This window comes from Herbaspirillum sp. YR522 (assembly GCF_000282575.1).
GTDB lineage: Bacteria > Pseudomonadota > Gammaproteobacteria > Burkholderiales > Burkholderiaceae_D > Herbaspirillum.
The window spans coordinates 1-57,314 of record NZ_AKJA01000013.1; the positions used below are offsets into that span (position 1 = coordinate 1).

At 63.4% G+C, this 57,314-nt stretch carries 52 protein-coding genes and 1 tRNA gene (1 of these 53 running past the window's edge); 21 read left to right on the forward strand and 32 right to left on the reverse strand.

From position 1 onward, the window contains the following. A partial coding sequence (locus tag PMI40_RS01770; RefSeq protein WP_008111499.1) for a hypothetical protein occupies nt 1–654 on the reverse strand: 654 nt, incomplete at its 3' end. 115 nt (nt 655–769) lie between these two features. Between PMI40_RS01770 and PMI40_RS01775 the strand changes: the two genes are divergently transcribed. The 4 genes from PMI40_RS01775 (at nt 770) to PMI40_RS01790 (ending at nt 5,332) form a co-directional block, all read left to right on the forward strand. Next, the gene (locus PMI40_RS01775) at nt 770–1,255 is read left to right on the forward strand and encodes an asparaginase domain-containing protein (RefSeq protein WP_008111502.1); all 486 of its coding nucleotides are present in this window, start codon (nt 770–772) and stop codon (nt 1,253–1,255) included. A gap of 79 nt (nt 1,256–1,334) precedes the next feature. After that, entirely contained in the window at nt 1,335–1,853 is a 519-nt protein-coding gene (locus tag PMI40_RS01780; RefSeq protein ID WP_008111505.1) for a sigma-70 family RNA polymerase sigma factor, read from the forward strand. Beyond that, nucleotides 1,850–2,851, forward strand: coding sequence for a FecR domain-containing protein (locus PMI40_RS01785; RefSeq protein WP_008111508.1), 1,002 nt, complete (start codon nt 1,850–1,852; stop codon nt 2,849–2,851). Before PMI40_RS01780 ends, PMI40_RS01785 begins: the two co-directional genes overlap by 4 nt. A gap of 81 nt (nt 2,852–2,932) precedes the next feature. Next, the gene (locus tag PMI40_RS01790) at nt 2,933–5,332 is read left to right on the forward strand and encodes a TonB-dependent siderophore receptor (RefSeq protein WP_008111509.1); all 2,400 of its coding nucleotides are present in this window, start codon (nt 2,933–2,935) and stop codon (nt 5,330–5,332) included. 6 nt (nt 5,333–5,338) lie between these two features. Here the strand turns inward: PMI40_RS01790 and PMI40_RS01795 are convergent, their stop codons facing one another. After that, complete coding sequence (locus PMI40_RS01795) at nt 5,339–6,241, reverse strand: LysR family transcriptional regulator (protein ID WP_008111511.1); 903 nt, start codon at nt 6,239–6,241, stop codon at nt 5,339–5,341. 139 nt (nt 6,242–6,380) lie between these two features. On the opposite strand from PMI40_RS01795, the gene PMI40_RS01800 reads away from it, so the two are divergent. After that, nucleotides 6,381–7,430, forward strand: coding sequence for a YeiH family protein (locus tag PMI40_RS01800; RefSeq protein ID WP_008111513.1), 1,050 nt, complete (start codon nt 6,381–6,383; stop codon nt 7,428–7,430). Here the strand turns inward: PMI40_RS01800 and PMI40_RS01805 are convergent, their stop codons facing one another. Next, entirely contained in the window at nt 7,431–7,901 is a 471-nt protein-coding gene (locus PMI40_RS01805; protein WP_008111516.1) for an SRPBCC family protein, read from the reverse strand. A 134-nt stretch (nt 7,902–8,035) separates the two neighbouring features. Here PMI40_RS01805 and PMI40_RS01810 point away from each other — a divergent pair, with 134 nt between their 5' ends. The 7 genes from PMI40_RS01810 (at nt 8,036) to PMI40_RS01840 (ending at nt 15,604) form a co-directional block, all read left to right on the forward strand. Further along, on the forward strand, nt 8,036–10,108 hold the full coding sequence (locus tag PMI40_RS01810) for a UvrD-helicase domain-containing protein (RefSeq protein WP_008111519.1): 2,073 nt from the start codon (nt 8,036–8,038) through the stop codon (nt 10,106–10,108). Between the two features lie 168 nt (nt 10,109–10,276). Further along, entirely contained in the window at nt 10,277–11,083 is an 807-nt protein-coding gene (locus PMI40_RS01815; protein WP_008111521.1) for a basic amino acid ABC transporter substrate-binding protein, read from the forward strand. Between the two features lie 44 nt (nt 11,084–11,127). Beyond that, nucleotides 11,128–11,871: an amino acid ABC transporter permease gene (locus PMI40_RS01820; protein ID WP_008111523.1), complete on the forward strand. Its 744-nt coding sequence runs from the start codon at nt 11,128–11,130 to the stop codon at nt 11,869–11,871. A gap of 34 nt (nt 11,872–11,905) precedes the next feature. Next, nucleotides 11,906–13,189, forward strand: a complete 1,284-nt coding sequence (locus tag PMI40_RS01825) for a TIGR03862 family flavoprotein (RefSeq protein ID WP_008111525.1) — start codon at nt 11,906–11,908, stop codon at nt 13,187–13,189. Continuing rightward, complete coding sequence (locus tag PMI40_RS01830; protein ID WP_008111527.1) at nt 13,186–13,395, forward strand: SlyX family protein; 210 nt, start codon at nt 13,186–13,188, stop codon at nt 13,393–13,395. The genes PMI40_RS01825 and PMI40_RS01830 overlap by 4 nt, the downstream gene beginning before the upstream one ends. A gap of 27 nt (nt 13,396–13,422) precedes the next feature. Beyond that, entirely contained in the window at nt 13,423–14,598 is a 1,176-nt protein-coding gene (gene dinB, locus PMI40_RS01835) for a DNA polymerase IV (protein ID WP_008111528.1), read from the forward strand. Nucleotides 14,599–14,677: 79 nt separating this feature from the next. Further along, nucleotides 14,678–15,604 carry a recombination-associated protein RdgC gene (locus PMI40_RS01840; RefSeq protein WP_008111530.1) on the forward strand — a complete coding sequence of 309 codons (927 nt, stop codon included), beginning with the start codon at nt 14,678–14,680 and terminating at the stop codon, nt 15,602–15,604. A 119-nt stretch (nt 15,605–15,723) separates the two neighbouring features. On the opposite strand, the gene PMI40_RS01845 is transcribed toward PMI40_RS01840, so the two are convergent. After that, nucleotides 15,724–16,356 carry a TetR/AcrR family transcriptional regulator gene (locus tag PMI40_RS01845; protein ID WP_008111534.1) on the reverse strand — a complete coding sequence of 211 codons (633 nt, stop codon included), beginning with the start codon at nt 16,354–16,356 and terminating at the stop codon, nt 15,724–15,726. 200 nt (nt 16,357–16,556) lie between these two features. Here PMI40_RS01845 and fusA point away from each other — a divergent pair, with 200 nt between their 5' ends. After that, the gene (gene fusA / locus PMI40_RS01850) at nt 16,557–18,662 is read left to right on the forward strand and encodes an elongation factor G (RefSeq protein WP_008111535.1); all 2,106 of its coding nucleotides are present in this window, start codon (nt 16,557–16,559) and stop codon (nt 18,660–18,662) included. A 408-nt stretch (nt 18,663–19,070) separates the two neighbouring features. Here the strand turns inward: fusA and PMI40_RS01855 are convergent. The 7 genes from PMI40_RS01855 to rpmH form a co-directional block, all read right to left on the reverse strand. Further along, nucleotides 19,071–19,147 (reverse strand) — tRNA-Asp (locus PMI40_RS01855). A gap of 98 nt (nt 19,148–19,245) precedes the next feature. Next, entirely contained in the window at nt 19,246–19,839 is a 594-nt protein-coding gene (locus PMI40_RS01860; protein WP_008111536.1) for a nitroreductase family protein, read from the reverse strand. Nucleotides 19,840–20,177: 338 nt separating this feature from the next. Beyond that, entirely contained in the window at nt 20,178–21,578 is a 1,401-nt protein-coding gene (gene mnmE / locus PMI40_RS01865) for a tRNA uridine-5-carboxymethylaminomethyl(34) synthesis GTPase MnmE (protein ID WP_008111537.1), read from the reverse strand. Between the two features lie 154 nt (nt 21,579–21,732). Then, the gene (gene yidC, locus PMI40_RS01870; RefSeq protein ID WP_008111538.1) at nt 21,733–23,430 is read right to left on the reverse strand and encodes a membrane protein insertase YidC; all 1,698 of its coding nucleotides are present in this window, start codon (nt 23,428–23,430) and stop codon (nt 21,733–21,735) included. 16 nt (nt 23,431–23,446) lie between these two features. Beyond that, a complete protein-coding gene (gene yidD, locus PMI40_RS23135; protein ID WP_081496386.1) occupies nt 23,447–23,782 on the reverse strand; it encodes a membrane protein insertion efficiency factor YidD in 336 nt (111 codons plus the stop codon). A gap of 6 nt (nt 23,783–23,788) precedes the next feature. Next, nucleotides 23,789–24,181: a ribonuclease P protein component gene (gene rnpA / locus PMI40_RS01875; protein ID WP_081496387.1), complete on the reverse strand. Its 393-nt coding sequence runs from the start codon at nt 24,179–24,181 to the stop codon at nt 23,789–23,791. 26 nt (nt 24,182–24,207) lie between these two features. After that, a complete protein-coding gene (gene rpmH / locus PMI40_RS23140; protein ID WP_081496388.1) occupies nt 24,208–24,345 on the reverse strand; it encodes a 50S ribosomal protein L34 in 138 nt (45 codons plus the stop codon). A gap of 970 nt (nt 24,346–25,315) precedes the next feature. Here rpmH and PMI40_RS01880 point away from each other — a divergent pair. From PMI40_RS01880 to PMI40_RS01895, 4 genes are all read left to right on the forward strand, one after another. Beyond that, nucleotides 25,316–27,238, forward strand: coding sequence for a PrkA family serine protein kinase (locus PMI40_RS01880; protein WP_008111541.1), 1,923 nt, complete (start codon nt 25,316–25,318; stop codon nt 27,236–27,238). A 144-nt stretch (nt 27,239–27,382) separates the two neighbouring features. Next, nucleotides 27,383–28,651: a YeaH/YhbH family protein gene (locus PMI40_RS01885; protein ID WP_008111544.1), complete on the forward strand. Its 1,269-nt coding sequence runs from the start codon at nt 27,383–27,385 to the stop codon at nt 28,649–28,651. Next, nucleotides 28,648–30,177: a SpoVR family protein gene (locus PMI40_RS01890; protein WP_008111546.1), complete on the forward strand. Its 1,530-nt coding sequence runs from the start codon at nt 28,648–28,650 to the stop codon at nt 30,175–30,177. Before PMI40_RS01885 ends, PMI40_RS01890 begins: the two co-directional genes overlap by 4 nt. A gap of 6 nt (nt 30,178–30,183) precedes the next feature. Continuing rightward, entirely contained in the window at nt 30,184–30,837 is a 654-nt protein-coding gene (locus PMI40_RS01895; protein ID WP_008111548.1) for an LON peptidase substrate-binding domain-containing protein, read from the forward strand. 12 nt (nt 30,838–30,849) lie between these two features. Here the strand turns inward: PMI40_RS01895 and PMI40_RS01900 are convergent, their stop codons facing one another. The 4 genes from PMI40_RS01900 to metH form a co-directional block, all read right to left on the reverse strand. Continuing rightward, nucleotides 30,850–31,542, reverse strand: coding sequence for a MarC family protein (locus PMI40_RS01900; RefSeq protein ID WP_008111549.1), 693 nt, complete (start codon nt 31,540–31,542; stop codon nt 30,850–30,852). 115 nt (nt 31,543–31,657) lie between these two features. Continuing rightward, a complete protein-coding gene (locus PMI40_RS01905; protein WP_008111552.1) occupies nt 31,658–32,836 on the reverse strand; it encodes an MFS transporter in 1,179 nt (392 codons plus the stop codon). Nucleotides 32,837–33,028: 192 nt separating this feature from the next. Continuing rightward, nucleotides 33,029–33,325, reverse strand: coding sequence for a WGR domain-containing protein (locus PMI40_RS01910; protein WP_040501559.1), 297 nt, complete (start codon nt 33,323–33,325; stop codon nt 33,029–33,031). A 94-nt stretch (nt 33,326–33,419) separates the two neighbouring features. Beyond that, nucleotides 33,420–37,163, reverse strand: a complete 3,744-nt coding sequence (metH, locus tag PMI40_RS01915; RefSeq protein WP_008111556.1) for a methionine synthase — start codon at nt 37,161–37,163, stop codon at nt 33,420–33,422. A gap of 178 nt (nt 37,164–37,341) precedes the next feature. On the opposite strand from metH, the gene PMI40_RS01920 reads away from it, so the two are divergent. Beyond that, the gene (locus PMI40_RS01920; protein WP_008111558.1) at nt 37,342–37,926 is read left to right on the forward strand and encodes a 5'-methylthioadenosine nucleosidase; all 585 of its coding nucleotides are present in this window, start codon (nt 37,342–37,344) and stop codon (nt 37,924–37,926) included. Between the two features lie 6 nt (nt 37,927–37,932). Here the strand turns inward: PMI40_RS01920 and PMI40_RS01925 are convergent, their stop codons facing one another. Both PMI40_RS01925 and PMI40_RS23645 read right to left on the reverse strand, forming a co-directional pair. Further along, entirely contained in the window at nt 37,933–38,817 is an 885-nt protein-coding gene (locus PMI40_RS01925; RefSeq protein WP_008111559.1) for a dimethylarginine dimethylaminohydrolase family protein, read from the reverse strand. Further along, complete coding sequence (locus tag PMI40_RS23645; protein ID WP_157221424.1) at nt 38,798–38,983, reverse strand: hypothetical protein; 186 nt, start codon at nt 38,981–38,983, stop codon at nt 38,798–38,800. Before PMI40_RS23645 ends, PMI40_RS01925 begins: the two co-directional genes overlap by 20 nt. Between PMI40_RS23645 and PMI40_RS01930 the strand changes: the two genes are divergently transcribed. Continuing rightward, nucleotides 38,982–39,449: an Lrp/AsnC family transcriptional regulator gene (locus PMI40_RS01930; protein WP_008111560.1), complete on the forward strand. Its 468-nt coding sequence runs from the start codon at nt 38,982–38,984 to the stop codon at nt 39,447–39,449. The genes PMI40_RS23645 and PMI40_RS01930 overlap by 2 nt on opposite strands. A 289-nt stretch (nt 39,450–39,738) precedes the next feature. Further along, a complete protein-coding gene (locus PMI40_RS01935; RefSeq protein ID WP_008111563.1) occupies nt 39,739–40,194 on the forward strand; it encodes a cupin domain-containing protein in 456 nt (151 codons plus the stop codon). A 13-nt stretch (nt 40,195–40,207) separates the two neighbouring features. On the opposite strand, the gene PMI40_RS01940 is transcribed toward PMI40_RS01935, so the two are convergent. The 9 genes from PMI40_RS01940 to gabD all read right to left on the reverse strand — a co-directional run bounded on the left by PMI40_RS01940 (nt 40,208) and on the right by gabD (nt 51,848). Then, a complete protein-coding gene (locus PMI40_RS01940) occupies nt 40,208–41,113 on the reverse strand; it encodes a LysR family transcriptional regulator (RefSeq protein ID WP_008111566.1) in 906 nt (301 codons plus the stop codon). Between the two features lie 19 nt (nt 41,114–41,132). Next, nucleotides 41,133–42,086, reverse strand: coding sequence for a methionyl-tRNA formyltransferase (fmt, locus tag PMI40_RS01945; protein ID WP_008111567.1), 954 nt, complete (start codon nt 42,084–42,086; stop codon nt 41,133–41,135). A 14-nt stretch (nt 42,087–42,100) separates the two neighbouring features. Next, nucleotides 42,101–42,901, reverse strand: a complete 801-nt coding sequence (locus PMI40_RS01950) for an SDR family oxidoreductase (protein WP_008111569.1) — start codon at nt 42,899–42,901, stop codon at nt 42,101–42,103. Nucleotides 42,902–42,986: 85 nt separating this feature from the next. Next, nucleotides 42,987–43,694 (reverse strand): thiol:disulfide interchange protein DsbA/DsbL, encoded by a 708-nt coding sequence (locus PMI40_RS01955; protein ID WP_008111571.1) that lies wholly within the window; start codon nt 43,692–43,694, stop codon nt 42,987–42,989. 109 nt (nt 43,695–43,803) lie between these two features. Next, nucleotides 43,804–44,454, reverse strand: coding sequence for an SPOR domain-containing protein (locus PMI40_RS01960; RefSeq protein WP_008111573.1), 651 nt, complete (start codon nt 44,452–44,454; stop codon nt 43,804–43,806). A 40-nt stretch (nt 44,455–44,494) separates the two neighbouring features. After that, nucleotides 44,495–46,234, reverse strand: coding sequence for an arginine--tRNA ligase (gene argS / locus PMI40_RS01965; protein WP_008111575.1), 1,740 nt, complete (start codon nt 46,232–46,234; stop codon nt 44,495–44,497). 180 nt (nt 46,235–46,414) lie between these two features. Next, nucleotides 46,415–48,544, reverse strand: a complete 2,130-nt coding sequence (locus PMI40_RS01970; protein ID WP_008111577.1) for a primosomal protein N' — start codon at nt 48,542–48,544, stop codon at nt 46,415–46,417. A 649-nt stretch (nt 48,545–49,193) separates the two neighbouring features. Further along, on the reverse strand, nt 49,194–50,273 hold the full coding sequence (gene hemE, locus PMI40_RS01975; RefSeq protein ID WP_008111578.1) for a uroporphyrinogen decarboxylase: 1,080 nt from the start codon (nt 50,271–50,273) through the stop codon (nt 49,194–49,196). A gap of 120 nt (nt 50,274–50,393) precedes the next feature. Then, the gene (gene gabD, locus PMI40_RS01980) at nt 50,394–51,848 is read right to left on the reverse strand and encodes an NADP-dependent succinate-semialdehyde dehydrogenase (protein WP_008111579.1); all 1,455 of its coding nucleotides are present in this window, start codon (nt 51,846–51,848) and stop codon (nt 50,394–50,396) included. Between the two features lie 151 nt (nt 51,849–51,999). Here gabD and PMI40_RS01985 point away from each other — a divergent pair, with 151 nt between their 5' ends. Beyond that, nucleotides 52,000–52,794, forward strand: a complete 795-nt coding sequence (locus tag PMI40_RS01985; RefSeq protein WP_008111580.1) for a transporter substrate-binding domain-containing protein — start codon at nt 52,000–52,002, stop codon at nt 52,792–52,794. Nucleotides 52,795–52,806: 12 nt separating this feature from the next. Here the strand turns inward: PMI40_RS01985 and PMI40_RS01990 are convergent, their stop codons facing one another. The 6 genes from PMI40_RS01990 to atpA all read right to left on the reverse strand — a co-directional run. Then, nucleotides 52,807–53,619 (reverse strand): polyphosphate kinase 2 family protein, encoded by an 813-nt coding sequence (locus PMI40_RS01990; protein WP_008111581.1) that lies wholly within the window; start codon nt 53,617–53,619, stop codon nt 52,807–52,809. Between the two features lie 32 nt (nt 53,620–53,651). Continuing rightward, nucleotides 53,652–54,089 carry a CoA-binding protein gene (locus tag PMI40_RS01995; RefSeq protein ID WP_008111582.1) on the reverse strand — a complete coding sequence of 146 codons (438 nt, stop codon included), beginning with the start codon at nt 54,087–54,089 and terminating at the stop codon, nt 53,652–53,654. A gap of 153 nt (nt 54,090–54,242) precedes the next feature. Next, the gene (locus tag PMI40_RS02000; RefSeq protein ID WP_008111583.1) at nt 54,243–54,665 is read right to left on the reverse strand and encodes a F0F1 ATP synthase subunit epsilon; all 423 of its coding nucleotides are present in this window, start codon (nt 54,663–54,665) and stop codon (nt 54,243–54,245) included. Between the two features lie 66 nt (nt 54,666–54,731). Then, nucleotides 54,732–56,132 carry a F0F1 ATP synthase subunit beta gene (atpD, locus tag PMI40_RS02005; protein WP_008111585.1) on the reverse strand — a complete coding sequence of 467 codons (1,401 nt, stop codon included), beginning with the start codon at nt 56,130–56,132 and terminating at the stop codon, nt 54,732–54,734. Nucleotides 56,133–56,182: 50 nt separating this feature from the next. Further along, a complete protein-coding gene (gene atpG, locus PMI40_RS02010; RefSeq protein WP_008111586.1) occupies nt 56,183–57,052 on the reverse strand; it encodes a F0F1 ATP synthase subunit gamma in 870 nt (289 codons plus the stop codon). Between the two features lie 29 nt (nt 57,053–57,081). Further along, nucleotides 57,082–57,314, reverse strand: the 3' portion of a protein-coding gene (gene atpA / locus PMI40_RS02015; protein WP_008111587.1) for a F0F1 ATP synthase subunit alpha. It continues 1,309 nt past the right edge of the window; 233 of the gene's 1,542 nt are visible here — the last part of the coding sequence; its start codon lies beyond the right edge, outside the window; its stop codon occupies nt 57,082–57,084.

A 57,314-nucleotide genomic window follows, 5' to 3' on the forward strand; every position in this document is an offset into this window, starting at 1 on the left:
GGGCACCGGCGGGCCGCCATAGGCCGGTACGTTGCGTCGCACGCCGATGATAGGCAGGGTCTCGGGCATGCCGGAGTGGTAATCCCATCCCAGGCTGTAGGCGTAGTCGGGGCCAAGCGTGGCGCATACCTGTTCGAACCAGGCCGCGTGTTCTTCATCCGCCCCCAGCGCCTGGGCCAGTCCCTGTGGATCGAATTGCGCCAGCGCACGGGCCAGCTCTTCGGCGCTGGCGCCCGGGTTGTCGCCCCAGCCCATGATGGGATTGAAGTTGTAATCGGCCCCCGAGCCATACCAGCCTTCGCGCCAGGGACGCTCGATCCAGTGGCGTGGTCCGGCAAACAGGTGCCAGCGCCAGTGCAATCCCGATGCCTTGGGCCAGCTGTAGAGATAGAGCCGCTGGTAACCGGCGCGATGCAGCTGGCGCACCATCTGCATCAGTCGCGCATGGGGCATGCGGTCGGGCGGGGCACGGCGGAACATGATGGGTGTGCCATCGGCGTGCTGCACCTCGTCCGACGACAGGTTCAAGTCCAGCGTGCGCACCTCGCTGCCGAAGCGCGCGGAAATCCAGCCCGTCATCAGGTTGACGAGCACGATCACGCCATAGCCGCGATGACGATGAAAGATGACGGTGCCGGGAGCCAGTGGTTTCATATGCAGTCCATTATAAGACCCATTTGAAGACGCTTCAGCGCCGCGCCATGACCGGTAACGGTCCGTGTAAGATACCGGACGGCGGCCACGGCCCTTCACCCCGAACAGGAAAATCATGAGTCTTCGCATCATCGCCACCGGCGGCACCTTCGACAAACACTACGACGAAATCGCCGGCCAGCTCGGCTTTGGCACCAGCCACCTGCCGCAGGTGATCGCCCGCGCGCGCATCACCGCCGATGTGGTGCTCGAAGAACTGCCGCTGCTGGATTCGCTGGAAATGCAGGACGCCGACCGCCAGCGCGTACTGGCATCCTGCCGCAGCGCGACCCAGCGCGGCATCGTCATCGTGCACGGCACCGACACCATGCAATTGACCGCGCAAGTGCTGGGCCAGGCCGCGCTCGGGTCCACCGTGGTGCTGACCGGCGCCATGATTCCATATGAAATCGCCAACTCCGACGCCCTGTTCAATTTCGGTTTTGCCTGCGGCGTGGCGCAGGTGCTGGCGCCGGGCGTCTATGTGGCGATGAACGGCCAGGTATTTGCCTGGAACAAGGTCGCCAAGAACCGCAGCGCCGGCGTATTCGAACAGGCCTGAACAGCGCCGGCGGGCATTGGCGCGGGGTGCAAACCCCATTACAATGAGAAGCATTCTCATCTCATTGGACATCATCGCCATGCGCGAAGCGGCCCGCTTTTCTGACAACGACATAGCCGGGCTATATGGCGGCCATCAACGCTGGCTGCTGGGTTGGGTGCGACGACGTACCGACAATGCCGAACTGGCCGCAGACCTGGTCCAGGACACCTTCGTGCGTATCATCACGTCCCGGCGCGATTTCTACCTGGACCAGGCGCGCGCCTTGCTGACCACCATCGCCCGTGGGCTGGTCATCGATCATTTCCGGCGTTGTGCGCTGGAAGCGACCTTCCTCGAAGCCCTGGCGCAATTGCCGCAGCAACAGGCTCCCTCCCCGGAGGCGCGCCAGATCGTGCTGGAAACCCTGAACCAGGTCGACGCCATGCTGGCCTCGCTGCCGACCAAGGTACGCACCGCCTTCCTGCTGTCGCAGCTCGATGGCCTGAGCTACGCCGAAATCGCACGCCAGCTCGACGTTTCACTCAGTTCCGTGCAGCAATACATGACCCGCGCCTTTGCCGCCTGCTATCGCGTGCAATACGGCGAGCCGGCATGACCGCCACCGTCGACACGACACGCAACGATGCCGACAATCCGGTGCCCGGCGTGGTGGCCGCCGCCATCGACTGGATGGTGTGCCTGCAGTCGGGCCACGCCACCAGCGCCGAGCACGAGGCCTGCCGCCTCTGGCGCAAGCAGCACGCCAGCCACGAGCTGGCATGGTCGCGGCTGCAGGGCTTGCGCGAGGGCGTGGCCAGCTTGCCGCCCGCGCTGGCCCATGCCACCGTCGGCGACAGCGCGACCCGCCGCAAGCACGCGCGGCGCTTCGCAATGAAGACCCTGGGGGTACTGCTGGGTGTGGGGGTGATGGGCGGCATCGCCAATCGGGCGCCCTGGCAGCCCTGGCTGGCCCGCTTCAGCACCGGCACCGGACAACGGCGCCAGGTGGTGCTCGACGATGGCACCGTGCTCGAACTCAATACCGCCACTGCCATCGATATCCAATTCGACCATCACATCCGCCTGGTGCAACTGCATCGCGGCGAGATCCTGGTCACCACCGCGCCCGACAATCACGCACGGCATCGCCCGTTCGTCGTACAGACGCGCCAGGGCTCGGCGCGTGCGCTGGGCACCCGCTTCCGGGTACATGACCATGATGACGCCATCATGGTCGCGGTGTTCCAGGGTGCGGTCCAATACAGCGGCAAGCGCTCCGGTGTGACCACCCGCATCGACGCCGGCGCTCAGGGCTGGTTCGACGCCGACGGCCCGCGCAGCGCTCAGGCCCGTGCCGATGACGACGCCGTGGCGTGGAAAGACGGCATGATCGTCGCCAACCGCATGCCGCTGGGGCAGTTGGTGGCCGAATTGGACCGTTATCGCAGTGGTTGGCTGCGCTGCGACGACGCGGTCGCCGACCTGCCCATCTCGGGCGTGTTCCCGATCGACCAGCCGGGCCGCATACTGGCCGCCGTGATCCGGACCCTGCCGGTGCAGGTGGACGCCTTCACGTCCTACTGGATCACCCTGCGCGCCAGGCAACCGGCCTGATTTATTTTCAATCCCGCCTGCAGGTTTTCGTGACTCGTCCGGTTTACCTGGTAGCACCGTTGCCAATCAATCCGACCGACCATGAAAACCCAGTTCAATCTACGCGCCCTGGCGCTTTGCCCTCGCCCCCTGACCGGGCTGACCGTCCTGGCCGTCCTGCTGGCGCCCGGCGCCCAGCTGCATGCGCAAGCCGTCGACACCGCGCGCCTGGCATTCGAGATCCCCGCCGGGCCGCTGGGCCGGGCGCTGAACCAGTTCGCGCGACGCGCAGGCGTATTGCTGTCGTTCTCTCCGCAAGCCACCCAGGAGCGCCGAAGCGCCGCCCTCTCCGGTCGCTATACGGTCGATGAAGGCTTTGCCGCCTTGCTGGCCGGCAGCGGCCTGCAGGCGATCCGGCAGGCCGATGGCGCCTATGCCATCGCCGCCATCGCTGCCAGTGCCGACCCGTTGCCGCAGGTCGTCGTCGCCGCCCAGCAGGAGAGCGTCACCGGGCAACTGGGCGGCCTGCTGGCGCGACGCGCCGCCTCGGCCATGAAGACCGACACCCCGATCCTCGAGACCCCGCAATCGTTGTCGGTGGCCACCGCCGACCAGATCGAAGCCACCAAGGCGCAGTCGCTGGCCGAGGCGCTCGACTACACTCCGGGCGTGATCAGCCAGGCCTCATCCTTCAACCGCATGGTAGACGACGTGCGCGTGCGCGGCTTCAACCTGGCCAATGCCAACACCGGCATGCTGCGCGACGGCATGAAGTACCAGCCCAGCGTGTATGACAGTTCGCAGGAACCGTATGGCCTGGAACGACTGGAGGTGCTGCGCGGCGCCGCCTCGGTACTGTACGGGCAGCTCAGTCCGGGCGGTGTCATCAATGCCGTCAGCAAACGGCCCACGGCCGATCCGTATCACGAGATCACTGCCGATATCGGCAGCAACCACCGCAGGCAGGTCACGGGTGATTTCTCCGGGCCGCTCTCGCAGGACGGCGCCTGGAGCTATCGCCTCACCGCGCTGGTGCGCCAGGCCGACACCGGCATCGACCATATCGACGACAACAAGACCTACCTGGCCCCGGCACTGACCTGGCGTCCGTCGGCGCGCACCTCGCTCACGCTGCTGGGCAGCTACCAGCACATGCGCACCCGCTTCGTGGCGCCAGCCTCGGCCGCACTGACGGTCAACGGCACGATCCCGCGCAATTTCTTCATCGGCGAACCCGGCTACGACCGTTATGACAGCGAGGTCTATTCGGGCGGCTACGTGTTCGAGCACGCCTTCGACGACGACCTCAAGCTGCGCCACAACCTGCGCTATTTCAATGGTGACGCGGTCTTCAACTACCTGTCCTATGGCACGCTCAATGCCAGCACCGGCCTCACCACCCGTGGCGTGGTCAACCGCGCCGAGAAATCGGAGGGGCTCACCACCGATACCTCGCTGGAAATGAACTTCGGCAGTCCCACCCTGCGTCACAAGGTACTGGCCGGCATCGATTACTTCGACAGCACCTATGACTCCAAGCGCTATGCCGGCACGGTCGCGGCCATCAACATGCGCAATCCGGTGTATGGCGCCACGCCGGTGATCGGCACCGCCAACAATGGTTCGCGTACCGAAAGCCAGCAGTTCGGCCTGTACCTGCAAGACCAGATGAAACTGGCCGACAAGCTGGTGTGGCTGGGGGGCGCCCGCCAGGACTGGGTCGACAGCAGCGTGACCACCTACGGTAACAACCGTCGCACGCCGGCCCGCGATTCGGCGCTGACCGCGCGCACCGGCCTGGTCTATTTTGCCGACAACGGCCTGGCCCCCTACGCGTCCTTCGGCCAGTCGTTTGCACCGCAGGCGGGGGGCGATCGCCTGGGCAACAATTTCAAACCCACCGAAAGCGACCAGTTCGAGGTCGGCATCCGCTACCAGCCGCAAGGCGGCAGGACCCTGATGAGTGCCGCCCTGTACCAGATCGACCAGACCAACGGCCTGACGGTCGACCCGGTCGATTCGACCTATTCGGTGCAGACCGCCGAGTTGCGCTCGCGCGGCCTCGAACTGGAAGCGCGCTCGACGTTCGGCCGCCTGGACCTGATCGCCAACTATACCTACACCGACGCCCGCACCACCCGCAGCAACCTGGCCAGCGAAATCGGCCAACGGGTCTCTGGCGTGCCCTACCATGCCGCCTCGACCTGGGCGCAATACGATTTCGGCGGGGTCGGCCTGCCGGGCATGAAGGCGGGCGTGGGCGTGCGCTACCAGGGCCAGGTACCGGTGGCCGGACTGAGCAGCCAGATCGCCGGTCGCACCCTGGTCGATGCCATGCTGGCCTATGACCTGCAACAGCTGGGCAGCGCATGGCGCGGCCTGCAACTGAAGATCAATGCCAAGAACCTGTTCAACCGCGACTACGTCCAGTGCGTGGCGGCCACCGGTTGCCGCTATGGCGAAGAGCGCAATGTCATCGCCACCATAAGCTATCGCTGGTAGAGGCGATCAGCCCGGCTGCTGCAGCCGGGCCCAGTCACGACAGAACGCCAGCAACGCGGCCAGGCTGGGCGAGGCCGCCCGATGGCGGCTGACCACCATGTAGAAATGGCGCCGCAGGGTCGGCAAGGCGGTTGCCAGCTCCAGCAACTTGCCGGCCTCGATCAGGTCCTGCACCACCGCCCGCGACAGGCAGGAAATACCCAGGCCCTCGGCGGTGGCGCGCTTGATGGCCTCGGAATTGCCGAACTCGAACGACGACGGCAAGTGATGCAGGTAGGGAATGAGCGCATGCTCGACCGCCTCGCGGGTACCCGAACCGGCTTCGCGCAGTAGCCATTCGGCCTGTCGCAGCTGCTTCAGGCCAATCTTGCGGCCATCGCCGACGATGGGATGCCCGGGCGCCGCCACCACGATCAGTTCGTCGGTCATCCAGGGCTCGACGTCGACGTCGTCGGCGTGGCAGGGCCCTTCGATCAATGCCGCATCCACCTCGAAATTGACCACTGCGGCGACGATGTCGGCCGTATTGGCCACCAGCGCCCTGACCCGCGCGCCGGCATGGGTTTGCCGATAGGCCGCGACCATCGCCGGCAGCATGTAGCTGCCGATCGTGGTGGAGGCGCCGATATGCAGTTCGCTGCCGGCGTGCGGATCGACGAACTGGCGCTCTATCGTCTGCGCCAGGTCGAGCATATGGCGCGCCTGCGGCAACAGGCGGCGGCCGCTGTCATTCAACACCAGCCGCTTGCCCACCCGGTCGAACAACTGCACACCCAGCGAATGCTCCAGCTCGTTCAAGGCGGCGCTGGCGGCCGACTGCGACAAGGCCACCAGCGCCGCGGCCGCAGTGGTCGAGCCGGACTGCGCCACGGCCAGGAATATCTGCAGCTGGCGCAGGCTTATCTTCATGCTCCCACCATTCGAGAAAAAATACGTTGCATAGCGAACCAACCTGTTTAATTGGTTGATATTAGCAAGATAACGCGTTTTTCTTTTATATTTCCGTCACGTACAGTGCGCTCCATCACAAGAAAACATCGACAGCGCCATGCGTACCGCCAGCCAACCTCACTCCTTCAACCCATTCTTGCCGTTTGTGCCCGGCCTGCTGCTGGCCGCAGCCGTCGGCTGGGCCGCGATGCAGCTGGGCGAGATCGGCTGGTTGCAGGGACACGGCTTGTCGGCGCTGACCATCGCCATCGTGATGGGCATCGCGATCGGCAATACGGCGTATCCGCGCCTGGCGCCGCGCTGCGGCGAGGGCGTGCGGCTGTCCAAGCAGACGCTGCTGCGGGCAGGGATCATTCTCTATGGCTTTCGCCTGACCTTGCAGGACATCGCCCATGTCGGGGTGGCCGGCGTGGTGATCGACGCCGCCATGCTGATGTCGACCTTCGGCCTGGCCTGGCTGGTGGGGGTCAAGCTGCTGCGGCTCGAACGCGATGCGGCCCTGCTGATCGGCGCCGGCAGCGCCATCTGCGGCGCCGCCGCGGTCATGGCGACGGAGCCGGTACTGCGGGCCCGCAGCGAACAGGTGACGGTGGCCATCTCGACCGTGGTGATCTTCGGCTCGCTGGCGATCTTCCTCTACCCACTGCTGTACACCCTGCAACCGGCACCGGCCTGGGGCCTGCGTCTACCCGACTTCGGCATCTACATCGGCTCGACAGTGCATGAAGTGGCGCAGGTGCTGGCCGCGGCCCGCTCGATCGACCAGCATACGGCCGATACCGCCGTCATCGCCAAGATGGTCCGGGTCATGATGCTCGCGCCGTTCCTGCTGATGCTGTCGATCAAGGCCGGCCCGGTCCCTGGCGGTCAACGCAGCAAGTTGTCGATCCCGTGGTTCGCCTTCGCATTCATCGGCGTGGTGCTGTTCAACTCGGTCGCGCCGCTGCCGCGCGAACTGAACCGGCTGGTGATGCAGTTCGACACGCTGCTGCTGGCCATGGCAATGGCCGCGCTGGGCTTGACTACGCACCTGTCGGCGATTCGCCATGCCGGGGCCCGGCCGATCGTGCTGGGGGCGGTGCTGTTCGCCTGGCTGGTCGTCGGCGGTGCGCTGGTCAATGGCGCACTGGGGCGCCTGCTGGGATAGTCAGTGCAGTGAGCCCTTGATGCTCATCTCGCGAATGATGCGCACCGTATCGATATCGGCTTCCTGGTAGGCCGAGCGCCTGAATTCGTTATAGAAGGCTTCGCTGCCGTCGACGTCCTCGGGCTGGCCGTCGTCGTACTCGAAGCGCACGAACAACTGTTCCGGCTGCGGCTCTTCGATGGTCATGCTCATGCGCGAGGCAGCGATCTCTCCCTGGGACGGGACCTCGTAGAGCACCTGGATCTGCGGCAGGTAGGTGACCTTGTCGCGGATCACCAGTTCGCCGTAGCGCAATTCGCGGCGCACCCCATCCATGCTCTTGTCGCTCAGGCGGCAATCGTCGAGATGCGGCATGAACAACTTCGGCAGTTCGGCGCGCATGACCAGGCCTTGCCACAACTGTTCGCGGGTAAGTGGATCGAGCAGCGGATTGAGCGGATCGTTGATCTGGATCAGATGGTTGAATTTCATGTTGATGTCCGGCATGTCCGGATGAACGGATTGGTTGCTGCGCATTGTCCCACAATGGGAGCGCACCCGGCGCCGCTGCTACAATGGCGCCCTAGCTGCATTTACCCTCCTGCCCCTGCCCCCGAGCCTCGCCTATGTCCGCCCCCGCCTTCGGCCTGAACAAACCCCAGAGCGAAGCCGTTCACTACATGACCGGTCCTTGCCTGGTGCTGGCCGGTGCCGGTTCGGGCAAGACCCGGGTGATCACACAGAAGATCGCACACCTGATCGAAAGCTGTGGTTACGAGCCCAAGAACATCGCCGCGCTGACCTTCACCAACAAGGCCGCGCTCGAGATGCAGGAGCGCATTGCCAAGCTGCTCAAGGAACCGAAGCAGGCCAAGCACCTGACAGTGTCGACCTTCCACTCGCTGGGGGTGAAGATACTACGCCAGGAGTCCAGGCATCTGGGGTTGAAGGATCGCTTTTCAATCATGGACAGCGACGATTGCTTTTCCCTGGTGCAAGAGCTGGCGGTGACCACCGACAAGGGGATCATCCGCGGTATCCAGAACAGCATCTCGCTGTGGAAGAACGGGCTGGTCGACCCCGACCTGGCCGAAAAGAACGCCCGTACCGAAGACGAGGCCCAGGCCGCGCGCATCTTCCGCAGCTACGTGGCCACGCTCAAGGCCTACCAGGCAGTCGATTTCGACGATCTCATCCGACTGCCGGTGGAACTGTTCCGCAGCAACGAGGAGGTGCGGGATCGCTGGCAACGCCGGCTGCGCTACCTGCTCATCGACGAATACCAGGATACCAATACCTGCCAGTACGAACTGGTCAAGCTGCTGGTCACCGGGGTGGGAAAGAAGCCGATGTTTACCGCCGTGGGCGACGATGACCAGGCGATCTACGCCTGGCGCGGCGCCACCATCGAGAACCTCAAGCTGCTGGGCGTCGATTTCCCCAACCTGCACCTGATCAAGCTGGAGCAGAACTACCGCTCCAGCACCCGGATCCTGCAGGCGGCCAACTCGGTCATCTCGAACAATCCGAAGCTGTTCGACAAGACGCTCTGGTCCGAACACGGACTGGGCGACCCGATCAAGGTGATGGCGATGGACGACGAGGAAGCCGAGGCCGACCAGATCGCCATCACGCTGTCGGCACATCGCTTCGAGCGCCATGCCAAGTTCTCGGACTACGCGATCCTGTATCGCGGCAACCACCAGGCGCGCATCTTCGAAAAGGCCTTGCGACGCGAGCGGATTCCCTATGTGATGTCGGGCGGACAGAGTTACTTCGATCGCGCCGAGATCAAGGACATCATCGCCTACCTGCGCCTGATCGCCAACCAGGACGACGACCCGGCCTTCATCCGCGCCGTCACCACCCCGCGCCGGGGCATCGGGCAGGCCACGCTGGAAGTGCTGGGCACGGTGGCCGGCCAGTGGCAATGCTCGCTGTTCGAGGCGGTCTACAAGGGCGGCCTGGAAGACAAGCTGGTCGATCGCCAGCTGCATCCGCTACGCAAGTTCTGCGACTTCATCAATGCGCTGGAGTCGCGCGCCACCCGGCCCGGCCCATCGGGCAGCGGCGAAAACGCCGGCCTGGTGCTGGACGACATGATGGAAGCCATCAATTACGAGTTCTACCTCTACGACACCAACGAAGAGCGTAGCGCGCAAAGCAAATGGCAGAACGTGGTGGACTTCACCAACTGGCTCAAGGAACGCGCCTGCGGTGGCCGTGATCGCGACGGCGAAGAAAAGAACCTGCTCGAGATCACCCAGATGGTGGCCTTGATGAGCATGCTCGAAGGCCGCGACGAAGAACAGGACGCGGTGCGCATGTCGACCCTGCATGCCTCCAAGGGACTGGAGTTCCCGCACGTGTTCCTGGTCGGGGTGGAAGAAGGCATCCTGCCGCACAAGGGCGACCCCGATACCCCGGCCGAAGAGATGGCCGCCCGCATCGAGGAAGAACGGCGCCTGATGTACGTGGGCATCACCCGCGCCCAGCGCTCGCTGCACATTTCGTGGTGCAAGCGCCGCAAGCGCGCCCGTGAAGTGGTCGAATGCCAGGTCTCGCGCTTCGTCAAGGAAATGCGCCTGGACCAAGACAAGGCGCCGCCGGAGGAAACCGAGACCATGACACCCCAGGCGCGCCTGGCCAACCTGAAAGCCCTGCTGCAAAAGCCCAGAAACACGCCCGAGCCCGGCTAGCAGCCAGCGCTATTTCCCCGGTGACAACATCGGCCACCTGACCGTTATCTTTTGTCTGTTAGGCAGTGGCTTTTTATGTCGCCGACGCCGACCGGGCGGCTGGGCAGTTTACAATTTCGCCTTTCCAGAAAACCTGCGCTGGCCGCAGCCCTCCAATAAGGTTTGACCATGAGCAATAATTTCTTCCGCCACGCCCGCACCCTGGCGCTGACCGCCGGTTTCATCGGCATGCTGGGCCTTGCCGCCTGTAACAAGGACAAGCCCGCCGAGCCGCAAGCGGCGGCGCCAGCCGCAGCCAAGGTCTACCTGGTGGGCGTCGAATCGGCCTATGCGCCGTTCTCGGCGGAAAACGAACAGAAGCAGGTGGTCGGCTTCGATATCGACGTCATGAAGGCACTGGCCAAGCGCATCGGCATCGAGGTCAAGTTCGTGCCGACACCGTTCGAAGGTTTCTTCAACTTCCTGGCGCAAGGCGATCGCGACCTGTTGATCTCGGCCATCACCATCACCGAAGAGCGCAAGAAGTCGGTCAGTTTCTCGGACCCGTACTTCGTCGCCACCCAGACCATCGCCCTGCCGGCGGCCAACACCACCGTCACCAGGATGGCCGACCTGAAGCCGCTGGCCGTGGGCACCCAGAGCGCCACCTCGGGTGACGAACTGGTGCAGCAGGTATTGGGGAAGAACAACGCCCGCATCAAGCGTTTCGAATCGACCCCGCTGGCATTGAAGGAGCTCGAGGGCGGCGGCGTCGATGCGGTCGTGGCCGATGAACCGGTCGTGAAGAACTACATCGCCAACAATCCCGACAGCAAGCTGCGCACCGTCACCGACGACACCTTCCCCAAGGAGGACTACGGCATCGCGGTGCGTCGCGACGATCCCGAACTGCTGGCCAGGATCAACAAGGGCCTGGCCGACATGAAGGCCGACGGCAGCTTTGCCGCCATCAGCGCCCAGTACTTCGGCAAGTGATCGTGTTGCCCACGCCACTGGATTTCATCATCACCGGATAGCCCATGGATTTTCGCTGGAGCATCATCGAAGGCTATGCGCCGCTGTTCGCCCAGGGCATGCTGGTGACGCTGCAGGTGTCGGCCGTCAGCATCGCGGTGGGCACCGTGCTCGGGCTGCTGGTGGGCATGTTGCGCCTGGCCGAGGTCCGTCACGGCGCCTGGAAGTGGCCAGTGCGCGCGGCGCGCTGGCTGGCGGCGCTGTACGTGGCTTTCTTTCGCGGCACGCCCCTGTTCGTGCAGATCATGCTGGTGCATTTCGCGTTGATGCCGGCGCTGGTGCACCCCGAGCACGGCCTGCTGATCTCGGGCGAACTGGCGCGCACCATCAAGCAGGACTATGGCGCCTTCCTGTCGGGCACGGTGGCCCTGTCGCTCAACGCCGGCGCCTATATCTCGGAGATCTTCCGGGCCGGCATCCAGTCCATCGAGCGCGGCCAGTCCTACGCCGCCGCCAGCCTGGGCATGAACTACCTGCTGACGATGCGCCATGTGGTGCTGCCGCAGGCGTTTCGGCGCATGCTGCCGCCGCTGGGCAACGAAGCCATCACGCTGCTCAAGGATTCCTCCCTGGTGTCGGCCATCGGCTTGGCCGAGCTGGCGTATGCCGCGCGCACCGTTGCCGGTACCTATGCCCGCTACTGGGAACCCTACATCACCATTTCCGTGCTTTACTTCGGCATGACCATCATCCTGGCGCTGCTGGTGGCCCGCCTGGAACATCGCTACAGCGCGCCGCACCGGCGCTGACCCTGGCCCACGCCGGCAGACCTTACGACAACGCATGCAAAAACCGTCTTCCCTTCCTTCCGGCCAGCACGTGGTCGTGATCGGCGCCGGCCCGGCCGGCCTGATGGCCGCCGAAGTGCTGGCGCGCCATGGCGTGGCCGTGGACGTCTACGACGCCATGCCGTCGGCCGGACGCAAGTTCCTGCTGGCCGGCCGTGGCGGCATGAACATCACCCACTCCGAGGCCTTGCCCGACTTCCTGCCGCGTTACGCAAACCGTCGTGACGAGCTGGCGCCGTTCATCCGCCGCTTCGACAACGGGCAGGTGCGCGCCTGGATTCATGCACTGGGCATCGACACCTTCGTGGGCAGCTCCGGACGGGTGTTCCCGCTGGAGATGAAAGCAGCGCCGCTGCTGCGCGCCTGGCTGCATCGCCTGCGCGAATCGGGCGTGCGGTTTCACATGCGCCATCGCTGGCTGGGATGGGACGAGCAGGGTGGGCACCGGCTGGCCGGGCCCGACGGCGAGGTATCGGTCAGCGCCCACGCCACCGTGCTGGCCATGGGCGGCGCCAGTTGGCCGCGCCTGGGCTCGGATGGCGCATGGGCGCCACTGCTGCAGCAGCGCCGGGTCGATGTGGCGCCCTTGCGCCCGTCCAACTGCGGCTTCGAGCTCGACTGGAGCGAACACTTCAGCCAACGCTTCGCTGGCGAGCCGGTCAAGCCGGTGGTGGCCAGCGTGGCCCGTCCTGATGGCGGCATGCAGAATCGCCGCGGCGAATTCGTGGTCACCGCCGGCGGCATCGAAGGCAGCCTGGTCTACGCCCTGTCGGCGCCGTTACGGGATGCCATCGCCGAGCATGGCTCGGCTCGCCTGTACCTGGATCTGCTGCCGGACTGGACGCTGGAGAAAGTGCACGCCGAACTGATCCATCCGCGCGGCGCGCGTTCGATGTCGAGCCACCTGCAGAGCCGTCTGCACCTCAAGGGCGTCAAGGCTGGCCTGTTGCGCGAGTGCGTGAGCAAGCAAGACATCGCCGATCCGGCCAGGCTGGCGCAGGCGATCAAGGCGCTGCCCCTGACGCTGTTGCGACCACGGCCGTTGGCCGAAGCCATCAGCACCGCCGGTGGCGTCAGCTTCGAAGCGCTGGACGACGGCTTGATGCTGCGTGCGCTGCCGGGCGTGTTCTGCGCCGGCGAAATGCTGGATTGGGAAGCGCCGACCGGCGGCTACCTGTTGAGCGCCTGCCTTGCCACCGGCCAGGGCGCCGCCGCAGGCGTATTGGAATGGCTGGGCAGCAACCCCGGCCACGCATCGCGAGAGGAAGCACACAAGTGAGCAGCGAAGACCGCATCATCGATATCGAAATGAAGCTGTCGCACCAGGAACACCTGGTCGACGAACTCAATCGTACCGTCTATCGCCAGCAGCAGAAGATCGACGAACTGGAAATGCTGCTGGGCGCATTGGCCAAGCGTTTCAAGGAGCTCGCCAGCGACAGCCAGGACCGCGCCCCGGCCAACGAGAGACCGCCGCATTACTAAGACGCACCCTGTGAGTGCCGAGTCGTCATGGCCGCCGATCTCCAACGCCGCATTGCCCACATCGACATGGATGCCTTCTTCGCATCCTGCGAATTGTCGCGCTATCCGGAACTGAAGGGACTGCCGGTGGTAGTGGCGGGTCGACAGACCCATGCCCCGCGTACCCTGCCCGATGGCACTCGCGAATTCTCGCGCCTGAAGGACTATGTCGGCCGCGGGGTGTTGACGACGGCCACCTACGAGGCCCGCGCGCTGGGCGTACACTCGGCGATGCCCACCATGAAGGCGGCGCGACTGGCGCCCGAGGCCGTGCTGCTGCCGGTCAACTTCGAGCTCTACCGCCAATACTCGCGCCAGTTCAAGGACGCCGTCAGGTCGGTCAGCCCGACCATCGAGGACATCGGCATCGACGAGGTCTATGCCGATATCTCGCTGCTCGAGGAAGACGCACACAGCATCGCACGCCGCCTCAAGTCGGCCGTCTTCGAGGCCACGCAACTGACCTGCTCGGTCGGCATCGCCCCCAACAAGCTGCTGGCCAAGCTGTGCTCGGACATGCAAAAGCCCGATGGCATCACCATCGTCACGATGGACGACCTGCCCTCGCGCATCTGGCCGATGGACGTCAGGAAGATCAACGGCATCGGTCCCAAGTCGACGGCAAGGCTGGAAGGCCTTGGCATCAGGAGCATCGGCGAGCTGGCCGCCTGCGCCGAGGATTGGCTGCTGGAGCATTTCGGCCAGAGCTATGGCCGCTGGTTGCACCGGGTTTCGCACGGGCTCGACGAGCGGCCCGTCGTCACCCATAGCGAACCGGTGTCGATGAGCCGCGAAACCACGTTCGAACGCGACCTGCACGCCGTGCGCGACCGCCAGCAACTGGGCGAGGTCTTTACCCGGCTGTGCCAGCAGGTGGCGGCCGATCTCGAGCGCAAGGGCTATGTCTGCCGCAAGATCGGCATCAAGCTGCGCTTCGACGATTTCGAGACCGTGACCCGCGATGTCACCTTCCCCACCCCGCTAGGCGATGCCACGGCGATCCGGCATGCCGCCGGCACCTGCCTCAAGCGCATCGAACTGTCACGCTCGATCCGCTTGCTGGGGGTCAAGGCCAGCGGCCTGCAGCGGCCCGGGGCCGATGCTGCCGCTGTTTCGCCACAATTCAGCCTGGACTTCGACGGCGCGCCCGACAGCGCAGACTAGGACGCATCACGCGCATGTCTGCGAGATGCGTTCCAGCCACGGGCAGCGGTGTAAAATGGCCGCTTTTGCCTGGACGCCTATGTGGTTCAAGAATCTGCAGATCTATCGCCTGCCGGCCCCGTGGACGGTCAACCCCGATGAGCTCGAGGCGCAACTGGCGCCACAAGCCTTTACCGCCTGCTCCAGCATCGAGATGCAAAGCCAGGGCTGGGTGTCGCCCCGCGGCAACGAGCGACTGGTACACGTCGTCAATCGTCAACTGTTGCTTCAGTTGTCGACCGAAAAGAAATTGCTGCCCTCTTCCGTGATCAACCAGGTCACCAAGGCGCGCGCGGCCGAACTGGAAGAGCAGCAGGGCTTTCCGCCGGGACGCAAGCAAACCAAGGAATTGAAGGAACAGGTCACCGATGAACTGCTGCCGCGCGCCTTCTCGGTCACCCGCAGCACCTTCGTCTGGATCGATCCGGTCAATGGCTGGTTGCTGGTCGATGCCGGCAGCCCATCCAAGGCCGAGGAAGTCCTGAAACTGTTGTTCAAGGCGATTCCCAAGTTCCCGCTGGAAACCCTGCGCACCGTCATGTCGCCGGGCGCGGCCATGACCGACTGGCTGGCCAGCGACGAAGCCCCGTTCGGCTTTACCGTCGACCAGGACACCGAACTGCGCTCGACCGGCGAAGGCAAGGCCACGGTGCGCTACGTGCGCCACACGCTGGAAGCCGATGACGTGCGACGCCACATCGAATCCGGCAAGCAGTGCACGCGCCTGGCGCTGACCTGGTCCGACAAGGTGTCGTTCGTGCTGACCGAGAACCTGTCGGTCAAGCGCATCGCGCCACTGGATGTCTTGAAGGAAGAAAGCGAGATCGGCGGACGCGACGAGAACGAGCGCCTCGACGGCGATTTCCTGTTGATGACTGGCGAGTTGGCCAAGCTGCTGGCGTCGCTGGTCGAAGCACTGGGCGGCCAGTTGAAGGAAAACGATGGCGGCATGCCGAAGGCGGCCTGAGCCCCAGGCCATGAGGCAAACGGCCCCGACCTTGCTCGGGGCCGCCCGGTAGCCAGGGCGATCGGCCAGCGACGCGATCGTCCCGGCATCCTGGCGCGTGCAGCCAGCCGTCGCCGGTCTCAGGCTGGCTGCACCAGCACACTATCCAATGGCAGCATCGCCGGCGCAATGGTTGCGGCCAGGCGGGTACCGGACAAGCCGTCACGCGCGCCCAGGGCCATGCCGTTCAGAAACCCCGTATAGAAATCGCCCAGTGCCGTGATATCGGCATCGGCGCGAATCTCTCCTTCCCGTTGCGCCTGCAGCAGGCGCGCGCGGATCTCGTTGCGACGCTGGTGCCGGCGTTGCAACAGGGCATCACTGTGTTCGGCGTTCTCGGGAGCACAGTTGATCGCCGACACCACGACCATGCATCCCTTCCCCGCCGGCAGTCCCGATGCGCTACTCTTGCCTGCATTCATGCGCACGCTGGCGCGCAGCATCGCATACAGGTCTTCGCGGATGCCGCGCCCGGCATGCAACTCGCGCAGCGGGCCGGCGCTGACGGTGCGCGAATAGAATTCGACCGCTTCGCGAAACAACGCGTTCTTGTCGCCGAATGCCGCGTACAGGCTCGGCGCCTTGACACCGATGGCGTCGGTCAGGTCGGCCATGGTGGTGCCTTCGTAACCCTTGTGCCAGAACACTTGCATGGCCTGTTGCAGCGCTTGCTCGCGGTCGAAGCTGCGGGGTCGTCCTCGGGGTTTTATCATCGGTGCTCCTCGGTGTTGCCTTGTATCGGAGCAGTGTAGTTTATTTTAATCTGCATTACAAAAATATCTCCGGCAGCCTTGAATTAAGCGCAATAGGCTCCTATTATCTAATCCTCGTTACATAAATCAGACGAGAATTGATCAACCTGCAAGCTTCTTCGTATCACCGAGCAGTGACGGCGCCATAGAAAGGACACATCATGAGCCGCAAGACCCGAATAGAAAACTACCGCAACATCGGTATCAGTGCGCACATCGATGCGGGCAAGACCACGACCACCGAGCGCATCCTTTTTTATACCGGTGTCAATCACAAGATCGGTGAAGTACACAACGGCGCGGCCACCATGGACTGGATGGAGCAGGAGCAGGAACGCGGCATCACCATCACCTCGGCCGCCACCACCGCCTTCTGGAAGGGCATGGCGGGTAATTATCCCGAGCATCGCATCAACATCATCGATACCCCGGGCCACGTCGACTTCACCATCGAGGTGGAGCGTTCCATGCGCGTGCTCGACGGCGCCGTGATGGTGTACGACTCGGTGGGTGGCGTGCAGCCGCAGTCCGAGACGGTCTGGCGCCAGGCCAACAAGTACAAGGTGCCGCGCATCGCCTTCGTCAACAAGATGGACCGCATCGGCGCCGATTTCTTCCGGGTGCAGAAGCAGATCGAGGAACGCCTCAAGGGCCGCGCCGTGCCGATCCAGATTCCGGTCGGCGCCGAGGATCACTTCGCCGGCGTGATCGACCTGGTCAAGATGAAAGCCATCATCTGGGACGAGGCCAGCCAGGGCGTCAGCTTCAAGTACGAAGAGATTCCGGCCGAGCTGGAGGACAGCGCGCGCCAATGGCGCGAGAACATGATCGAACAGGCGGCCGAAGGCAACGAGGCCTTGCTCGACAAATACCTGTCGGGTACGCCCCTGAGCGAAGACGAGATCAAGCTGGGCCTGCGCCTGCGCACCGTGGCCAATGAAATCGTGCCGATGCTGGCCGGTAGCGCCTTCAAGAACAAGGGTGTGCAGGCGATGCTGGATGCGGTGATCGATTACCTGCCCTCACCGGTGGACGTGCCCGCCATTGCCGGGCATGACGAGGACGATGGCGAGATCGAGCGCCATCCGGCCGACGATGAGCCGTTCTCGGCGCTGGCCTTCAAGATCATGACCGATCCCTTCGTGGGCCAGTTGACCTTTTTCCGGGTGTATTCGGGCGTGGTCAATTCGGGCGACACCGTCTACAACCCGGTCAAGGGTCGCAAGGAAAGACTGGGCCGCATCCTGCAGATGCATGCCAACGAACGTAAGGAGATCAAGGAAGTGTTCGCCGGCGATATCGCAGCTGCCGTGGGCCTGAAGGACGTGACCACTGGCGACACCCTGTCCGATCCGGAGCATCCGATCATCCTGGAACGCATGGTGTTTCCCGAGCCTGTGATTTCGCAGGCGGTGGAACCGAAGACCAAGGCCGACCAGGAACGGATGGGCATTGCACTGGGACGCCTGGCGCAGGAAGACCCGTCGTTCCGGGTGCATACCGACGAAGAATCGGGCCAGACCATCATGTCGGGCATGGGCGAGTTGCACCTGGAAATCCTGGTCGACCGGATGAAGCGTGAATTCAACGTCGAGGCGACGGTGGGCAAGCCGCAGGTGGCCTACCGCGAAGCGATCCGGCGCACGGTCGACGATGTCGAGGGCAAGTTCGTCAAGCAGTCCGGCGGACGCGGCCAGTATGGTCATGTGGTGCTGAAACTGGAACCGCGGCCGGCAGGCAAGGGATATGAATTCGTCGACGCGATCAAGGGTGGCGTGGTCCCGCGTGAATTCATCCCGGCCGTCGACAAGGGCATCCAGGAGTCGTTGCGGGCCGGCGTACTGGCGGGTTATCCGGTGGTCGATGTGAAGGCTACCTTGACCTTCGGTTCGTATCACGACGTCGACTCCAACGAGAACGCCTTCCGCATGGCCGGTTCGATGGCCTTCAAGGAAGCGATGCGACGCGCCGGTCCGATCCTGCTGGAGCCGATGATGCAGGTCGAGGTGGAAACACCGGAAGACTTCATGGGCAATGTCATGGGCGACCTGTCGTCACGTCGTGGCATGGTGCAGGGCATGGAGGACATGGTCGGCGGTGGCAAGCTGGTACGCGCCGAGGTGCCGCTGTCGGAGATGTTCGGTTATTCGACCACGCTGCGTTCGTTGTCGCAGGGCCGTGCCACCTACTCGATGGAGTTCAAGCATTATGCCGAGGCGCCACGGCAGGTGGTGGAGGCTTTGTCGGGCAACAAGGGCAAGGCTTGAGCGAGGCCTGCGGGCCTTCGATACGGCCCTTGGCCTACTCAGGACGAACGGGGTGGTTGGTTTGACGGGATCAGTTCGGGTCGGGAGGCGCTTGCCCGCTCAAGTCCCGGCGATTCTTATCTTGCTCCCTCACCCCGTTCGGGCTGAGTAGCCGCTTGCGGCGTATCGAAGCCACTCCGCCCTAACCACGTCAAAACGCCCGCTTGCCAGCGGGCGTTTTTTCTCTGGGCATCAGGGGCTCGCCTACGCGAGCGCAGGCCGCCGATTCGCCTGCAGGCGAATCCCTTCGAGCCCCGCCGGGAGCCACGCAGGTGGCTCCCTCCGCTCCGCTTCTGATCAGGGATTCGCCCTGCGAATCCAATTTGTGAACGTAAAAAAGCCCTGCTCTAAGAGCAGGGCTTTTTTATCTGGCGGAGCGGACGGGGCTCGAACCCGCGACCCCCGGCGTGACAGGCCGGTATTCTAACCAACTGAACTACCACTCCAAAACCGTCTTCAGCTGTCGGTGCTTGCTGAAAGACCGCTATTTTATAAGAGCCTTTTCAGAAAAGCCAGCACTTTGTCATCAATCAGACAAAAAAACTCAGGCTTTGAATTTGCCCTCGAACGCCAACGCCGACAACGGCTCGCGCGGGCTCGGCAATTCGCGTGCCTGCAAGCCTTCCGGCAAGCTCGACTTGTCACCCAGCTTGCCAATGACAATCGCCGCTTCTACCGAATACTCGGGCGGAACGTCCAGTTCGACACGCGCCTTTTCCTTGTCGAAACCGGCCATGCCGTGCGCGTGCCAGCCTGAGATGCTGGCCTGCAAGGCCAGGTAACCCCAGGCCGAACCGGTATCGAAGGAGTGCGTGGACGATGGCACCACTTCCTTGGCGCCCGGCGGCAACATCATCGTCTTGGACAACACGACGATCAGTACCGAACCCTTCTCGGCCCAGCTGCGGTTGAATTCGTTGAGCAGGCCCAACAGGCTTTGCCATGCAGGCGTGCCGCGACGTGCGTAGACGAAGCGCCAAGGCTGCGCATTGTAGGCCGACGGCGCCCAGCGCGCCGCTTCCAGGAAGGTCAGCACCGTCTCTTCCGAGATATCGGATCCATCGTAGGCGCGCGGCGACCAGCGGTTGATGAAATTGGGATCGATCGGATAGTCGGCAATGCGCGGATTGGATGACATGTACTGCTCCTGTGGATGAGTCGTAAAAAAGAGGCATCTTAGCAGCGCCGCATGTTTCCTGCTGATCAGCTCCCAAGCTCATCCCTTACCCAATCCATTAGACGTAAAAAAGCCCGCACAGCGCTGGGCCGGCGGGCTAAATCCAATTCTCAGGGGTGATGAATTGGAGGGGGAGGAAGGCCAGAATATCGACCAGCTTCCCCTCGCACTAATCTTTTTACACGCTGTAACATTCACCCCGCAGGCACGACGACGAATCGGGCCATTGCGGCGCGTTTGTCATTTCTTGTTACGTTCGTCGGTCAACCGTCAGGAACGTGCGGGTAGAAAAACGCGGCTCACTTGCCGATACAGAAGCGCGAAAAGATCACCCCGAGCAAATCGTCCGGCGTAAAGCGGCCGGTAATGCTCGACAGGCTCTCCTGCGCCAGCCGCAATTCTTCGGCAAACAGGTCCAGCGCATGGTCGCCGCCTTCGTTATCCAGACCGGCATGGGCGGCGGCGAGCTCCAGGTGGTCGCCCGCAACCTTCAACGCCAGCAGGTGACGCTCACGCGCCAGGTAGCGCGATTCCACCGTTTGCTGCCAGCCAGCGATGCGCAGCAATTCGCCGCGCAACAGGTCGATCCCCTGCCTCTCGGCGGCCGACACATACACGTGCGTGGCGTCGGGCATGGCCTCTACCGCGGGCTTGTGACCGGAACGGTCGATCTTGTTCCAGATGCGTACGATCGGCACACCGTCGGGAAAACGTGCGGTGATGTTCTCGTCTTCCAGTGTCGGTCCGCGATCGGCATCGAGCATGTGCAGGATGACATCGGCCTTGGCCACCTCGACCCAGGTGCGCTCGATGCCGATGCGCTCGACTTCGTCCGGTCCGCTGCCATCGGCGGCGTCCTCGCGAATGCCTGCCGTGTCGATGATGTTGAGCGGCATGCCTTCGATCAGGATGGTCTGCGTGACCTTGTCGCGGGTGGTGCCGGCGATGGGCGTGACGATGGCCACGTCGGCGCCAGCCAATACGTTGAGCAGCGACGACTTGCCCACGTTGGGCTTGCCGGCCAGCACGGCATTGAGTCCGTCACGCAACAGTGCACCCTGAGCGGCGTGGCGAAACACATCTTCCAGCGTGGCGCGGATGGTCGCCAATTGGCCGCGCGCATCGGACTGCTTGAGGAAGTCGATCTCTTCTTCCGGGAAGTCCAGCGTGGCCTCGACCAGCATGCGCAGGCTGGTGACCTGCTCGACCAGTTGGTGGATCACCTTCGAGAAGGCGCCGCTGAGCGACTCCGAGGCCGACTTGGCGGCGGCCTCGGTGGTGGCTTCGATCAGGTCGGCCACCGCTTCGGCCTGGGCCAGGTCGATCTTGTCGTTCAGGAAGGCGCGTTGCGTGAACTCGCCCGGCTCGGCCAGCCGCAGGCCGATCTCGGCACCGGCCTCCAGGCAGCGCGCCAGCAGCATCTGCATCACTACCGGCCCCCCATGCCCCTGCAGTTCCAGCACGTCTTCACCGGTATAGGAATGCGGTGCCGGGAAGTGAATCGCCAGCCCCTGGTCGATGGCGCTGCCATCGGCGCGACAGAACGGCAGGTAGGTGGCGTGACGCGGCTGCAATTGCCGGCGGCCGCACACGGCGGCAATCACGCCGGAGAGGTCCTTGCCCGAAAGTCGGACGACACCGATGCCGCCGCGACCGGGAGCTGTGGCGATGGCGGCGATGGGGGAAGAGTCGAAGGTCATCTTGCTGATAGTTCGTGATGGCGGTTAAGTGGAGTTACGCGGCATGCGCCAGTCGCAATGTTAATGCCTGTGAAGAATTTTTCGCGAAAAAAAACCCGTGTTGCGATCCACGGGTTCTTGAAAAACCCCGGCGCACCGGGGTATCGCAGACGACTTACTTGGTCTTGCCGCTTTCGATGTTCTTCGTGATCACCCATTGCTGCGCGATCGACAGCACGTTGTTGGTCACCCAGTACAGCACCAGGCCCGACGGGAAGAAGAAGAACATGAACGAGAACACCAGCGGCATGAACATCATGACCTTGGCCTGGACCGGGTCCGGTGGCGTCGGGTTCAGCTTGGTCTGCAGGAACATCGAGGCAGCCATGATGATCGGCAGCAGGCCCACCGGCATGTTGAAGTAGGGAATGGTGCCAAACAGCGTGTCCGGGGCGGTCAGGTCGTGGATCCAGCCCAGCCACGGCGCGCCGCGCATTTCGACCGATGCCAGCAGCACCCAGTACAGCGAGATGAACACCGGGATCTGGATCACGATCGGCAGGCAGCCGCCGAGCGGATTGATCTTCTCGGTCTTGTACATCGCCATCATTTCACGGTTCATCGCCTGCGGATCGCCCTTGTGACGCTCGCGGATGGCCTGCATGCGCGGCGACACCGCCTTCATCTTGGCCATGCTGCGATAGCTGGCGGCCGACAGCGGGAAGAACACCAGCTTGATCAGCACCGTCAGCAGGATGATGGTCCAGCCCCAGTTGCCGACGATGGCGTGGATGTGGGTCATCAGCCAGAAGATCGGCTTGGCGATCAATGTCAGCCAACCGTAGTCCTTGACCAATTCCAGGCCAGGCGCCACGGTTTCCAGCACCTTCGATTCCTGTGGACCGGAATACAGGTGGGCGTCCATGGTCACCGAGGCGCCAGGCGCGACCGTACCCAGCGGCAGGATGGTGCCGACCGCGTACAGGTTGGTGGCGACCTTCTTGGCGAAGATGTCGCGTTGCGCCTGCTGCGGCGGGATGAAGGCCGACACGAAGTAGTGCTGCACCAGCGCCACCCAGCCGTTGTCGGCCTTGGTGGCGTGCTCGGCCTTGCCTTCCTCGATCTTCTCGAAGGTCATCTTCTCGAACTTGTGGGCGTCGGTGTAGACCGCAGGACCGGTGAAGGTGCTGTAGAAGTGCGACTCGCCGCCGGGCTTGTTGCCATCGCGCAGCAACTGCATATACAGCGACGGGTTGATCGCCGCGCCCGTGTTGTTGGTCACGGTATGCTTGACGTCGATCAGGTAGCTGTCGCGCTTGAAGGTGAAGGTCTTGGTCAGCTTGACGCCACCTTGCTCGGCTTCCAGCACCAGTTGCACCTGGTTGCCGTTGTCCAGCGTGCGCACGCCGGGCTGGGCCGAAAACAGCGACTTGTGGGTCGGGAAGGGACCACCGATCAGGCCGGTCTCGGCCAGGTAGGTGTGCCCCGCGCCGGAATCGAACAGCACCAGGTTCTTGGTCGGATCGACCACGTCGCGCTGCTTGAGCAGCTCCAGGCGCTTGAGTTCGCCGCCCAGGGTGTCGATGTCGGCCTTGACCACGTCGGTGATGATGGTGATGGTTTCACCCTTGGCGCTGGCCGGGGCCACGTCGCCTGCCGGCACGCCGGCCGGCGCTGCGGTGCCGGCCTGTGGCACCGGCGAGCCGGTCGGGCTGGCGGTCGGCGTGACCGGGTTGGCGGCTGCCTGCTCCTGGGTCGGGTTGGCCGACGGGAAGAACATCGACTGGTGGCCGTTATGGCGCATCCAGCTGTCCCACAGCAGCAACAGTGAGAAGGAGAATACAACCCACAGGACGGTACGTTTGATATCCATATGCGTATTGATCAATTCAGGAGTGACTGCAACCATCTGCGGCCACAGCAGGGGGAACCCGCGCAGCGATGCGCTGGGGCGAAGAATTCGGAACAGTTGAAGCCGGGGCGGCTTCCTCGCGCAGGGCCTCGGCCTCGACGGAGCCGGGAACCGGATCGAGACCGCCAGCGTGCCAGGGATGGCATTTGCCGAGGCGGCGAACCGCCAGCACGCTACCCTTGAATGCTCCATGGAGGCTCACGGCCTGGGCAGCGTAATCGGAACAGCTGGGATAGAAACGACAATTCTGCCCCAGAAACGGACTCACTCCCAGCTTGTAGGCACGTAACAGCAGGAGCAGGGGCGTCTTCATCACTTCCTATTTCCCGGCAAGGGCCGGCGCGTCCCGCAAGAAGGCCAACAACTGGGCCAGCTCGGTGCGCACCGCCGATTTCAACGCGGCATTGGTCGCCGGTCCCTGCCGGGTATTGACCGGGCGGGACAGGCGCACGATGCAATCGAGCGCAGGCAGCGCGGACTGCCGGAACAACTCGCGCGTGGCGCGCTTGATGGTGTTGCGCGTCACCGCGCGGGGTGCGAAGCGCTTGCCGACCACCACACCCAGGCGCGCACGCCCCAGGCCGTTGCCACGCGCATACAGCACGAAATGCGCCGACCGCTGGACAGGGCGCAAACGAAAAACGGATGAAAAATCATCCGTTTTGACGATTCGCCGATCGCGAGGGTAAAGCTGTGAACGTTCGTCCGTCACGCGAGGGCTCGGCGCACTGTCGCAGCTTAATCAGCAGCCAGACGCTTGCGGCCCTTGGCGCGGCGAGCGTTGATGACGGCACGGCCGCCACGGGTTGCCATACGAGCGCGGAAACCGTGGGTACGCTTGCGACGCACGACGGAAGGTTGATAAGTACGTTTCATGTTGGACTCGCTTGGTTGGGCTGCTTATCTTGCAAAACCGATTGGGCAAAGCTGCCGAAACGATGCCGCGAAAAATGAACAGCAAAAAATAAATCGGAATTCTGGAACCGCTATCAATGTGCCGGTCCCGCATCAACAATGCATCGTCACCCGATAGCCCCGGCAACTGCCGCATCGCTGACACCTCTGGTTGGTCCGCTTTTTTCTTGTCTTTATACCGAGGTATTCCGACTAATCGAAAACTGCAAACTGCTGCAACGGCACCGTGCGCAATTCTTCAGATGGTGAACCCTGAATTAGACTGCATTTTCTATTTGCCTGTCAATGACTTAAGTGCTTTCCAGGCCAACCGAAGCCGCCTGCCCAGCGCCAGACCGACTCATCCGTGGCGGATTTGCAAAACCGGGCGGACGGCAGCGGCGAAATTGCCAAAACCATAACGCGCCTGCCTTACGCCCCATCATTCCAGTTGCACCAGGGAAATGATTGCGGATCGACACTGCCCCTGCCGGCTGATCACGGCCCACCCACATGCCGGCCCGGTGCCGCGCCGATCGCAGGCGGCCAATCTTATAAAAAATTGTCCGGTCACCGCCGCAGCGCCGCTTGCGCGAAATTGGCGCGTGCGCGTCAACCGCGGCGCCGCCATGCACATTGAATGGACATGGAAGCAGTCGGGCGAGGTCGCCATCACACCTGGTGACGCCAGCGCCAGCGTCGTAAAACGGACGATGTTCTACGCCTGCCAAAAATAAATCGGGCCTATCCTGCAACAAAGAAGAGGCGATTAGATCATTAAGAGAGAAAAGGAATAGAATAAAAACGCAGTTCACCGCATTGCGCTGTAACGCTACGGCTTTCAAAGAACACTTCGGCAATGACCGCATTCGAGTCACCGACGTATTCTTCGATAACCGCAGATGGTAAATCTAGACACAAGTTTGTTTCATCATGAAGCGACGGAGGTGGTATGGATATTTACAGCAGCTTTGCAAGCCGGTTCGACAAGACAAAAGAAGAAGAACTTTCGCTCGAAGAGTATCTGAATCTTTGCAAGAGCGACCCAGCGGTATATGCATCTGCTGCAGAGCGGATGCTGATGGCCATCGGCGAGCCCGAGAAGGTCGACACCCGCGAAGATCCACGCCTTTCCCGCGTGTTCGCCAACAAGGTGATCAAGGTCTACCCCGCATTCAAGGAATTCTACGGCGCCGAGGAAGTCATCGAGCAGGTGGTCTCGTACTTCCGCCACGCGGCGCAGGGCCTGGAAGAGAAAAAGCAGATCCTGTACCTGCTGGGCCCGGTCGGCGGCGGCAAGTCATCCATTGCCGAACGCCTCAAGCAGCTCATGGAGGCGGTCCCCTTCTATTCGATCAAGGGCTCTCCGGTCAACGAATCGCCGCTGGGACTGTTCGACTATGACGAGGACGGCCCGATCCTGGAGGAGCAGTTCGGCATTCCCCGCCGCTACCTCAAACCCATCCTCAGCCCCTGGGCCGTCAAGCGGCTGCACGAATACAACGGCGACATCCGCCAGTTCCGCGTGGTCAGGCGCTATCCGTCGATCCTGCGCCAGATCGGCATTTCCAAGACCGAGCCGGGCGACGAGAACAACCAGGATATCTCGACACTGGTCGGCAAGGTCGATATCCGCAAGCTCGAGCAGTACTCGCAGGACGATGCCGACGCCTACAGTTATTCGGGCGGGCTGTGCCTGTCCAACCAGGGCCTGCTGGAATTCGTCGAAATGTTCAAGGCGCCCATCAAGGTGCTGCACCCGTTGCTGACAGCCACCCAGGAGGGCAACTTCAAGGGCACCGAAGGCTTCGGCGCGATTCCATTCGATGGCGTGATCCTGGCCCACTCCAACGAATCCGAATGGAAGGCCTTCCGCAACAACAAGAACAACGAGGCGCTGCTGGACCGCATCTTCATCGTCAAGGTGCCGTATTGCCTGCGGGTGTCCGAAGAAATCAAGATCTATGAAAAACTGATCCGCAGTTCGTCGCTGGGTCGCGCTACCTGCGCCCCGGGCACGCTGAAGATGATGGCGCAATTCTCGGTGCTGACGCGCCTGAAGGAACCCGAGAACTCCAGCCTGTTCTCGAAGATGCAGGTCTACGATGGCGAGAACCTGAAGGATACCGACCCCAAGGCCAAGTCGTACCAGGAGTACCGCGACTACGCCGGCGTGGACGAGGGCATGAACGGCATCTCGACCCGGTTCGCCTTCAAGATCCTGTCGCGCGTGTTCAACTTCGATACCACCGAGGTGGCCGCCAACCCGGTGCACCTGATGTATGTGCTGGAGCAGCAGATCGAGCGCGAGCAGTTCCCGCAGGAGGCCGAGCAGAAGTATTTCTCGTTCGTCAAGGACACGCTGGCGTCGCGCTACGCCGAGTTCATTGGCAAGGAAATCCAGACCGCCTATCTCGAATCCTATTCCGAGTACGGCCAGAACGTGTTCGACCGCTACGTGACCTACGCCGACTTCTGGATCCAGGACCAGGAATATCGCGACCACGATACCGGCGAGAGCTTCGACCGTGCGGCCCTGAATGCCGAACTGGAAAAGATCGAGAAGCCGGCCGGCATCAGTAATCCCAAGGACTTCCGCAACGAGATCGTCAACTTCGTGCTGCGCGCGCGGGTCAACAATGGCGGCAAGAACCCGCTGTGGACCAGTTATGAAAAGCTGCGCGTGGTGATCGAGAAGAAGATGTTCTCCAATACCGAAGACCTGCTGCCGGTGATCTCCTTCAACGCCAAGGGCTCCAACGAAGAGATGCAGAAGCACGAGGACTTCGTCAATCGCATGGTCAGCAAGGGTTACACGCCCAAGCAGGTACGACTGCTGTGCGAGTGGTACCTGCGCGTGCGCAAGTCATCGTAGGTCGCAGGCGAAAAGACGGACGGGCGCCGCATGGCGCCGCAGTCCGGGCAGCATCCCCGGGGCTGTCGGTCGGTACGCCGACCCCAGCGACTCCGCCGCGACCACCGATGCTTCGGTGTCGCGGCACCAGCAGGAGAACGGACAGTGCTACATCAGATTATCGACCGTAGACTAGCTGGCAAGAACAAGAGCATTGCCAACCGGGAGCGCTTCCTGCGCCGCTTTCGGGGCCATATTCAGCGTTCAGTTGCGGACGCCGTGCGCGACCGCAGCATCACCGACCTCGACAAGTCCAAGAGCATCAGCATTCCGCGCAAGGACGTCACCGAGCCGTTTTTCCACCATGGCAAGGGGGGCCGCCGGGAGGCCGTCCATCCGGGCAATTCCGACTACCTGCAGGGGGACCGCATCCAGCGCCAGAACGGCGCAGGAGGCGGTGACGGCGGCAGCAGCGCCAGCAATGAGGGCGAGGGGCAGGACGACTTCACCTTTGAGCTGACCCGCGAAGAATTCATGCAGTACTTCTTCGAGGATCTCGAATTGCCGCGCCTGGTCGAGACCAACCTGATGACGGTGCCGAACTGGAAGAACATGCGTGCCGGTTATTCGGTCGACGGTTCGCCCACCAACATCGATATCGTGCGCTCGCTGCGCAGCTCGCTGGGACGCCGCATTGCGCTGGGCGCGCCGTTGCAACGGCAACTCGACGATGCCGAGGCGCAACTGGTCGAGTTCAAGCGCCAGCCCGAGCTGCATCGCACCGAGATCCGGCTGCTGGAGGACGACATCAAGCTGCTCAAGGCGCGCATCTTGCGCATCCCCTTCATCGATCCGTTCGACCTGCGCTATGTGAACCGCGTGCGGCAACCGCAACCGTCGTCGCGCGCGGTGATGTTCTGCGTCATGGACGTGTCGGGGTCGATGGACGAGCAGCGCAAGGACCTGTCGAAGCGCTTCTTCATCCTGCTGTACCTGTTCCTGACGCGCAACTACGAGCATATCGAGGTGGTCTTCATCCGCCACCATACGCGGGCCGACGAGGTCGACGAGAACACCTTCTTCCACTCGCAGGAAAGCGGCGGCACGGTGGTCTCCAGCGCGCTGGAGCTGATGCATGACATCATCACCAAGCGCTACTCGCCCAGCGAATGGAACATCTACGGCGCCCAGGCTTCCGACGGCGACAACTGGAACGACGATTCGCCCAAGTGCCGCCAGATCCTCGAGTCGAGCATCCTGCCGCTGACCCGCTACTTCGCCTATATCCAGGTGGCCGAGCCGGAGCAGAACCTGTGGACCGAATACCTGCAGCTGATCGACTCGCACCCGCACTTCGCGATGAAGAAGGTGCAATCGGCCACCGAGATCTACCCGGTGTTTCGCGAACTCTTTGAAAAACAGGTGCACGCATGAACAGCCGATTCAAGTACGATCCGCTGCCCTGCCCTTCGGACTGGAGCTTCGATCTGATCGAACGCTACGACCACGAAATCGCCCGGGTGGCGGCCGACTACAAGCTCGACATCTATCCGATCCAGCTCGAGATCATCTCGGCCGAACAAATGATGGACGCCTACGCTTCGCATGGCATGCCGGTCAATTACCGCCACTGGTCCTATGGCAAGCACTTCATGCTGACCGAGCGCGACTACAAGCGCGGCCAGATGGGGCTGGCGTACGAGATCGTGATCAATTCCGATCCCTGCATCGCCTACCTGATGGAAGAGAACACGATGACCATGCAGGCGTTGGTCATCGCGCACGCCGCCTATGGACACAACTCGTTCTTCAAGGGCAACTACCTGTTCGAGCTGTGGACCGACGCCAGTGCCATCATCGACTACCTGGTCTATGCCCGCAACTACATCGCCGAGTGCGAAGAACGCCACGGCTTCGAGCGGGTCGAGGAATTGCTCGATTCGTGCCACGCCCTGATGAGCTATGGCGTAGACCGCTACAAACGGCCCCAGCGCATGTCGCTGGCCCAGGAAAAGGCGCGCCAGCGCGAACGCGAAGCCTATATGCAGTCGCAGGTCAACGAGCTCTGGCGCACCCTGCCGGCACGCAAGGAAACCGCCGCGGCACAGGCCGAAGGCCGCTTTCCGTCCGAGCCCCAGGAAAACCTGCTGTACTTTGCCGAAAAGAACGCGCCCCTGCTGGAGCCCTGGGAGCGCGAAGTGGTGCGCATCGTGCGCAAGGTGGGGCAGTACTTCTACCCGCAGCGCCAGACCCAGGTCATGAACGAGGGATGGGCCACTTTCTGGCACTACACCTTGCTCAACACGCTCTACGACCAGGGGCGACTGACCGATGGCTTCATGATGGAATTCCTGCATTCGCACAGCAATGTGGTGTTCCAGCCGCCGATCACCAAGCAGTACTACAACGGCATCAACCCCTATGCGCTGGGTTTCTCGATGATGAGCGACATCCGCCGCATCTGCTCGAACCCCACCGCGGAGGATCGCGAGTGGTTTCCCGATATCGCCGGTCGCGACTGGCTCGAGACCCTGCACCATGTGATGCGCAACTACAAGGACGAGAGTTTCGTGGCGCAGTACCTGTCGCCCAAGCTGATGCGCGAAATGCGTATGTTCGCCGTGCTGGACGACGATAGGCGCAGCGAGATGGAAGTCTCGGCGATCCACAACGAACGCGGCTACCAGTATGTGCGGCAGGCGCTGTCACGCCAGTACGACATCAACCACCGCGAACCCAATATCCAGGTCTGGGCGGTCAATACCCGCGGCAATCGCAGCCTGACGCTGCGTCACTTCCGCAGTGATGGCCGTTCGCTGGGTGATTCCACCAATGAAGTATTGCGTCACATGGCGCGCCTGTGGCAATTCGACGTGTATCTCGAAAGCGTCGACGACAGTGGCACCATCGTGCAGCGCTACGAGTGCGTCGCCGAAAACCGCTACGCGTTACAGACCTGAGGCAGCATGTCATCCACCCCCGCCACGCCGGGCCTGCCGATCTCGGCCCAGACCATCCCGCTGTTTCCGCTGGGCAGCACGCTTTTTCCGGACGGCCGGCTGCCGTTGCAGGTGTTCGAGGTACGCTACCTAGACATGATCGGCCGCTGCATCGCCCAGGGCAGCCATTTTGGCGTGGTGGCCTTGACCGAGGGCGCCGAAGTGCGGCGCCCGGGCCAGTCCGAGCGCTTCGTCGGCGTGGGCACCGTGGCCCGCATCAAGCAATGGTCCAAGCCAGCCGCTGGCCTGATGCGCATCGATTGCAGCGGCGTCGAACGCTTCCGCATACTCAAGGCCGAGCAGCACAAGCATGGCCTGTGGACCGCCGAAGTCGAGCTGATCGAGGCCGACCGCGTCATCCCGATTCCGGACGAGCTGGCCAATACCGCCACCGCTCTGGAGCACCTGCTGCAATCGGTAATGCGCCAGGGCCTGCCCGAGAGCGAGGTCCCGATCGCGGCGCCGTTTCGCCTTGACGACTGCGGCTGGGTGGCCAACCGCTGGGCCGAGATGATTCCGGTGCCGGTCGCGCAGAAGCAGTCGCTGCTGGCGCTGGATAATCCGCTACTGCGGCTGGAACTGGTACAGGATGCGCTGGACCAGTTGGGCTGGCTGAAATAGACGCATGACGACCTACGGCGCCACGCCGCTGATGCCGGCCTCGGCCAGCAGCGCGGCCAGGCCCGACCAGAAGATCTGGATGCCGATACACAACAGGATGAAGGCCGACAGCCGCAACACCACCATGGTGCCCAGGCGCCCCATCATGTGCACCAGCTTGTGGGCGTAGTTGTAGCAGAGGAAGATCACCACCGCCGTCAACGCCGCGCCAACCGCGGCGCTGCCGATCGAGATGACCCAGTCCAGCAGTCGCGTCGGGGTGTTGGCGCCCAGCGTGATGGAGGCGGCGATGGTACCGGGCCCCACCGTCAGCGGAAAACTCATCGGATAGAAGCTGCGCGCCTTGATCTCGTCGTCCGGCAGGTCTTCGTCGTCGTAGTTCTTGGCCACCTGCCTTGGGATGGCCGAATCGTGGCTGTTGTCGCTGAGCAGCTTCCAGCCCGACACCGCCACCAGCAAGCCGCCGCCCACGCGCACGATCGGCAGCGAGATGCCGAAGAAGCCGAGCACGTGTGAACCGATGAAGATGGCTCCCACCAGCATGAACCAGCAATTGATGGCTACCTGGCGCGCCACCCGCTGCTCGGTCTTGCGGCTGACGTTGCCCAGCAGGTTGGCAAACACGGGCGCGATGCCCAGTGGATTGAGGATGGGAAGCAAGGTGATCGGGATCAGCACGACCGCCTTGAAGAAGAGAATCAGCATACCGGGCTTGAGGCAGTTGGATGAAGGATTGAGTCGCGGCTTGGATGGCAGCCGCCAGCGTAGCCGAAACGCCAGATGCTGCCAACCGTACTGCAACGAGCTTTTGTGCGCCCGCTCAGGCGGCGGCCGACGCGATCCGCCGTACCCGCATCAGCAAGGCCAGTACGATGGCAAAGTTGAGCAGGTTCCATGCCACGCCATTGATGAAGGCGGCATGGTACGAGCCGGTCAGGTCGAAGATGCCGCCCGACATCCAGCCGCCCAGTGCCATGCCCAGCATGGTGCTCATGATCACCGCCCCCACCCGCTGCCCGGCCTCGGCCGCCGGGAAGTATTCGCGCACGATGATGGCGTAGGCCGGCACGATACCGCCCTGGAACAGGCCAAACAGGGCCGAGATCACGTACAGCGATGCCAGGCTGTCGAAGGGGATGAACAGCAGCAGCGACATGCCTTGCAGCACCGACCCCAGCAGCAGCGTGCGCAAGCCGCCGATGCGATCGCAGACGGCGCCCGATACCAGCCGGCTGACCACGCCGCAGGCCAGCATCAGCGACAGCATCTGCGCCCCCCGTGCCGGGCCATAGCCGAGGTCGCCGCAGTACGCCACGATATGCACCTGCGGCATCGACATGGCGCTGCAGCAAGCCACACCGGCCACGCACAGCAGCAGCAATGCCTGGCGGGTCGACAACCCGAACGGGCGCGTCGACGCCGTCACCCGGGCCCCGCTGGCGGCGGCCGGCGCCGGCGGACGGGTGCGCATGAGCAACGCCAGCGAGCACATCACGGCCGTGCACGACAGCCCCAGGCCGATGTAAGTGTGGCGCCAGCCGACGGCGTCGACGAAATGCTGCACGATGGGCGGCCACAGCGCACCGCCCAGGTAGTTGCCGCTGGCGCAGATGGCCACCGCGATGCCGCGTCGCCGAACGAACCACAGCGAGGTGTCGGCCACCAGCGGCGAAAAGGTGGATGAGGTTCCCAACAGGCCGATCAGGATGCAGTGGGCCGCCATGAACACCCAGATGTCGGGTGCCATCGCCGCCAGCACGAAACCGCCGCCCAGGCAGGCGCCACCCAGCATCAACGGCAGCGTGATGCCGTGGCGATCGGCCAGCCGGCCCATCCAGATGCCGCCCACCCCCACGCCAAGCATGGTCAGGGTATAGGGCAACGACGCCAGCCCGCGGTCGACCGCAAATTCAGCCTGTACCGCCGGCAGCACCACGGCCATGACGTACATGCCGCTGGCACCGACGATCATCAGCACCAGGGTAATGAAAAGCCGCATGGCGGCAAAGCGCGAATCGACCTGATGGCGCCCATGTGGAACCGTTGTCACCGGTTGTCTCCATTGTTATTTTGGTGTCGCAAGGGTAGCACTCATTTCAGGCATCGATGCCGACCGGGTGTTGCCGACGGCCCGCCGGCATCGCGTCGATTCAGGCAATGCGTTGCGACACGATGCGCGGGCAGCGCGACGTCAGCTGCGGTGCATGCGCACGTGATAGTCCAGCACCGGCGCAAAACCGCTACGCTGCTTGGCCTGCGCGATCTGCTGCAACACCTGCAGGCCGGCCTCCTGGTCATGCACCAGCAGCCGCTTGCCGCCGCCGCGCTGCATGACGTTGCCGCTCCAGGTCAGGGTGACGATCCAGTCGCCCAGCAGGTCTTGCCCCAGATCGATGGTGAAGATGTTCCGCGTGGCGTCGGTAAAGCGCAGGCGAGTCGCTCCGGTGACAGGCAGCGAATGGGTGGCGTTATCGGCGGAATCGATCATGATGCAGGTGGAGGGCAGGACGGCAATTGGATTGCCACGCCGGTATGCCACTGCGGGCATACCGGACGAAGGCGGAAAGACATGATGACAAACGTCAGAGATTCGGCGCCAGCCAGCGCTCGATGTCCTCGCGCGGGACATTGCGGCGCCGGGCCATGTCGTCGACCTGGTCCTGGCCGACCTTGCCCACCACGAAATACTTCGATTGCGGGTGCGCGAAATAGAAGCCCGATACCGCCGCGCCGGGGAACATCGCGAACGACTCGGTCAGTTGCATGCCGATCTCTTCGCACTGCATGACGCGGAAGGCATCGGCCTTGACTGTATGTTCCGGGCAGGCCGGATAGCCGGGTGCCGGACGGATACCGACGTATTGTTCCTTGATCAGTTCCACGCTGGTCAGGGACTCGCTCGGCGCGTAGCCCCACAGGTCGCGCCGCACGCGCTCATGCAGGTACTCGGCAAAGGCTTCGGCCAGGCGATCGGCCAGTGCCTTGAGCATGATCGACGAATAATCGTCGTGGGCATCCTCGAAACGCTTTTCGTACTTCTCGATGCCCAACCCCGCGGTCACGGCAAACAGGCCGATGTAGTCGCCGATGCCCGAGTCCTTGGGCGCGATGAAGTCCGACAGGCACTGGTTGGGCCGCGCCACGCCGTCGACCACCGGCTTCTCGGTCTGCTGACGCATGCCGTAGTAGGTGAACGCGACCTGGCTGCGACTGTCGTCGGTATAGATCTCGATGTCATCGTCGTTGACGGTATTGGCCGGCAACAGCGCAATGACGCCGTTGGCGGTGAGCCAGCGGCCGTCGACGATCTTCTTGAGCATCGCCTGCGCTTCGGCGAACACCTTGGTGGCGGCGTCCCCCACCACCTCGTCCTGGAGGATGGCGGGATACGGCCCGGCCAGGTCCCAGGTCTGGAAGAACGGGCCCCAGTCGATGTAGTTGGCCAGCAAACCCAGGTCGACATTCTTGAACAGCCGGCGACCGATGAACTTGGGCTTGACCGGCGCATAATCGAGCCGGGTCCTGTTGGCGCGCGCGGCCGCCAGCGACAGCATCGGCGCGGCCTTCTTGTTGGCGTGCTGCTCGCGGATGCGAACGTAGTCGGCATTGAGCTCGCTGACATACTGCGCGCTCTGCTCGGGGGTGAGCAGCGACTGCGCCACCGAGACCGCACGCGAGGCATCCGGCACGTACACCACCGGCCCTTCGTAGTTGGGCGCGATCTTGACCGCCGTGTGGGCGCGCGAGGTGGTGGCGCCGCCGATCAGCAGCGGCATCTTGACGCCGCTGAAATACGGGTCGCGCTGCATTTCCTTGGCGACGTAGGCCATCTCTTCCAGCGAGGGCGTGATCAGGCCGGACAAGCCGATGATGTCGGCCTTCTCTTCCTTGGCACGCGCCAGGATCTCGGCGCACGGCACCATCACGCCCATGTTCACCACTTCGAAGTTATTGCATTGCAGGACCACGGTGACGATGTTCTTGCCGATGTCGTGCACGTCGCCCTTGACGGTGGCGATGACGATCTTGCCCTTGGGCTTGGCCACGACCCCGGTCTCGATCTCGATCTGGCGTTTTTCTTCCTCGATGAACGGGATCAGGTGCGCCACCGCCTGCTTCATCACGCGCGCCGACTTGACCACCTGCGGCAGGAACATCTTGCCCTGGCCGAACAGGTCGCCGACCACGTTCATGCCATCCATCAGGGGGCCTTCGATGACGTGGATCGGACGCCCGCCGGTGGCCGCGATCTGCTGGCGCGCCTCTTCGGTGTCCTCCACGATCCACTGCGTGATGCCGTGTACCAGCGCATGCGCCAGGCGCTTGGCGACTGGCTCGCTACGCCATTCGAGGGTGGCTTCCTCCTTCTTGTCGCCGGCCTTGAGGGTGGCGGCAATCTCGATCATGCGCTCGGTGGCGTCGGCACGGCGATTGAGCACCACGTCCTCGACCCGCTCGCGCAGCTCGGCCGGCAGGTTGTCGTAGACGCCGATCATGCCGGCGTTGACGATGCCCATGGTCATGCCGGCCTTGATGGCGTGATACAGGAACACGGTATGGATCGCTTCACGCGCCGGATCGTTGCCGCGGAAGCTGAAGCTGACGTTGGATACGCCGCCGCTGATCTTGGCGTACGGCAGGTTTTCGTGGATCCAGCGCGTCGCCTCGATGAAGTCGACCGCGTAGTTGTTGTGCTCTTCGATCCCGGTGGCGACGGCGAAGATGTTGGGGTCGAAGATGATGTCTTCCGGCGGGAAGCCGACCTTGTCCACCAGCAGCCGGTAGGCGCGTTCGCAGATCTCGATCTTGCGCGCATAGGTATCGGCCTGGCCGACCTCGTCGAAGGCCATCACGATCACCGCTGCGCCGTAGCGGCGGCACAGCCGCGCCTCGTGCAGGAATTTTTCCTCGCCTTCCTTCATCGAGATCGAGTTGACGATCGACTTGCCCTGCACGCACTTGAGCCCGGCCTCGATCACTTCCCACTTGGACGAGTCGATCATGATCGGCACCCGTGCAATGTCGGGTTCGGACGCGATCAGGTTCAGGAAACGCTTCATGGCCGCCAGCGAATCGAGCATCGCCTCGTCCATGTTGATGTCGATCACCTGGGCACCGTTTTCGACCTGCTGGCGCGCCACGGCCAGCGCCTCGTCGTATTGCTCGTTGAGGATCAGGCGCGCGAAGGCCTTGGAACCGGTGACATTGGTGCGCTCGCCGACGTTGACGAACAGCGACTGGTCATCGATGGTGAACGGCTCCAGCCCGGACAGCCGCATGGCATGCGAATCGACCGCCAGCTGGCGCGGCGCGATGCTGGCCACGGTCTGGGCGATGGCCTGGATGTGTGGCGGCGTGGTACCGCAGCAACCACCGGCGACGTTGACGAATCCGCTTTCGGCGAACTCCTTGAGCAGCGCCGAGGTGACTTCGGGGGTCTCGTCGAAGCCGGTATCGCTCATCGGGTTGGGCAGGCCGGCATTGGGGTAGATGCACACGAAGGTGTCGGCGATGCGTGAGAGCTCTTCGGCGTAGGGTCGCATCAGCGCCGCGCCCAGCGCGCAGTTCAAGCCGACCGTGAGCGGGCGCGCATGGCGAATCGAGTTCCAGAAGGCCGTCACCGTCTGGCCCGAGAGGATACGGCCGGAAGCGTCGGTGACGGTGCCCGAGATCATGATCGGCAGGCGCTTGCCCGATTGCTCGAAGAAGGTGTCGATGGCAAACAGCGCTGCCTTGCAGTTGAGCGTATCGAAGATGGTCTCGACCAGCAGCACGTCGGCGCCGCCCTCGACCAGCGCGCGGGTCTGCTCCAGGTAGGCGGCCACCAGTTGATCGAAAGTGACATTGCGGGCGGCGGGATCGTTGACGTCGGGCGATATCGATGCGGTCTTGGGCGTGGGGCCCAGCGCGCCGGCCACGAAGCGCGGCTTGTCCGGGGTCGAGTACTTGTCGCAGGCGGCCCGCGCCAGGCGCGCCGATTCCAGGTTCATCTCATAGGCCAGGTGCGCCATGTGATAGTCGTCCTGGGCTACCGTGGTGGCACCGAAGGTATTGGTCTCGATCAGGTCGGCGCCTGCGGCCAGGTATTGCTCGTGGATCTCGCCGATGATGGCCGGCTGGGTCAGCGACAGCAGTTCGTTGTTGCCCTTGACGAACATTTCCTTGCCGGGCACGCTGAAGTCGGCAAAGCGCTGGCCGCGATAATCTTCCTCGGTCAGCTTGTAGCGCTGGATCATGGTGCCCATGGCGCCATCGAGGATCAGGATGCGCTTGGACATCAGGTCACGCAGCAGCAATTCGGTGGGGCACAATTCGTTGGGCTTCATCTGGCGTTTTTCTCTCGATCCGGCAACAATACGGCTTGCCCATGACACAAAAACCCGGCCATGGGCAGGACCGGGTTCAGCGTCGGAAGATGGGCAGAAGTAGACCGAAATTATACGCGAAAGACACGGCCCTCCCGCCCCGGTCGCCTGCCGTGGCGAACATTACCTACCTGCAATCATGCCGCCTACCCAACTCGCTGCGACCATCGTCCTCACCGCCCTGCCTAACGAACTTGCCGCCGCCGATGCGCCCGCCGGGGTGGAGGTCGTCTATTGCGGCGTGGGCAAGGTCAACGCCGCATTGCACGCCACCCGGATCATCCTCGAGCGCCGGCCGTCGCTGGTCATCAATTTCGGCACCGCCGGCAAGATCGACGCGCGCCACGATGGCCTGCTCGAAGTCGCCACGGTACTGCAGCGCGACATGCTGGCCATGCCGCTGGCCGAGCGCGGCGTCACGCCACTGATGTCGCCGGCCGAACAGCCGGCCCGCCTGGATTCAGGCTATCCGGGCGTGGTCTGCGGCACCGGCGACAGCTTCGTCAGCAGCGCCGATGAGTGGCTGCTGGAGCAGGGTGTCGACCTGGTGGATATGGAGCTGTTCGCTATCGCCCGCGCCTGCCGCCACTTCGGCGTGCCCTGGCGGGCCTTCAAGTTCATCACCGACGGCGCCGACGAAGGCGCCGCCGACGACTGGCAATCACGGGTACACCTGGGCGCCGAGTTGTTCTGGCGACACCTGCCGCACGTCGTCAAGGTCTGAACCAGGCTAGGCCGACAGCCGCATCGCCCCGGGGTCGCTGGTGCCGCTGGTGCCGCTGGCGTGGCGGCGCGGCTCGCTCAACTTCAGCGTCAGGCACTTGGCCGCGCCGCCTGCCCGCATGAACTCGGACAAGGGCAGTTCATGTACCGTGAAGCCCCGGCCTTCCAATTGCTGGCGCAAACCTGTCGATGCCCGGTTGAGCAGCACATGCCGGCCGGCATTGACGGTATTACAGGCGAAGGCCAGGGCATCATCGAGTTCGACGGCGATCCGGCGTGCCGCGGGTACCCGACGCGCGATGACCTGCTGCGAGGCCAGGTCGAAGGCACCAGGGTAGTACATCAGGTAGCCGCCCTCCAGCGGGCAGAAACAGGTATCGAGATGATAGAAACGCGCGTCGGCCAATTTCAGCGACTGCACTTCGACGTCGAGCCACCCGGCCACCATCGGCGCGGCGCGCACATCGGTACGATGTCCATAGCCCATCCACAGCACTTCGCCGTGACGATCGAGCAGGGCGTCGCCGGCACCCTCGAAGGCAATCTCGTCCGGCATCCTCAGCACACGCAGGCCTTGGTCGGCAAGCCAGCGCGCAAAGTGCGGCTCCTCGGCCTGGCGCTCGGCGTGCCGGAAGCGCGACAGCACCGCCGTGTCGCCCAGCACCAGCGCGGCATTGGCGGTGAACACCATGTCCGGCACCCCGGGCACGCCAGGCATCTCGCGCACCTCGGCCAATTCGCCCAGCGCGTCGCGCAGCGCCTGCCACTGGCGCGCCGCCAATTGCGGGTCGGCCGCTGCGACATTGCCCGCCATCCAGGGATTGATCACATAGGACACCTCGAAATGGGTAGGCGCACACATCAGGAATACATCACGGTGTTGAGTTTTCATCTGCATTCTCCTGGTTGCATTGAGGGCGGTCTTCAGGTGGAACACACGGCGCCGCGGCGGTTCCATCGGTGCGCACAGGATACTTTCGATGGCCAAAAATTTTCTTGCGTTTTTGTTCTCTTAAATCGATATTTGTGAACGATTCTTGCATATCAGGATAATTCATGAATAAATTCGATCGTTTTGACCGCATCATTATCGAGACCTTGCAACAACATGGTCGGGCCAGCAATGTCGAGCTCTCGGAGAAGGTCAACCTGTCGCCGCCGCAATGCTATCGACGCGTGCAACGGCTGGAGCAGGAGGGGGTCATCCGCGGCTACGCCGCGCAGGTCGAGCCGGCTGCCCTGGGCCTGGGCGTGATCGCCTTCGTCAGCCTGGGCCTGGCGCGCGAGCAGTTCAAGCAGGTGCGCAGCGTAGAGCAGGCGATCAGGCAGTTTCCCGAGATCCTGGAGTGCTACACCATCTCGGGCGATTTCGATTACCTGCTCAAGGTGGCTGCCATCGATCTCAAGAGCCTGTCGGCGTTCCTGACCGACCGCCTGATGCAGGTGCCGGGCGTGGCCGGCGTGCGCTCGATGGTGTGCATGGAAGAAATCAAGGCGGCCAGTCCATTGCCAGTGCCCGACTGATCGCAGCATGGCGGCGAGCGCGGGCTACTTGTGCGTCTGGCGCACATATCTTGTCGCGTGCGGCTACTGTTGCCCCGGCACCTGGCTGACTATGCTTCGTCCTGTCGTCAATCGCCAGGAGCATCCATGTCGCATCCCACCATCCGCAGTATCGTTGGCGCCGCAGCGCTGGTCGGCATCGCCGACACCTTCGGCAGCGTGCTCTCGACCGACACCATCGTGCAAATGGTCGTGCCATGACCGTTACCGCCGATCTTCATCCCCAAGTTTTCAACCACCGGAGTCCAGCATGAACAACATCCCCACCGCACTCGTCCTGATCGCCAGCATGTGCACCGCCACCGGCGCCATGGCAGAAAAAACCGGCGCGCCGACGGCGGCCCAGCCACTGGTCTCGGCGCCGGCGTCCGAACTGAAATGGCGCGAGCTACCCCGCACCGGCGGCATCAAGGTAGCCGACCTGCGCGGCAGCATCACCGGCTCGGGGCCGTACGACGCTTTCGTGCGCTTCCCGGCGGGCAAGGACAACCCTTTGCACCGACATAGCCAGAACCTGCCTACGGTGGTGCTCAAGGGTAGCTTCTATGCCGTCATCGACGGCAAGCGCACGCGCTACCCGGCCGGCTCGTTCTACCACCTGCCGGCCAACCTGCCGCACTACAGCGGCTGCGAGAAGGGCGACGACTGCCTGTTGTTCCAGTACCAGGCCGATCATTTCGACCTGGTACCGATGGCCACGAAGTAATATCGGGCGCCGTTCAGAACGCCCAGCGGTGGCGTGCGTAGTACGCGCCGACGAAGTCGACGAAGGCACGCACCTTGGGCGAGAGATGGCGGTTCTGCGGATACAGCGCGTACAGTTCGCGTCGATGCAACCGGTACTCGGGCAACACCTGCACCAACTCGCCGCGCCGCAGATCGTCGGCCACCACGAACGTTGCCGAGGCGGTCATGCCGATGCCGGCGCGCACCGCGTCGCACACCACCATGCCGGTATTGGATTGCAGGTTACCGGCCAACGCCACGCTCGTGACGACGCCATCGGGACCGGTAAAGGTCAATTCGGTACTCTGCAAGGCCAGCGAATAGGCCAGGTAGTTGTGCTCCACCAGCGCCGCGGGCGCATTCGGCGTGCCGTGCCGTTGCAGGTAGGCCGGCGATGCCACCAGCACCATGTCGCTCTGGCACAGGCGCCTGGCAATAACGGTCGAATCGGGCAGGGTACGGGTGATGCGCAGGCCGACGTCGAACTCTTCGGCAATCAGGTCGACGAAGCGGTCGTTGCATACCAGGTCGATCTTGAGCTCGGGATAGGCCCGCATGAAATCCGGTAGCCACTTGCCCACCTCCATGATCCCGAACACCATCGGCGCGTTGATGCGCAACAGTCCCGCCGGATGATGCTGGTGATGCTGCACCATCTGCGCCGCATCCTCGACCTGGTCGAGGATCAGCACGCAACGGCGGTAGTAGTCCAGGCCGACTTCGGTCAGGGCGAAGCGGCGCGTGGTGCGGTTGAGCAGTTGCGCGCCCAGCGCCTGCTCGAGCTGGCGCACCTGGCGCGATACGACGCTGTGCGACATGTCCAGCGCCACCGCCGCGGCCGAAAAGCCGCCGGCGTCGACCACCTGGCGAAAAGTGCGCATCGCGCTGAACTGGTCCATGATTTCCCGGCCCTTGCGATCAGTCGAAACGCGCGCCCTCGAGCGCAAAGCCCTGCAAGAATTCACGCGCCCCCAGGCGCTTGCCGCCGGGCTTCTGCAGCTCGGTCAACTGCAGCGCGCCGCGGCCGCAGGCGACCACGATACCGCCTTGGGCATCGGCCGACAGGACCTGTCCCGGCGCGCCACCGGCAGCGACCGTGACCGGTCGGGCCTGCCACAGCTTGATGACGGTGTCGCCCACGCGCCCGGTGGCACCGGGGAAAGGATTGAAGGCGCGAATACGGCGTGCCAGGTCATCGGCGGCCATCGAAAAATCGAGCGCCGCTTCTTCCTTGGCGATCTTGGCCGCATAAGTGACGCCCGCCTCGGGCTGCACCCGTGCCGTCACCTCGCCCCGCTCCAGCGCCGCAAGGGCCTCGACGATCATGCTGCCGCCCAGGGCCGCCAGCTTGTCGTGCAGCGAGCCGGTGGTGTCGTCGGCGCCGATCGGCACGCTTTGCATGCTCAGCATCGGTCCGGTATCGAGCCCCTCTTCCATCTGCATGATGGTGATGCCGGTCTCGGTGTCGCCGGCCTCGATGGCGCGGTGGATGGGCGCCGCGCCACGCCAGCGCGGCAGCAGCGAGCCATGGATGTTGATGCATCCCAGGCGCGGGATATCGAGCACGCTGCGCGGCAGGATCAGGCCATAGGCCGCCACCACCATCACGTCGTGCGCCGTGGACTGCAGCAGCGCATGCGCCTGGCGCGCCACTTCAGGATGCTTGCCGTCCAGCCGCAACGATACCGGCTGCGCCACCGGGGTGCCATGGCGCAGCGCACTCTGCTTCACGGCCGAGGCCTGCAGCTGCATGCCTCGGCCGGCCGGGCGGTCGGGCTGGGTCAGAACCAGCGTGATGTCATGGCCGGCGGCGTACAGCGCCTCGAGCGCCGCGGCCGCGAATTCGGGGGTGCCGGCAAAGATGATCTTCATATGGACTCCAGGGATTACAGGTTGCGTGGCTTGTGCGGCGCCCGCGCAAACACCGCATCGTACAACCAGTTGGGCGCCATCCTGAGCAGCTTGGCCACCAGGCCCATCTGCCAGGGGATGACGCGATAGCTGCGGCCGTCGGCGATGGCCTGCAGCGCACGTTCGGCGAAGCGCTCGGGCGCCATCAGAAACGGCATGCGGTAGGGGTTGACCCGCGTCATGGGGGTATCGATGTAGCCGGGGGCGATGGTCACAACCCGGATGCCGGTGTCGCGCAGCTCTACGCGCAACGATTCGCAGTAGCTGATCACGGCCGCCTTGGACGCGCTGTAGGCCCCGGCGCCCGGCAGGCCGCGGATGCCGGCCACGCTGCCGATGCCGACCAGCCGGCAGCGACGACGAGACGCTTCGGGCCAGGCCTTCATGTGTGCCACGAAGGGCGTGAAGGTGGCGAAGGTGGCGGTGACATTGACCGCCATGATGCGTTCGAAGGCCGCCAGGTCTTCGCGAAACTCGGTCAGCGTGCCTTGCGAGATACCGGCATTGGCGATCACCACGTCGGCCCCGCCCAGCGCGTCGATGAAGTCGTCGGCGGCCGCCTGCAACGCCACATGATCGGTGACGTCGAGCGGATAGAGCCGATGGCGATGAGCGCCGGGCAAGCCCTGGCGCAGCGCTTCCAGTTCGGCGCCACGCCGGGCCACCAGGCCCAGCACCGCACCCTGGGCAGCATAGGCGCGCGCGATCGCCATGCCGATGCCGCTGGAGGCCCCCGTCAGGAACACCCGCAAGCCGTTGCCATCGCTCTGTGTCATATCGACTACCTTCTCCAGGGATGCTGCAAATGAAAACGGCCCGCGACCTGTCGCGGGCCGCGGACCGTTACCGGCCTCGCAATGCTTATTTCTTCTTGGCTGCCGGCGCGCCGCTCTTTTCAGCGGCGACCTTGTTGACCAGGTGGTCCATCACCTGCAGCGCAGCGGCCTGCTGCATCGACTCGGGCTGGTTGGCCAGCGCCACGCCGACCACCGATGGCGAAGTCACGAAACGGCCATCGATGGCGATCATCGGTACGCCGTCGACCTTGTAGGCTTCCTGCAACTGGGCCGCGCGACGTGCCTTGGTCTGCACGCCGAACGAATTGTACAGGTCGAGGAATTTCTGCTTGTCCACGCCGGCCTTCTCGATGTAGGCCAGGATGGTCTTGTCGGTATTGACGCGCTGGTTCTCGACATGGATCGCGTGGAAGATCTTCGGCGCCAGCTCTTCGGCGCGGCCCATGGCTTCCAGTGCGTAGTACAGCTTCTGCTGCGGCACGAAGGTGTCGCGGAAGGCCACCGGCACCTTCTTGAAGTTGATCTTGTCACCCTGCTTCTTGACCCAGGCCGTCAGCGACGGGTCCCATGCCGCGCAATGCGGGCAATCGAACCAGAAGAACTCGATCACCTCGACCTTGTTGCCCGCGGCCTCGGTCGGCTGGGCCTGCTCCAGCACCCGGTAGTCGCTGCCGACCTGCGGATTGGCCGGCGACGCGGCGACATTCACGCTGGCCGACATCGCCAGTACGCCAAAACTCACTGCTGCCAGCAGCTGTTGATAGAAACGCATGTCTTACACCCTTCTTTGATGAATATGAGGAAACCTGGCGAGGCACCGGGCATGGCTGGTGACCATCCCCGGTCACCGGCAGCACCCTGGGCCTCGACCGGCCTTTGCATTATTTGGGAATGCGCACGATCGCCGCGTCGACGCCGTTATCGGACAGCTTGCTGCGGGTGCGATTCATTGCCTCGGCCTGGGTGAAGGGGCCGATACGCACCCGATACAGCACGCCCGTGTCGGCGGTACGCTCGGTGACCTTGGCCTCGAAACCCAGCAGCGCCAGGCGCGCCCGTGCGCTCTCGGCGTCAGCCTGTTCGCGGAAGGCGCCGGTCTGCAGGAAATAGGTCCACTTGTCGTCGGCGTTGTCGCCCTTGGCCGTGGCCGGCGCGGCCGGCTTGGCATCGGTGCTGCGCGCATCGGGCTTGGCGGCCGGCGGTGGCGCCGCCGGTGCTGCCGGGGCCACCGGCGGCACCGGTTGCGCCGCTGCGGTATTGGGCGGCACCGGAGCGGCCGACTGCTGCTGCTCGCGGGCGGCATCGCGCGCGATGTCGCGATTGCCGTACAGCGGACGATTGGGGTCGGCCGACTGCGCCGGCGTCGGTTCGCTGCGATCGGGACGGGTTACCTTGTTGACGAAGGGAATCGGCGACTTGGTGATCATCAACGCCACGCCGACGGCAATGCCCAGGCCGACGATCAGGCCCAGGATCAGGCCCAGCAGGGTGCCACCAGCCTGTTTGCGATGTTTCAGGTTCAACTGTTTCACGGTTCTCTTGGTTAGCAGCTCGGGTTGCTTACGTTATCGGTTACATGCGGGCCGGGGCGGATACGCCCAGCAATGCCAGGCCGTTGCGCAGCACCTGGCGGGTGGCGGCCATCAGGGCCAGGCGCGCGAGCCTGGTTGGGACATCGTCGACCAGCACGCGTTCCGCATTGTAGTAGCTATGCAGTTCGCCTGCCAGATCGCGCAGATAGAATGCCACCTGGTGCGGCCCCAGCTCTTGCAGCGCGTGCGCCAGCATCTCGGGATACTCGGCCAGCTTGGCCAGTAGCGCCGCCTCGCGCGGCGAGGTCAGCGGCGACAGGTCTGACACCGACGCCAGCGTGGCTTCATCGCCGCCCCACTGGGCCAGCACCGAACAGATGCGGGCGTGCGCGTATTGCACGTAGTAGACCGGGTTTTCGTCGGACTGCGCCAGGGCCAGGTCGACGTCGAACACGAATTCGGTATCGGCCTTGCGCGAGATCAGGAAGAAGCGCACCGCATCGCGCCCACGGGTCAGGTCGCGGATGCCGGCGGCGGCCTGGTCCTCGGCGCCGGTCGACCACTCGATCAGGTCGCGCAGCGTCACGTAGGATCCGGCACGCTTGGAGATCTTGACCTCTTCGCCATTGCGCATGACGGTCACCATCTTGTGCAGCACGTAGTCGGGATACCCCTGGGGAATGCCGACACCGGCCGCCTGCAAGCCGGCGCGCACGCGGGCGATGGTGCCATGGTGGTCGCTGCCCTGGATGTTGATGACCTTGCCGTAGCCACGCTGCCACTTGTTGATGTGATAGGCGACGTCGGGCACGAAATAGGTATAGGTGCCGTCGGTCTTCTTCATGACGCGATCCTTGTCGTCGCCATAGTCGGTGGTACGCAGCCACAACGCGCCATCGAGTTCGTAGGTCTTGCCGGCGGCGACCAGGGCCTCGACTGCCGCGGCCACCTTGCCCTCGCGGTACAGCGACGACTCGAGATAATAGTTGTCGAACTTCACGCCGAAGGCTTGCAGGTCGAGGTCCTGTTCGTGACGCAGGTAGGTGACGGCAAAGCGCCGGATCGATTCGACGTCCTCGACGTCGCCGCTGGCGGTGGTCGGCTCGCCATCGCTGGCCGAGACGGTCTTGCCGTCGATGAAATCACGCGCGATGTCGCCGATGTAGTCGCCGTTATAGGCGGACTCGGGCCATTGGCTGTCGCCCGGCTTCAAGCCGCGTGCACGCGCCTGCACCGACGTGGCCAGGGTTGCGATCTGCACACCGGCGTCGTTGTAGTAGAACTCGCGCAATACCTCGTAGCCCTGCGATTGCAGCAGCGACGACATGGCGTCGCCCAGCGCGCCCTGGCGGCCGTGGCCCACGTGCAGTGGCCCGGTCGGGTTGGCCGAGACGAACTCGACCAGCACCTTCTTCCCGGCGCCGGCGTCGCTGCGCCCGAAATCGCCGCCTTGCGCGTGAATTGCCTTGACCACTGCCTGCTTGGCGGCAGCCGCCACGCGCAGGTTGATGAAGCCGGGACCGGCGATCTCGACCGCTTCGACCAGCCCCGCGCGGGCCGGATCGGCCAGCACCGCGGCCACGATCGCCTGGGCCAGCTCGCGGGGGTTCTTCTTGAGCGGCTTGGCCAGTTGCATGGCGATGTTGCAGGCGATGTCGCCGTGCGTGACGTCGCGCGGGCGCTCCAGGGTGATGGTCGGTTGCAGATCGGTGCCGGCGATCAATGGCTTGAGCGCGGACGAGAACAGGTCGGCAATTTGTTGTTTCTGTTGAGCGAGCATGGGAATGACTGGTAAGGCGGAAGCACTGCGGCGCATCGCTTGGGGTAGCGCCGGAACGAATCGCTTCGAATTGGTTGAGCAGCCGCGATTATACCGGCTAGCGGCTCCGCTTTGCGCGTGCCGGCACCCTCAATGCATGCCGTCGGCATAGTTGCGCAAAAGACAACGATCGGCGCCGGCTCAGATATCGACCGGGTCAACCTCCAGCGACCAGCGCACCCGGCTCTTGTGCTGCCGCAGCAACGCCAGCCATTCGCGCAGGAAGGCCTGCAACGCCGGACGCGACGCACACTCGACCAGCAATTGCGCGCGTTCGACATTGGCCACCCGCATCATGGTCATCGGGATCGGCTCGTTGACGGTCACCCCGGGCCAGTCCAGCAGGGCTGCGGCATCGCCCAGGAAACCCAGCGCCAGGTCGAGTTCGCGCGCCTCGGCCCGCAGCAGCGCCTGGTACATGAACGGCGGGAAAAACGCCTGGCGGCGCTCGTCCAGCAAGTCGCCGGCAAAGCCATCGTAATCGTGGCGCATCACGGCCTGGTACAGCGGATGATGGGGATAGCGGGTCTGGATCAGCACTTCGCCGGCACTGCCGTCGGCCGACAGTCCGGCGCGCCCGGCACGCCCGGCCACCTGCATCAGTTGCGCAAACAGCCGCTCGCTGGCGCGATAGTCGTGCGAGAACAAGGCGGTGTCGGGATTGAGCACGCCCACCAGCGTCAGCTTCTTGAAGTCGTGCCCCTTGGCCACCATCTGGGTGCCCACCAGGATATCGACCTCGCCCCGGTGGACGCTGTCGAACGCCGTCTGGGCCGAACCCTTCAGGCGGGTGGAATCGGCATCGATGCGCAGCACCCGTGCCTCGGGGAAGATCAGCTGCAACCCCTCCTCGACGCGCTGGGTGCCGCGTCCCAGCGGTTGCAGGTCGACGTTGCCGCAGGTCGGGCAGGACTTGGGGATGTGCAGCTCCAGGCTGCAATGGTGACAGCGCAGGCGGCGCTCGGGCCGGTGCACCACCATGAACGCATCGCAGCGCATGCAGTTGCTGATCCAGCCGCAGGCGTCGCACGACAACACCGGCGCATACCCGCGCCGGTTGAGAAACAGCAGAGATTGCTCGCCATTGGCCAGCCGCTTGCGCAGGGCACCGATCAAGGTCGAGGTCAAGCCGTCGGTGGGCTTGTCGCGTTCCATGTCGATCACGCCCACCTTGGGCAGCACCGCCTCCTGTACGGCACGCTGGCGCAACTCGAGGCGCCGGTAGCGACCGGCCTGCGCATGGTGCCAGGTTTCCAGCGACGGGGTGGCCGACCCCAGTACCACCGGGATGCCCAGTTGATGCGCGCGCCAGATCGCCAGGTCGCGCGCCGAGTAACGCAGGCCTTCCTGCTGCTTGTAGGATGGATCATGCTCCTCGTCGATGACGATCATGCGCAGCGCCGGCAGCGAGGCCAGGATCGCCAGCCGGGTGCCGAGCACGATGTGCGCCTGTCCCAGGTGCGCCGCCAGCCAATTGCGGGCCCGCTCGCCTTCGGCCAGGCCGCTGTGCAGCGCTACCACGTTGAGATGCGGAAAGCGCTTGCGGATATTGCCCTCGAGCTGGGGCGTGAGATTGATTTCGGGCACCAATATCAGGATCTGCGCCGGCACCGCGCCGCCATAGGCATCGGCAGTTGCAACGGCATCCGCGGCGCGACGCAACAAGGCCGCCGCGGCCTGCAGGTAGACCTCGGTCTTGCCGCTGCCGGTCACGCCGTACAGCAGCAACGGCGCGAAACCCTGCGCCTGTGAAATGGTGTCGACCGCTTCTTGCTGGGCGGTGTTGAGGGGCGGCGCCGCGCCGAAGCGGAACGGATCGGCCGGGCTTTCGACCGCTTGCTGCGGTGGTGCGGCATGGCGTGCCTTGGCGCGGCGTTTCGGCGGCGCCGACGGCAGGTGTCCCAGCGCCTTGAGCGCCTTGTCCAACGCCACCGTGGTCAGGGCACGCAGGTTCTTGGGCAGGGACGGCAACATCACCTCGCCCAGCGGGCGCTGGTAATAGTCGGCCGCAAAACCGCACAGCGCCAACCACTGCGCCGATACCGGCGGTAGTTGCCCGCGCAACGCGACCACATCCTTGACCTTGTCGGTGGCCAGCTCTGTCTGCGCCGCCACCGCGGTCACCACGCCTACCGCTTCACGGCGCCCGAAGGGCACCACCACCAGTTGCCCGACCTGCGGCACGACCTCGCCAGGCAACATCGGCCAACGATAATCGAACACGGTATGCAAGGGGGTGTCTAGAGCGACCTTGAGGATGCACTGTTCCACGGACTTAATGTAATTCCTGAGAAACCAGCCTAAGCCTTGGTTTCATTGAAGTTTTTCATACTATCCACACAGCCTGTGGATAACTTTGTGGGCAAGTCCCACTTGACAACCGTCCAGCCAGTCCCGTCGCGGCTCTCGGCGCCCTGCCCATTTCCAGCGCAAAAATATTCATCAACAAAATCAATGACTTGCAAAAGCCATCCGGGTCCGCGAAATAATCTTGAAATATTTTTTTTCGCTTAAACCGCGCCTGGCAAATGTGCATAAGTACAAACCTCGAAGAGCGAAACAGGCGTTTGTCAAGCAGGTTGCCCACACAGCTTTGCAAATTTTCCGACAACGGATCGCCCGGCGTCGTCCTACAAACTTAAAGTGAAACTTGAGAAGATGCGTTAAATGCCGGTTTACTAAGCGCTTTTACGTTTATTCACAATTACTGTGGATAACTATGTTGAGAAGTGCCTATTGACAGCCCCGCAAGCCACGGCCCAGCGCCCTCTACGGCGTTTTGCCCAAAAGGATGGCAAAAATAATATCCAATAGAATCAATGACTTGAAAAAAACGGCAGGCAAACCAAAGCGCATGAGGATATAAAATTTGCAGTGGCCGATGCCGGGGGGCGGTTGTGCATAAGTCGGACTGCCGCGCCTACCCGCGCAACGACCGGCTGATATCGTGTACCGCCGCCGACAAGGTCGACACCGCCTCGGGCGGCGTGAATTGCGAAATGCCATGCCCCAGGTTGAACACATGTCCGCTGCCGGCGGCCGGCGTACCGAAGGATTCGAGCAACTTGCGTACTTCGGCACGGATGGCCGCATCACCGGCAAACAGCACGTTGGGGTCGAGATTGCCTTGCAGCGCTACCCTGTCACCCACGCGACGGCGGGCGTCGCCCAGGTTCACGGTCCAGTCCAGTCCCACCGCATCGGGGCCGATGTCGGCGATCTGCTCCAGCCACAAGCCGCCACCCTTGGTAAAGACGATGGCCGGGATCCGCACGCCATCGTGTTCGCGCTTGAGCTGGCGCAGTACGTCGGCCATGTAGGCCAGCGAGAACTGCTGGTAGACGCCATCGGCCAAGGCGCCTCCCCAGGTATCGAAGATCATCACGGCCTGTGCGCCGGCGTCGATCTGCGCGTTGAGGTAGGCGGCCACGGCGGTGGCGTTGGTCTTGAGGATGTGGTGCATCAGGTCGGGCCGCTGGTACAGCATGCTCTTGACCAGCCGGAAGTCGTCCGAACCGCCGCCTTCGACCATGTAGCAGGCCAGCGTCCAGGGGCTGCCCGAAAAACCGATCAGCGGTACGCGGCCGTCGAGCTCGCGCCGGATCTGGGTCACGGCCTTGAACACGTAGTCGAGCCGCTCCAGGTCCGGCACCTGCAAGGCCTTCACGGCCGCCTCGTCGCGCAGCGGGTGCCTGAACTTGGGACCTTCGCCTTCGACGAAGAACAAGTCCAGGCCCATCGCGTCGGGCACGGTGAGGATGTCGGAAAACAGGATCGCGGCGTCCAGCCGATAACGCTCCAGCGGTTGCAGCGTGACTTCGGTGGCGTAATCGGGATTGGTGGCCAGCCCCATGAACGAGCCGGCACGCGCGCGCGTGGCCCGGTATTCGGGCAGGTAGCGCCCCGCCTGGCGCATCAGCCAGAGCGGGGTGTAATCGGTGGGTTGGCGCAGTAGCGCGCGCAAAAAGGTATCGTTCTTGAGGGGGGCGAATCGGGACATGTGGCGGGCCTATCGACGGCAATTCGCCATTATCTCATTCAATTGCGATCTGTCCCGGTGTTGTCACACCCGCGGCGCGTCCAACGGCGCCGGATTTGATCCAGATCGCCCCCACCCGGATCAGATGCCGCCCATGCACAGGTACTTGATCACCATGTAGTCGTCCAGGCCGTAGTGCGAGCCTTCGCGACCCAGCCCGGATTGCTTGACCCCGCCAAAGGGGGCGACTTCGTTGGAGATGAGCCCGGTATTGATGCCTACCATGCCGCTCTCGAGGCCATCGGCGATGCGCCAGATGCGCCCGATGTCGCGCGAGTAGAAGTAACTGGCCAGGCCGAATTCGGAATCATTGGCCAGCTGCAAGGCTTCGTCATCGGTCTTGAAGCGAAACAGCGGCGCCACCGGGCCAAAGGTCTCTTCGCGCGCCACCTGCATGGCCGGGGTCATCTCGGTCAACACCGTCGGCTCGAAGAAGGTACCACCCAGCGCATGCCGTTTGCCACCCAGCAATACACGTGCGCCCTTCCCGGTGGCGTCGGCGATATGCTGCTCGACCTTGTCGACCGCATCGCCGTTGATCAACGGACCCAATGTGACGCCCGACTCCAGCCCGTCGCCGACCTTGAGCTTGCCCACGGCCGTCACCAGCTTGGCCGCGAACGCGTCGTAGACGCCGTCTTGTACATAGATGCGGTTGGCGCAGACGCAGGTCTGGCCGGTGTTGCGAAACTTGGACGCGATGGCGCCTTCCACGGCGGCGTCCAGGTCGGCATCGTCGAACACGATGAAGGGCGCGTTGCCGCCCAGTTCCAGCGACAGCTTCTTGATGGTGGGCGCCGATTGCGCCATGAGCTTGCGGCCGGTCTCGGTAGAGCCGGTAAACGACAGCTTGCGTACCAGTGGATTGGCCGTCATCTCGCCGCCGATCTCAGAGGATGACCCGGTCACCACGCTCAATACACCGGGCGGCACGCCGGCGCGCTCGGCCAGCACCGCCAGCGCCAATGCCGAAAAAGGCGTGGCACCGGCCGGCTTGAGCACCATCGGACAGCCCGCGGCCAACGCCGGCCCCGTCTTGCGGGTGATCATCGCGGCCGGGAAATTCCACGGCGTGATCGCCGCGCAGACCCCGATGGGTTCCTTGGTGACGACGATGCGGCTGCCCTTCAACGGCGCCGGGATGACATCACCATAGGCGCGCTTGGCCTCTTCGCCAAACCACTCGATGAAGGAGGCGGCATAGCCGACCTCGCCCTTGGCCTCGGCCAGCGGCTTGCCTTGCTCGAGCGTCATGATCAATGCCAGGTCGTCGCTATTGGCCAGCATCAATTCGCTCCACTTGCGCAAGATACGGCCGCGCTCGGCAGCGGTGTGTGCACGCCATTGCGGCCAGGCGCGGTTGGCGGCCTCGATCGCCCGGCGGGTCTCGGCCACGCCCATCCTGGGCACTTTACCAATGACTTCGCCGTTGGCGGGATTGTGCACGGCAGTGGTCTGGCCATCGTCGGCATCGACCCACTTGCCGTCGAGGTAGGCTTGCTGGCGCAGCAGTGCAGGGTCCTTGAGCTTGATCATGCGGTTCTCCTTGAAGGTTCGTCTCAAGCAATTAGAGGCGGGCCGGGCACGGAGTTCAGAATCGGCGCGATGTCCTACAGGGGCACCCGCACCTGCTATGATCATGGCGCAAAAAACAGATGGCATCGCCAACAAAACCCATGGAGACAACATGATCAAGCTCATCCACGCCGTGCTGCTGGCCGGCCTCGCCCTTACCTCGTTGCTGTTTCAACCTGCGCTGGCCGCCGACGCCGACGCTGTTGCCTCCAGGCTGGACCGGGTGCTCGGCTCGGGCAAGCTGCGGATCTGCATGACCGGCGACTACAAGCCTTTCACCTTCTATCGTCCCGACCAGCAATTCGAGGGCATCGACGTCGAACTGGCACAGTCGCTGGCCAAATCGCTGGGCGTTGAGGCGCAATTCGTCAAGACCACCTGGAGCACGCTGATGAATGACTTCGTCGCACAATGCGACGTTGCCATGGGCGGGGTATCGATCACGCTGGAGCGGCAGAAGAAGGCGGCCTTCTCGGCGCCGCACATGGTCGACGGCAAGTCGCCCATCGTGCGTTGCGCCGACCGTCAGAAATTCAACAGCTTCGACGCCATCGACCAGCCGGGCACGCGCGCCATCGTCAATCCCGGCGGTACCAACGAGCGCTTCGCGCGCGCCAACTACAAGCGCGCCACGCTGCTGCTGCATCCCGACAATGTCACCATCTTCCAGCAGATCGTCGATGGCCGCGCCGACGTGATGGTGACCGACGCCAGCGAGACGCTGTGGCAAGCCAAGCTGCATCCCGAACTGTGCCCGGTCACCCCCGAGCACCCGCTGCAATTTGCCGAGAAGGCCTTCATGCTGCCGCGTGGCGATGTGGCCTTCAAGGAGTACGTCGATGCCTGGTTGCACCTGGCCAAGGAGACCGGCGAGTACCAGCGGATATTCGACAAGTGGCTGAAATAGGCCGCAGCGACGTCAGTCGAACTTGAGTTTCTTCAGTTCCGGCTTGGGATCGGGAAACTTCAACTTCAGGCCCTGCAGCGTCTCCAGCACCACATTGGCCACCACCAGGTTGCGATGGGTCTTGGAGTCTGCCGGCACCTGGATCCAGGGTGCGTGGTCGGTGCTGGTGGCACGCAGCGCATTCTGGTAGGCGCGCTGGTAATCGTCCCAGAATTTGCGCTCCTCGATGTCGCCCATCTCGAATTTCCAGTGCTTGCCGGGGTCGTCGATGCGTGCCTGCAAGCGACTCTTCTGCTCGGCCTTGGAGATGTGCAGGAAGAACTTCAGGATCACGGTACCGGTTTGGCTCAACATGCGCTCGAAGTCGTTGATCTGGGCGTAGCGCTGCTTGCATTGGCGTTCGTCGATCCAGCCATGCACCCTGGTGATCAGCACGTCCTCGTAGTGGCTGCGGTTGAATACCGCGATCTCGCCGGCCACCGGTACCTGCTGGTGGATCCGCCACAGGTAGTCGTGCTGCAGCTCGATCGCACTGGGCGCCTTGAAGTTGGCAATGCGGATACCCTGTGGATTGACGCCGGCGAACACATCGTTGACGGTGCCATCCTTGCCGCTGGTATCCATGCCCTGCAGGATCACCAGCACCTTGTGCGTGCGGCTGGCGTACAGCATCTGCTGCTGCAGGCCGATGGCCTCGGCCAGGCGGCCCACCTCGGCCCGGTCGGCCTGCTTGTCGCCGCTGGACAGGGGTTGGGCGCCCGCCTGCGAATCCTTGATCGATGTCTTCGAATCGACGGTAAAGCCAGGAGCAATCTTCTTTGCCATGAGGTCCCTTTATGCTTGTGATGGAAGGTCGACTACAGGACGCCCAGGTGGTTGCCGACACGGTGCTCGATCTTGATGCACTTGTCCATGATGACCGTCAGGCCGGCGGCGCGGGCGCGGGCGGCCGCCGCTTCATGCACGATGTCGAGTTGCATCCAGACGCAATCGGCGCCGATGGCGATGGCCTCGTCGACCACCGGCGGGATGTCGGCCGACTTGCGGAAGCAGTCGACGATCGAGATACGCTGGCCTTGTGCCTGCAGCGCGGTGGCGGCCTCCGGCAGGCTGGCGTAACAGGTCTCGCCGAGTATGGTCTGGCCTGCATACATGGGATTGACGGCGACGATACGATAGCCCGCTTGCTGCATATAGGCGGCAACATCGAAGCTGGCGCGCTCGGGGCGGTTGGACAGGCCGACCACGGCGATCATCGGCTTGGCCGTCGAGGATGAGGAAAGCGTTGCTGCCATCTGTGCTCCTGGGTTGCGGTAGGTCCCACGACTTTACCCCAATCCCGCCGATGCGACAGGGCCCGCTCGATTCGGGCACCCATGAAAAAAGGCAGCCGAAGCTGCCTTTCGAAGATGATGCCCACCGCTGCAAAGAACGGCAGCGCCGATGAATCAGCGCTTTTGACGCAACTTCTGGATCGCCGCCAACTGCGCCACCGCCGCGGCCAGTTCGGCCTGGGCTGCTGCATAGTCGATCTTGGAATCGCGATTGGCCAGTGCTTCCTCAGCCAGTTTCTTGGCTTCGGCTGCCTTGGCTTCGTCCAGGTCGGCGCCGCGGATCGCGGTGTCGGCCAGCACGGTCACGGAATCCGGCTGCACTTCCAGCAAGCCGCCAGCGACGAACACGAACTCGTCGGCTGCCTGGCCCGGCACCTTGATACGAACGGCGCCCGGCTTGATGCGCGTGATCAGCGGCGTGTGACGGGGATAGATCCCCAGCTCGCCCGCTTCACCCGGCAACGCGACGAACTCGGCTTCGCCGGAGAAGATTTCTTCTTCGGCCGAGACCACGTCAACGTGAATTGTATGTGCCATGTCGTTTCCTATCCGGTTGACCATCCCCGCTTGCGCGGGAATGGCGCCCAGGATCAACCAATCCGATTAGTTGATCTTCTTGGCTTTTTCGATTGCTTCGTCGATCGTGCCGACCATGTAGAACGCTTGTTCCGGCAGGTGATCGAGTTCGCCGCTGGCGATCATCTTGAAGCCCTTGATCGTGTCCTTGAGCGAAACGTATTTGCCGGGCGAACCGGTAAACACTTCAGCAACGTGGAATGGTTGCGACAGGAAACGCTGCATCTTACGTGCACGCGCCACCAGCAGCTTGTCTTCCGGAGCCAGTTCGTCCATGCCCAGAATGGCGATGATGTCGCGCAGTTCCTTGTAGCGCTGCAGGGTACCCTGGACCGCACGTGCGGTCTCGTAGTGTTCCTGGCCGACCACTTGCGGGTCCAGCTGGCGCGAAGTCGAATCGAGTGGATCGACCGCAGGGTAGATACCCAGCGAAGCGATGTCACGCGACAGAACGACGGTCGAGTCCAAGTGGGCAAAGGTGGTGGCAGGCGACGGGTCGGTCAAGTCATCGGCTGGCACGTAGACGGCCTGGATCGAGGTGATCGAACCGGTCTTGGTCGATGTGATGCGCTCTTGCAGACGGCCCATTTCTTCAGCCAGGGTAGGCTGGTAGCCCACGGCCGAAGGCATACGACCCAGCAGTGCCGACACTTCGGTACCGGCCAGCGTGTAGCGATAGATGTTATCGACGAAGAACAGCACGTCCTTGCCTTCATCGCGGAAACCTTCGGCGATGGTCAGGCCGGTCAGCGCCACGCGCAGACGGTTGCCCGGAGGTTCGTTCATCTGACCGTAAACCATGGCCACCTTGGAGTTGGCCGGGTTTTCCAGGTCCACCACCTTGGCTTCTGCCATTTCGTGGTAGAAGTCGTTACCTTCACGGGTACGCTCACCAACACCGGCGAACACGGACAGACCGCTGTGCGCCTTGGCGATGTTGTTGATCAGTTCCATCATGTTCACGGTCTTGCCCACGCCGGCGCCGCCGAACAGGCCCACCTTACCGCCCTTGGCAAACGGGCACACCAGGTCGATCACCTTGATGCCGGTTTCCAGCAGTTCCTGCGATGGCGACAATTCGTCGTACGCAGGAGCCTTGCGGTGGATCTGGGCGGTTTGCGCGTGGCTCACCGGACCGCATTCGTCGATCGGATTGCCCAGCACGTCCATGATGCGGCCCAGGGTCGCGGTGCCGACCGGCACGGTGATTCCCTTGCCGGTGTTCGTGATGGTCAGGCCGCGGCGCAGGCCGTCAGACGAACCCAGGGCAATGGTACGAACCACGCCGTCGCCCAGCTGTTGCTGGACTTCCAGGGTCAGGTCAGAACCTTCCAATTTCAAGGCATCGTAAATCTTGGGCATCGCATTGCGCGGGAACTCCACGTCCACCACAGCGCCGATACACTGAACGATTTTGCCATCAGCCATTTTCGTTCCTTCAATAGGTAAAATTTAAATTCTGATTCGCGTGCGTGACGTCAGACCGCAGCCGCACCGGCGACGATTTCCGACAGCTCTTTGGTGATCGCTGCCTGGCGGGTCTTGTTATAGACCAGCTTGAGCTCTCCGATCACGCTGCCGGCATTGTCGCTCGCAGCCTTCATCGCCACCATCCGCGCCGATTGCTCGGACGCCATGTTTTCGGCGACAGCCTGGTAGATCAGTGCTTCGACGTAACGCACCAGCAACTCGTCGACCACGCTTTGCACATCGGGCTCGTAGATGTAGTCCCAGGAATGCGAACCTTCATCAGCCTTGAGCTTGTCGCTGGTCAGCGGCAGCAGCTGTTGCAGGGTGGCTTCCTGGCGCATCGTGTTGATGAACTTGGTGTACACCAGGTACACCGCGTCCAGCTTGCCTTCCTGGTAGGCGTCGAGCAGCACCTTGACGGGGCCGATCAGCTTTTCCAGATGAGGCGTATCGCCCAGTTGCGTCACGTTGGCGGCCACACGGGCGCCAATACGATTCAGAAAACCCAGACCCTTGTTGCCGATGGCAACGGTCTCGATTGCAAGGCCCTTGCCTTCCAGTTCACGAATCTTCGAGGTCAGCAGGCGCAGCGAGTTGGTGTTCATGCCGCCGCACAGACCCTTGTCGGTCGTGACGACGATGAAACCAACGCGCTTGGCGGTATCCTGCTTGACCATGAACGGATGCGTGTATTCCGGATTGGCCTGCGACAGGTTGGCCGCGATATTGCGGATCTTGTCGCTGTATGGGCGGGCAGCATGCATCCGGTCCTGCGCCTTGCGCATTTTGGATGCCGCGACCATTTCCATCGCCTTGGTGATCTTCTTCGTATTTTCTACGCTCTTGATCTTGCCACGTATCTCTTTACCTGTAGCCATGAGTAAGACTCCTTATAGCCTGGGCAAGATCAGTACGCGCCGGATTTCTTGAAGTCAGCGATGGCAGCAGCCAATGCAGCTTCAGCGTCCTTGTCCAGTTGCTTGGTATCTTCGATCTTCTTCAACAGGTCGGCGTGGCTGGTCTTGACGAAGTTGAGCAGACCGGCTTCGAAGGCCAGGATCTTCTTGACTTCGACGTCGTCCATGAAACCCTTGTTGACCGCGAACAGCGACACGGCCATCAACGAGATCGATTGCGGCG

Excerpts from the sequence above, each read along its gene's own strand:
- PMI40_RS01880 (WP_008111541.1), top strand. The coding sequence starts at position 25,316 with ATGGATATTTACAGCAGCTTTGCAAGCCGGTTCGACAAGACAAAAGAA.
- PMI40_RS01920 (WP_008111558.1), top strand. The coding sequence starts at position 37,342 with ATGCCGCCTACCCAACTCGCTGCGACCATCGTCCTCACCGCCCTGCCT.
- PMI40_RS01985 (WP_008111580.1), top strand. The coding sequence starts at position 52,000 with ATGATCAAGCTCATCCACGCCGTGCTGCTGGCCGGCCTCGCCCTTACC.
- yidD (WP_081496386.1), bottom strand. The coding sequence starts at position 23,782 with ATGAAGACGCCCCTGCTCCTGCTGTTACGTGCCTACAAGCTGGGAGTG.
- PMI40_RS01925 (WP_008111559.1), bottom strand. The coding sequence starts at position 38,817 with ATGAAAACTCAACACCGTGATGTATTCCTGATGTGTGCGCCTACCCAT.
- PMI40_RS01785 (WP_008111508.1), top strand. The coding sequence starts at position 1,850 with ATGACCGCCACCGTCGACACGACACGCAACGATGCCGACAATCCGGTG.
- yidC (WP_008111538.1), bottom strand. The coding sequence starts at position 23,430 with ATGGATATCAAACGTACCGTCCTGTGGGTTGTATTCTCCTTCTCACTG.
- PMI40_RS01790 (WP_008111509.1), top strand. The coding sequence starts at position 2,933 with ATGAAAACCCAGTTCAATCTACGCGCCCTGGCGCTTTGCCCTCGCCCC.
- gabD (WP_008111579.1), bottom strand. The coding sequence starts at position 51,848 with ATGATCAAGCTCAAGGACCCTGCACTGCTGCGCCAGCAAGCCTACCTC.
- PMI40_RS01900 (WP_008111549.1), bottom strand. The coding sequence starts at position 31,542 with ATGCTGATTCTCTTCTTCAAGGCGGTCGTGCTGATCCCGATCACCTTG.
- fmt (WP_008111567.1), bottom strand. The coding sequence starts at position 42,086 with ATGAAGATCATCTTTGCCGGCACCCCCGAATTCGCGGCCGCGGCGCTC.
- PMI40_RS01825 (WP_008111525.1), top strand. The coding sequence starts at position 11,906 with ATGCAAAAACCGTCTTCCCTTCCTTCCGGCCAGCACGTGGTCGTGATC.
- PMI40_RS01890 (WP_008111546.1), top strand. The coding sequence starts at position 28,648 with ATGAACAGCCGATTCAAGTACGATCCGCTGCCCTGCCCTTCGGACTGG.
- rpmH (WP_081496388.1), bottom strand. The coding sequence starts at position 24,345 with ATGAAACGTACTTATCAACCTTCCGTCGTGCGTCGCAAGCGTACCCAC.
- PMI40_RS01845 (WP_008111534.1), bottom strand. The coding sequence starts at position 16,356 with ATGATAAAACCCCGAGGACGACCCCGCAGCTTCGACCGCGAGCAAGCG.
- PMI40_RS01820 (WP_008111523.1), top strand. The coding sequence starts at position 11,128 with ATGGATTTTCGCTGGAGCATCATCGAAGGCTATGCGCCGCTGTTCGCC.
- PMI40_RS01815 (WP_008111521.1), top strand. The coding sequence starts at position 10,277 with ATGAGCAATAATTTCTTCCGCCACGCCCGCACCCTGGCGCTGACCGCC.
- PMI40_RS01940 (WP_008111566.1), bottom strand. The coding sequence starts at position 41,113 with ATGGACCAGTTCAGCGCGATGCGCACTTTTCGCCAGGTGGTCGACGCC.
- PMI40_RS01805 (WP_008111516.1), bottom strand. The coding sequence starts at position 7,901 with ATGAAATTCAACCATCTGATCCAGATCAACGATCCGCTCAATCCGCTG.
- PMI40_RS01795 (WP_008111511.1), bottom strand. The coding sequence starts at position 6,241 with ATGAAGATAAGCCTGCGCCAGCTGCAGATATTCCTGGCCGTGGCGCAG.
- PMI40_RS01935 (WP_008111563.1), top strand. The coding sequence starts at position 39,739 with ATGAACAACATCCCCACCGCACTCGTCCTGATCGCCAGCATGTGCACC.
- mnmE (WP_008111537.1), bottom strand. The coding sequence starts at position 21,578 with ATGACCTTCGACTCTTCCCCCATCGCCGCCATCGCCACAGCTCCCGGT.
- metH (WP_008111556.1), bottom strand. The coding sequence starts at position 37,163 with ATGAAGCCCAACGAATTGTGCCCCACCGAATTGCTGCTGCGTGACCTG.
- hemE (WP_008111578.1), bottom strand. The coding sequence starts at position 50,273 with ATGTCCCGATTCGCCCCCCTCAAGAACGATACCTTTTTGCGCGCGCTA.
- fusA (WP_008111535.1), top strand. The coding sequence starts at position 16,557 with ATGAGCCGCAAGACCCGAATAGAAAACTACCGCAACATCGGTATCAGT.
- PMI40_RS01990 (WP_008111581.1), bottom strand. The coding sequence starts at position 53,619 with ATGGCAAAGAAGATTGCTCCTGGCTTTACCGTCGATTCGAAGACATCG.
- PMI40_RS01910 (WP_040501559.1), bottom strand. The coding sequence starts at position 33,325 with ATGATCGATTCCGCCGATAACGCCACCCATTCGCTGCCTGTCACCGGA.
- PMI40_RS01895 (WP_008111548.1), top strand. The coding sequence starts at position 30,184 with ATGTCATCCACCCCCGCCACGCCGGGCCTGCCGATCTCGGCCCAGACC.
- PMI40_RS02000 (WP_008111583.1), bottom strand. The coding sequence starts at position 54,665 with ATGGCACATACAATTCACGTTGACGTGGTCTCGGCCGAAGAAGAAATC.
- argS (WP_008111575.1), bottom strand. The coding sequence starts at position 46,234 with ATGCTCGCTCAACAGAAACAACAAATTGCCGACCTGTTCTCGTCCGCG.
- PMI40_RS01860 (WP_008111536.1), bottom strand. The coding sequence starts at position 19,839 with ATGTCATCCAATCCGCGCATTGCCGACTATCCGATCGATCCCAATTTC.
- dinB (WP_008111528.1), top strand. The coding sequence starts at position 13,423 with ATGGCCGCCGATCTCCAACGCCGCATTGCCCACATCGACATGGATGCC.
- PMI40_RS01840 (WP_008111530.1), top strand. The coding sequence starts at position 14,678 with ATGTGGTTCAAGAATCTGCAGATCTATCGCCTGCCGGCCCCGTGGACG.
- PMI40_RS01800 (WP_008111513.1), top strand. The coding sequence starts at position 6,381 with ATGCGTACCGCCAGCCAACCTCACTCCTTCAACCCATTCTTGCCGTTT.
- PMI40_RS01780 (WP_008111505.1), top strand. The coding sequence starts at position 1,335 with ATGCGCGAAGCGGCCCGCTTTTCTGACAACGACATAGCCGGGCTATAT.
- PMI40_RS01950 (WP_008111569.1), bottom strand. The coding sequence starts at position 42,901 with ATGACACAGAGCGATGGCAACGGCTTGCGGGTGTTCCTGACGGGGGCC.
- atpG (WP_008111586.1), bottom strand. The coding sequence starts at position 57,052 with ATGGCTACAGGTAAAGAGATACGTGGCAAGATCAAGAGCGTAGAAAAT.
- PMI40_RS01995 (WP_008111582.1), bottom strand. The coding sequence starts at position 54,089 with ATGGCAGCAACGCTTTCCTCATCCTCGACGGCCAAGCCGATGATCGCC.
- PMI40_RS01810 (WP_008111519.1), top strand. The coding sequence starts at position 8,036 with ATGTCCGCCCCCGCCTTCGGCCTGAACAAACCCCAGAGCGAAGCCGTT.
- atpD (WP_008111585.1), bottom strand. The coding sequence starts at position 56,132 with ATGGCTGATGGCAAAATCGTTCAGTGTATCGGCGCTGTGGTGGACGTG.
- PMI40_RS01955 (WP_008111571.1), bottom strand. The coding sequence starts at position 43,694 with ATGCGTTTCTATCAACAGCTGCTGGCAGCAGTGAGTTTTGGCGTACTG.
- PMI40_RS23645 (WP_157221424.1), bottom strand. The coding sequence starts at position 38,983 with ATGAATTATCCTGATATGCAAGAATCGTTCACAAATATCGATTTAAGA.
- PMI40_RS01775 (WP_008111502.1), top strand. The coding sequence starts at position 770 with ATGAGTCTTCGCATCATCGCCACCGGCGGCACCTTCGACAAACACTAC.
- PMI40_RS01930 (WP_008111560.1), top strand. The coding sequence starts at position 38,982 with ATGAATAAATTCGATCGTTTTGACCGCATCATTATCGAGACCTTGCAA.
- PMI40_RS01905 (WP_008111552.1), bottom strand. The coding sequence starts at position 32,836 with ATGCGGCTTTTCATTACCCTGGTGCTGATGATCGTCGGTGCCAGCGGC.